This is a genomic window from Microtetraspora malaysiensis (genome assembly GCF_001528665.1).
Classification (GTDB): domain Bacteria; phylum Actinomycetota; class Actinomycetes; order Streptosporangiales; family Streptosporangiaceae; genus Microtetraspora_A; species Microtetraspora_A malaysiensis.
The window spans coordinates 1-57,671 of record NZ_BBYJ01000013.1 but is presented as its reverse complement, the minus strand read 5'-3'; the positions used below and the strand labels follow the sequence as shown (position 1 = coordinate 57,671).

At 70.9% G+C, this 57,671-nt stretch carries 39 protein-coding genes and 1 pseudogene (1 of these 40 running past the window's edge); 19 read left to right on the top strand and 21 right to left on the bottom strand.

The features are described from left to right. The 3 genes from AWQ71_RS17690 to AWQ71_RS17680 form a co-directional block, all read right to left on the bottom strand. Window positions 1-203 carry the 5' portion of a cellulase family glycosylhydrolase gene (locus AWQ71_RS17690; RefSeq protein WP_169806581.1) on the bottom strand. Its footprint begins 2,251 nt before the window's first position, so 203 of the gene's 2,454 nt are visible here — the first part of the coding sequence; it begins with the start codon at window positions 201-203; its stop codon lies off the left edge, out of view. 78 nt (window positions 204-281) lie between these two features. Further along, window positions 282-1,697, bottom strand: a complete 1,416-nt coding sequence (locus tag AWQ71_RS17685; RefSeq protein WP_067134523.1) for a sensor histidine kinase — start codon at window positions 1,695-1,697, stop codon at window positions 282-284. Continuing rightward, on the bottom strand, window positions 1,697-2,371 hold the full coding sequence (locus tag AWQ71_RS17680) for a response regulator transcription factor (RefSeq protein ID WP_067134519.1): 675 nt from the start codon (window positions 2,369-2,371) through the stop codon (window positions 1,697-1,699). The genes AWQ71_RS17685 and AWQ71_RS17680 overlap by 1 nt, the downstream gene beginning before the upstream one ends. Before the next feature lie 144 nt (window positions 2,372-2,515). On the opposite strand from AWQ71_RS17680, the gene AWQ71_RS41690 reads away from it, so the two are divergent. From AWQ71_RS41690 to AWQ71_RS17655, 5 genes are all read left to right on the top strand, one after another. Beyond that, a complete protein-coding gene (locus tag AWQ71_RS41690; protein WP_067134518.1) occupies window positions 2,516-2,986 on the top strand; it encodes an RAD23 family protein in 471 nt (156 codons plus the stop codon). A 424-nt stretch (window positions 2,987-3,410) separates the two neighbouring features. Continuing rightward, window positions 3,411-3,758, top strand: a complete 348-nt coding sequence (locus tag AWQ71_RS17670) for a YciI family protein (protein ID WP_067134516.1) — start codon at window positions 3,411-3,413, stop codon at window positions 3,756-3,758. Next, window positions 3,758-5,062, top strand: coding sequence for an RNA polymerase sigma factor (locus tag AWQ71_RS17665; RefSeq protein ID WP_067134514.1), 1,305 nt, complete (start codon window positions 3,758-3,760; stop codon window positions 5,060-5,062). Before AWQ71_RS17670 ends, AWQ71_RS17665 begins: the two co-directional genes overlap by 1 nt. Before the next feature lie 874 nt (window positions 5,063-5,936). After that, window positions 5,937-10,781, top strand: a complete 4,845-nt coding sequence (locus AWQ71_RS17660) for a non-ribosomal peptide synthetase (RefSeq protein ID WP_067134512.1) — start codon at window positions 5,937-5,939, stop codon at window positions 10,779-10,781. Window positions 10,782-10,845: 64 nt separating this feature from the next. Further along, window positions 10,846-16,182 (top strand): non-ribosomal peptide synthetase/MFS transporter, encoded by a 5,337-nt coding sequence (locus AWQ71_RS17655; protein ID WP_067134510.1) that lies wholly within the window; start codon window positions 10,846-10,848, stop codon window positions 16,180-16,182. 60 nt (window positions 16,183-16,242) lie between these two features. On the opposite strand, the gene AWQ71_RS43275 is transcribed toward AWQ71_RS17655, so the two are convergent. The 6 genes from AWQ71_RS43275 to AWQ71_RS17625 form a co-directional block, all read right to left on the bottom strand. Next, window positions 16,243-16,524, bottom strand: coding sequence for a hypothetical protein (locus tag AWQ71_RS43275; protein ID WP_067134508.1), 282 nt, complete (start codon window positions 16,522-16,524; stop codon window positions 16,243-16,245). A 148-nt stretch (window positions 16,525-16,672) separates the two neighbouring features. Next, a complete protein-coding gene (locus AWQ71_RS17645; RefSeq protein ID WP_067134507.1) occupies window positions 16,673-17,137 on the bottom strand; it encodes a tetratricopeptide repeat protein in 465 nt (154 codons plus the stop codon). A gap of 167 nt (window positions 17,138-17,304) precedes the next feature. Then, complete coding sequence (locus AWQ71_RS17640; RefSeq protein ID WP_245658344.1) at window positions 17,305-18,570, bottom strand: FAD-dependent oxidoreductase; 1,266 nt, start codon at window positions 18,568-18,570, stop codon at window positions 17,305-17,307. Window positions 18,571-18,587: 17 nt separating this feature from the next. Beyond that, window positions 18,588-19,235, bottom strand: coding sequence for a maleylpyruvate isomerase family mycothiol-dependent enzyme (locus AWQ71_RS17635; RefSeq protein ID WP_067134505.1), 648 nt, complete (start codon window positions 19,233-19,235; stop codon window positions 18,588-18,590). After that, window positions 19,235-20,068 carry a fumarylacetoacetate hydrolase family protein gene (locus AWQ71_RS17630; protein WP_067134503.1) on the bottom strand — a complete coding sequence of 278 codons (834 nt, stop codon included), beginning with the start codon at window positions 20,066-20,068 and terminating at the stop codon, window positions 19,235-19,237. The genes AWQ71_RS17635 and AWQ71_RS17630 overlap by 1 nt, the downstream gene beginning before the upstream one ends. Further along, window positions 20,065-21,219, bottom strand: coding sequence for a cupin domain-containing protein (locus AWQ71_RS17625; protein WP_067134500.1), 1,155 nt, complete (start codon window positions 21,217-21,219; stop codon window positions 20,065-20,067). The genes AWQ71_RS17630 and AWQ71_RS17625 overlap by 4 nt, the downstream gene beginning before the upstream one ends. A gap of 80 nt (window positions 21,220-21,299) precedes the next feature. Between AWQ71_RS17625 and AWQ71_RS17620 the strand changes: the two genes are divergently transcribed. After that, a complete protein-coding gene (locus tag AWQ71_RS17620; RefSeq protein WP_067134499.1) occupies window positions 21,300-22,064 on the top strand; it encodes an IclR family transcriptional regulator in 765 nt (254 codons plus the stop codon). A 10-nt stretch (window positions 22,065-22,074) separates the two neighbouring features. On the opposite strand, the gene AWQ71_RS17615 is transcribed toward AWQ71_RS17620, so the two are convergent. Continuing rightward, window positions 22,075-22,836 (bottom strand): IclR family transcriptional regulator, encoded by a 762-nt coding sequence (locus AWQ71_RS17615; protein ID WP_067134498.1) that lies wholly within the window; start codon window positions 22,834-22,836, stop codon window positions 22,075-22,077. 70 nt (window positions 22,837-22,906) lie between these two features. Between AWQ71_RS17615 and AWQ71_RS17610 the strand changes: the two genes are divergently transcribed. The 3 genes from AWQ71_RS17610 to dmpG are packed head-to-tail and all read left to right on the top strand — an operon-like array spanning window position 22,907 to window position 25,697. After that, complete coding sequence (locus AWQ71_RS17610) at window positions 22,907-23,731, top strand: 2-keto-4-pentenoate hydratase (protein WP_067134800.1); 825 nt, start codon at window positions 22,907-22,909, stop codon at window positions 23,729-23,731. Further along, a complete protein-coding gene (locus AWQ71_RS17605; RefSeq protein WP_067134495.1) occupies window positions 23,728-24,672 on the top strand; it encodes an acetaldehyde dehydrogenase (acetylating) in 945 nt (314 codons plus the stop codon). Before AWQ71_RS17610 ends, AWQ71_RS17605 begins: the two co-directional genes overlap by 4 nt. Then, window positions 24,672-25,697: a 4-hydroxy-2-oxovalerate aldolase gene (gene dmpG, locus AWQ71_RS17600; RefSeq protein ID WP_067134493.1), complete on the top strand. Its 1,026-nt coding sequence runs from the start codon at window positions 24,672-24,674 to the stop codon at window positions 25,695-25,697. The genes AWQ71_RS17605 and dmpG overlap by 1 nt, the downstream gene beginning before the upstream one ends. Window positions 25,698-25,722: 25 nt before the next feature. On the opposite strand, the gene AWQ71_RS17595 is transcribed toward dmpG, so the two are convergent. Further along, window positions 25,723-26,373, bottom strand: coding sequence for a TetR/AcrR family transcriptional regulator (locus AWQ71_RS17595; RefSeq protein WP_218001832.1), 651 nt, complete (start codon window positions 26,371-26,373; stop codon window positions 25,723-25,725). 184 nt (window positions 26,374-26,557) lie between these two features. On the opposite strand from AWQ71_RS17595, the gene AWQ71_RS17590 reads away from it, so the two are divergent. The 5 genes from AWQ71_RS17590 to AWQ71_RS17570 all read left to right on the top strand — a co-directional run bounded on the left by AWQ71_RS17590 (window position 26,558) and on the right by AWQ71_RS17570 (window position 33,163). After that, window positions 26,558-28,102: a bifunctional 3-(3-hydroxy-phenyl)propionate/3-hydroxycinnamic acid hydroxylase gene (locus tag AWQ71_RS17590; RefSeq protein ID WP_067134491.1), complete on the top strand. Its 1,545-nt coding sequence runs from the start codon at window positions 26,558-26,560 to the stop codon at window positions 28,100-28,102. 30 nt (window positions 28,103-28,132) lie between these two features. Next, on the top strand, window positions 28,133-29,065 hold the full coding sequence (locus AWQ71_RS17585) for a VOC family protein (RefSeq protein WP_067134489.1): 933 nt from the start codon (window positions 28,133-28,135) through the stop codon (window positions 29,063-29,065). Next, complete coding sequence (locus tag AWQ71_RS17580; protein WP_067134487.1) at window positions 29,065-29,910, top strand: alpha/beta fold hydrolase; 846 nt, start codon at window positions 29,065-29,067, stop codon at window positions 29,908-29,910. Before AWQ71_RS17585 ends, AWQ71_RS17580 begins: the two co-directional genes overlap by 1 nt. 277 nt (window positions 29,911-30,187) lie before the next feature. Continuing rightward, window positions 30,188-31,636, top strand: a complete 1,449-nt coding sequence (argG, locus tag AWQ71_RS17575) for an argininosuccinate synthase (protein ID WP_067134486.1) — start codon at window positions 30,188-30,190, stop codon at window positions 31,634-31,636. 279 nt (window positions 31,637-31,915) lie between these two features. Beyond that, window positions 31,916-33,163, top strand: coding sequence for a GNAT family N-acetyltransferase (locus tag AWQ71_RS17570; RefSeq protein WP_245658343.1), 1,248 nt, complete (start codon window positions 31,916-31,918; stop codon window positions 33,161-33,163). 27 nt (window positions 33,164-33,190) lie between these two features. Here AWQ71_RS17570 and AWQ71_RS17565 read toward each other — a convergent pair whose 3' ends face one another. Together AWQ71_RS17565 and AWQ71_RS17560 are read right to left on the bottom strand one after the other, a co-directional pair. After that, complete coding sequence (locus tag AWQ71_RS17565; protein WP_218001831.1) at window positions 33,191-33,928, bottom strand: ABC transporter permease; 738 nt, start codon at window positions 33,926-33,928, stop codon at window positions 33,191-33,193. Between the two features lie 42 nt (window positions 33,929-33,970). Then, the gene (locus AWQ71_RS17560; RefSeq protein ID WP_067134485.1) at window positions 33,971-34,888 is read right to left on the bottom strand and encodes an ABC transporter ATP-binding protein; all 918 of its coding nucleotides are present in this window, start codon (window positions 34,886-34,888) and stop codon (window positions 33,971-33,973) included. Window positions 34,889-35,648: 760 nt separating this feature from the next. Between AWQ71_RS17560 and AWQ71_RS44415 the strand changes: the two genes are divergently transcribed. After that, window positions 35,649-37,496, top strand: coding sequence for a vWA domain-containing protein (locus AWQ71_RS44415; protein ID WP_084258993.1), 1,848 nt, complete (start codon window positions 35,649-35,651; stop codon window positions 37,494-37,496). A gap of 19 nt (window positions 37,497-37,515) precedes the next feature. Then, window positions 37,516-37,977, top strand: a pseudogene (locus AWQ71_RS17550) (SDR family oxidoreductase); the annotation flags it as partial. Window positions 37,978-38,198: 221 nt separating this feature from the next. Here AWQ71_RS17550 and AWQ71_RS17545 read toward each other — a convergent pair. From AWQ71_RS17545 to AWQ71_RS17515, 7 genes are all read right to left on the bottom strand, one after another. Beyond that, window positions 38,199-39,284: a TauD/TfdA family dioxygenase gene (locus AWQ71_RS17545; RefSeq protein ID WP_067134483.1), complete on the bottom strand. Its 1,086-nt coding sequence runs from the start codon at window positions 39,282-39,284 to the stop codon at window positions 38,199-38,201. Then, window positions 39,281-44,704: a non-ribosomal peptide synthetase/MFS transporter gene (locus tag AWQ71_RS17540; protein WP_067134481.1), complete on the bottom strand. Its 5,424-nt coding sequence runs from the start codon at window positions 44,702-44,704 to the stop codon at window positions 39,281-39,283. Before AWQ71_RS17540 ends, AWQ71_RS17545 begins: the two co-directional genes overlap by 4 nt. A 29-nt stretch (window positions 44,705-44,733) precedes the next feature. Further along, the gene (locus AWQ71_RS17535) at window positions 44,734-49,674 is read right to left on the bottom strand and encodes a non-ribosomal peptide synthetase (RefSeq protein WP_084258992.1); all 4,941 of its coding nucleotides are present in this window, start codon (window positions 49,672-49,674) and stop codon (window positions 44,734-44,736) included. Between the two features lie 123 nt (window positions 49,675-49,797). Continuing rightward, entirely contained in the window at window positions 49,798-49,998 is a 201-nt protein-coding gene (locus AWQ71_RS17530; protein WP_067134477.1) for an MbtH family protein, read from the bottom strand. A 763-nt stretch (window positions 49,999-50,761) separates the two neighbouring features. Beyond that, on the bottom strand, window positions 50,762-51,463 hold the full coding sequence (locus tag AWQ71_RS41685; RefSeq protein WP_067134475.1) for a hypothetical protein: 702 nt from the start codon (window positions 51,461-51,463) through the stop codon (window positions 50,762-50,764). Window positions 51,464-51,835: 372 nt separating this feature from the next. Next, window positions 51,836-52,822, bottom strand: a complete 987-nt coding sequence (locus AWQ71_RS17520; protein WP_067134474.1) for a helix-turn-helix domain-containing protein — start codon at window positions 52,820-52,822, stop codon at window positions 51,836-51,838. Between the two features lie 180 nt (window positions 52,823-53,002). Then, complete coding sequence (locus AWQ71_RS17515) at window positions 53,003-54,214, bottom strand: MFS transporter (RefSeq protein WP_067134473.1); 1,212 nt, start codon at window positions 54,212-54,214, stop codon at window positions 53,003-53,005. Window positions 54,215-54,363: 149 nt separating this feature from the next. On the opposite strand from AWQ71_RS17515, the gene AWQ71_RS17510 reads away from it, so the two are divergent. Together AWQ71_RS17510 and AWQ71_RS17505 are read left to right on the top strand one after the other, a co-directional pair. Continuing rightward, window positions 54,364-55,104, top strand: coding sequence for a VOC family protein (locus tag AWQ71_RS17510; protein ID WP_067134472.1), 741 nt, complete (start codon window positions 54,364-54,366; stop codon window positions 55,102-55,104). A gap of 365 nt (window positions 55,105-55,469) precedes the next feature. After that, window positions 55,470-56,009 carry a DUF1062 domain-containing protein gene (locus tag AWQ71_RS17505; protein ID WP_245658342.1) on the top strand — a complete coding sequence of 180 codons (540 nt, stop codon included), beginning with the start codon at window positions 55,470-55,472 and terminating at the stop codon, window positions 56,007-56,009. Window positions 56,010-56,210: 201 nt separating this feature from the next. Here AWQ71_RS17505 and AWQ71_RS40275 read toward each other — a convergent pair whose 3' ends face one another. Then, on the bottom strand, window positions 56,211-56,417 hold the full coding sequence (locus AWQ71_RS40275; RefSeq protein WP_067134470.1) for a Tn3 family transposase: 207 nt from the start codon (window positions 56,415-56,417) through the stop codon (window positions 56,211-56,213). A gap of 861 nt (window positions 56,418-57,278) precedes the next feature. Here AWQ71_RS40275 and AWQ71_RS44410 point away from each other — a divergent pair. Then, complete coding sequence (locus AWQ71_RS44410; protein WP_281196199.1) at window positions 57,279-57,404, top strand: hypothetical protein; 126 nt, start codon at window positions 57,279-57,281, stop codon at window positions 57,402-57,404. Window positions 57,405-57,671 lie beyond the last annotated feature (267 nt).

Genomic DNA, 57,671 nt, shown 5'->3' with positions numbered 1-57,671 from the left:
CATGCCAGCGTCCCGACTCCCGCCAGCAGCAGCGGCACATAGACGGCCGGCGCGGCCACCTGCCACAGCCCGGCGACGGGGAGCAGGTCGGCGCCCGTCCACGTGTACGGCGCGGCCAGCCCCGACGGGTCGAAAGCCGCCCCCAGCACGATGACGGCCGCAAGCACCACGATGGCGATCGGCGACAACCAGCGGTTTCTCATAGCGTCAGCGACCATATATGAGCATTGCTCACATATGAAGAGCCGGATCCGTAACAATGCGGAAGACCGCGTACCACTTCAAACGTCGTCGCGGGGCGCTCCTGGGCTGGTGGCGTATGCGGGATCACGGCTTGTGTCTCTCCGCATCCGGCCGGCCTGCTCCCGCCCCGCGACCTGCGGGTGAGCACCCTGTGGCGCCGCGTCGAGCCGTACCACAAGGCAGGCTCCGGCGCCGCGGTCGGTGATGGACACGACTCCGCGGTGCAGGAGGGCGATCTCCCGCACGATCGCCAGCCCGAGACCCGACCCGCCCGAGTCCCTTGCCCGTGCCCAGTCGAGTCGCGTGAAGCGGTCGAACACCGCCTCGCGATGCTCGGGAGGGATGCCCGGCCCGTCGTCGCGCACTTCGAGCAGCGCCACGCCGTCCTCGTTCGCGACGCGCACCTCGACGGTTGAACGGGCATGCCGTACGGCGTTGTCGACCAGGTTGGTGATCAGACGGGCCAGGTGGGCGCGGGAGCCGTTGACCACGACGTCGGGCTCGACGGCCAGTCGGACCCGGACCTCCGGGCGGGGGCGTGGGCGCAGGGACTCCTCCGCGGCCACCTGCCCGAGGTCGACCTCGTCGTCGCGGGGAGGTTCGCCCGCGTCCAGCCGGGCCAGCAGGAGCAGGTCGGCCGCGAGCGACTGCAGCCGCTCCACGTCGGCGAGGGCTTCGGCCGGCTCCCCGCGGGCGGCGAGCTCCAGGCGGGTGCGCAGCGTCGTGATCGGGCTGCGTAGTTCGTGCGCCGCGTCCGCGACGAACCGTTTGTGCTGCTCGACGGCGTTCTCCAGTCGATCCAGGGTGGCGTTGACCGTCCGGGCGAGCGCCGCGATCTCGTCCCGCGTGCTCGGCACCGGGACCCGCTGATGCAGATCGCGGGCGGTGATGTCGGCCAGCTTCGCCTGGATCCCGGACACCGGAACCAGCGCCTTTCCCATGAAATGCCACGTCATCCCGGCGACGAGCAGGAGTAGCACGGGGACCCCGAAGATCAGCAGGAGGTTCAGAGTGCGCAGGGCGTTCTCCGCCGGTTTCAGCGAGGTGCGCGCGGTGACCGTCAGGACGTCGCCGCCGGTCGCGGCGGCTGCGCTGGCCACCGCGTAGCCGGCGGTGTCCCAGCTTGTTCGCGATGGTTCCGTCGAGAGGCTGATCTGGAGGTCGGGGTCCTCGACGGCCGTCGCGCCGCGCTCGGTCGCGGGCGTCGCCGGGCTCACGGTGGCCATCGGAGAGATCACGCTCAGGGCGTCGGCTACCGTCGCGGCTCGCCGCGCGGCGTCCTGTTGCGCGCTCTGCCGGAGGTTGTCGTGCAGCACTGTCCCCAGCACGGCCGATGCCCCGCCGAGGGCGACGGCCACAATGAGGGTGGCCGCGATCGTGGCGCGTACCCGTACCGACAAGCGCACGGGCAGGTGGACCCGCGTCCGGGCCGCCCATCCGGCTCGTCGGCGCATCAGAGCTGCCCGTCCAGCCGGTAGCCGGCGCCGCGCACGGTCACCAGGGACGAGCGGCCGAAAGGAGCGTCGATCTTCCGCCGGAGCGAGCTGATGTAGACCTCGACGATGCTGGGGTCGCCCGTGTACGCGAAGTCCCAGGCCTGTTCGAGCAGCTCCGCCTTGGGGACCACCTCGCCGGCTCGCCGGGCGAGGCCGTGCAGCACGGCGAACTCCTTGGGCGTGAGCGCGATCTCGGTGCCACCGCGACGGCACTTCATCCCGGCCGGATCGATCACGAGGTCGCCCACCGTGAGCGCGACCGGCCGCTCCCTGCCGCCCCGCCGTACGAGCGCGCGCATCCGGGCGAGCAGCACCACGTAGGAGAACGGCTTGGACAGGAAGTCGTCCGCTCCCGTGTCGAGCGCCTCGGCCTCGTCGTACTCGCCGTCCTTCGCGGTCAGCATCATGATCGGCGTCCAGTTCCCGGCCTCGCGTAGGCGGCGGCAGACGGCGTACCCGTTCATGCGCGGCAGCATCACGTCGAGAACGATCGCGTCGTAGGTGTTCTCGGTGGCGAGCCACAGTCCTTCGGCGCCGTCGAGCGCGATGTCGACGGCGAAGCCCTCGCCGGCCAGACCACTTTTCACGAGTTCGGCCAGCCGCCGCTCGTCCTCCACCAACAGCACACGCATGCCTGAAGCATGTACGAGTCCACCTAAAACGAACCTGAAGATCCCTTCGGCCGGCTTCAGCTTCGCTTCAGGTGGCGGCTGGCAGCATCCACCCCTGTCCGATACGGGGCGATCCCGACGGATCGACGATCAAAGGAGATGTGAATGCTCAGCAAGCGCGTACGGCTGGCGCTGTCGGCCGGTGTCCTCGGCGTGGCGCTCACCGCCACGCTCACCGCCGCGGCCAACGCCGACGAGGCCCCGCGTCCCGGGTCCGTCGAGTGCGTGAAGGGCAACGTCACGGTGGCGGAGAAGGACGGCAAGGTCGTCATGACCGTGGACGGCAAGGAGGTCAAGGTAGTTCGCAAGGACGTCACGGGCACGGCCGCCGCCGTGATGACGCCCGCCGAGTCGGTGCCCGCCGAGGCAGTACCGGCCGAGGCAGTACCGGCCGAGGCAGTGCCCGCAGAGTCGATGCCCGCCGAGTTGGTGCCCGCCGAGTCGGTGCCCGCGACATCCGGAGCGTCTGAAAGCGGAACCAGCGCGGGGGACGCCTCGGCCGGCACCTCGGTGGCGGGGGCGGCGGTTGAGTCCACGCCCGCCTTCACCTGCGTCTCCGGCACCGTTACCGAATAGGCGCCCGGCGCATGGCCGTACCGGCTTCCGGTACGGCCATGCGCCCACCGGTCGGCACAAGGTCGGGGCACGTCGCGTCTTCCGCGACCGGGCCGCGCCCATCCGCCTGGTGGGTGCCGTGCCGGCCGAGCAGGCCGACGAGTGGACCGAAGCCCACCGCTCCATGGCCTGGCCTGGCCCAAGGCCAGGCCAGGCGTGATCCCCGGCGGCATACTGAGCCAGGAGCACCTGCCGGAAGCCCTCGCTGCTTAACCAGAGACGGATCACAAGGCGGCAACTCGTACACCAGCTGTGTGGACGTGACCTCAGGAGGTCGGCCACGTGATGACGGGCGCGTTTCGGCCGGCTGTCGATTTCGGCGGTTGTCATCCATCGGACTGATGAGGGCCCGGCATCGGGTCCATGGTCGAAGGAAGGAAGCGTCATGCCGCAGTATCTGGTGCTGATCTACGACGACGAGGCCGTACGGTCAGCGGCGAACCCGGAGGAGTTCGAGCGCCTGATGAAGGCGCACGAGGAGTTCTGCGCCGCCGACGGCGCCGTCATCCGCGGCGGTAACGCTCTTCAGGGGGCGGACACCGCGACCTCGATCCGGCCGGACTCCGCCGGCGGGTTCATCGTCACCGACGGCGCGTTCGCCGAGACCAAGGAGGTTCTGGCCGGCTACTACCTGGTCGAGGTCGCGCACCTGGACGAGGCGCTGGCCGTGGCCAAGCGTGTGCCGGCGCCTTTCGGCGGGGTCGAAGTGCGACCCATCCGAGTGTTCGAGTGATGGACGCCGCCGGGCGCGACCGGGTCGAGGCCGGCCAGGGCGTCCAATGGTCCGACGGTGCTTCGGCCGCCGCCGTGGCCGAGGCGCACCGACGCGAGTGGGCCTTCGTCCTCGCCGCGACGGTGCGCGTCACGCGGGACCTGGATCTGGCCGAGGAGTGCGTGCAGGACGCCTACGCGCAGGCCTTGGCCGCATGGTCCGACCGTGGCGTGCCGGCCAAGCCCGGGGCATGGCTGACCACGGTCGCCCGGCGGCGAGCACTCGAACTGCTGCGCAGGGAGGCGACGATGCGCCGCCGCCTGCCGTACCTGCTCATGGAGCAGATCGAGCCGGGGCCCGGAGACGGTGATGCCCCGGACATCCCTGATGACCGGCTGCGGTTGATCTTCACCTGCTGCCACCCTGCGCTGTCCGTCGAGGCGCAGGTGGCGCTCACGCTGCGGTTGCTGTGCGGGCTCAGTACGGCCGAGGTGGCGCGCGCCTTCCTGGTCGGCGAGGCCACGATGGCGGCGCGGATCACCCGGGCCAAGAAGAAGATCGCCACAGCCGCCATCCCCTACCGGGTACCGGCGACGGACGAGCTGCCGGCTCGCGTGGACGCCGTCCTCACGGTCGTGCACCTGCTGTTCACCACCGGGCACACCGCTCCCGCGGGGGCGGAGCTGATCCGCGGTGACCTGGTCGAGCGCTCGCTCGAACTGGCCCGCCTGCTGCGGACGCTCCTGCCCGACGACGCGGGCGTCGCGGGCCTGCTGGCGCTCATCCTGCTCACCGACGCCCGCCGTGACACTCGGATGGACGCGAACGGACGCCTGCTCCCCTTGCCCGAACAGGAAAGATCCCGGTGGGACCGGCGCGCCATCGACGAGGGCGTCGCACTGGTCAGGCACGCCCTGCGGCACCGGCCACCGGGCCGCTTCGCCCTGATGGCCGCCATCGCGGCCGTCCACGCCGAGGCGCCCGCCTGGCAGGACACCGACTGGGCCGAGATCGTGGCGCTGTACGACCTGCTGGTGCGGCTGTGGCCCTCTCCCGTGGTCGCGCTCAACCGCGCGGTCGCCGTGGGGTTCGCCATCGGCCCCGCCGCCGGCCTGGCCGCGCTCGACGCGCTGGTCGCCGAGCCGCAGCTCGCCGGGTATGCCTATGCCGCCTCCGCTCGCGGCGCGTTCCTGGCTCGTCTCGGCCGCTTCGGGGAAGCCCGCGTGGCCTACGAGGAAGCCCTGCTTCTCACTGAGAACGCCGTGGAACGGGCCTATCTGGCCGCCCGCCTCGAGAATCTGACCGAGAACGAGCCGTCCTGCTGAGAGCCGGACAGGCGCGGTCCCGCACATGTCCGTCTCGGGTGAGCAGGCCCATGTCCAGTGGAGGTCCGCCGGGGGCCGACAGTGGTTCGGCGCCCGCCGGCCAACGCGGAATTCAACGCTCCTGGTCAAGGTGGACGGTCAATTCGAGCGGCGAACGTGGCGATCATTAGGTGATCGTCAAGGTGAGCCTATGGCGGGTGGCAGTCAATTCGCCATGTCAATGAATCGCTGAGGCGAGGCCTGGGGTGCCCGGCCGGCTGCCGGAAAGGAATGCCGCCCGCGACAAGGTCTACGCCGGGATATGGACGGCATGCCGCGACCGCGCCGACCCGGGTATCGCCATTGCTGAATTGAAGTCACAAAACAATATCATTTCGCTGTATAGCGTCGGTATATCACTCCATATTTGACCTGCGGCTGACTCGGGCGCGTCATTTCGCCGACGACGAAAAGGCGGTGCTCGCCGGAGGCGGCGAGGCGTGCCGGGGCCTGCTCGGGTGGTCTCCCGTGGTGCGGCGGCGGCCTGCCGACGTGCTCTGCGGGTGTTCCGTGAGGGGGGTCCGCCGTGCCGTGGGGGAGACGATCCCATAGCGGACAGTGCGCGCCTGATAATCCCCTACGGGCCGTAGCGATTTTCTTCAGGACAGTTAATCGATTTCCGGATGACCGTGGAGGTCGTGGAACGCTTTCTCGTCACTACAACCCACGGCGTCGGCCGTCCCACTAGACGGAAATCTGGTTTATCGGGCACCATGTCCGAATAGATACATTCAGGTAACAAAACCATTTTTGCTCGCTCTTGGGCAGTCGCGTTTGCCACCCTTGCCCTCGTCGACTTAAGCCTCCTTTATGGACATCGCGAGGAGACCCCCAGGTGGTTGGCAAGCTTGACCTGCTCGAACCGGTCCACAAGGCCTTTGAACAGCAGGTAAGACGAACTCCAGGCCGAACAGCGATCATCGCCGGGACGACCCGGACGGTCTACACCGACCTGAACGCCCAGGCCAACCGGATCGCCCACGAGCTCATCGCCCGGGGAGTGGGGCGAGGGTCGACCGTCGGCGTGTGCCTGGACCGCGATGAGAGGCTGATCGCGGCGCTTCTGGCTGTCTGGAAGACCGGCGCCGCCTACGTGCCGCTCGACCCGACCTACCCGGCCGACCGCGTGGAGTTCATCATCGAGGACGCCGGGGTGTCGCACACGGTGACCTCGGCCGCGCTGTCGGAGCGGCTGCCGGAGCGCGGCCTCGTCCTGGTGGAGACCGTCGGCCGGCGCCCCGACCACGATCCGGACCTGCCGAGCGACCCGGCCGACCTGGCGTACATCATGTACACCTCCGGATCGACCGGCCGGCCCAAGGGCGTGTCGATCGAACACAGCAACGTGATGACGCTGCTGCGCTGGGACGCCGACTACTTCACCGCCGAAGAACTGGCCGGATTCCTCGCCTCGACCTCGGTCTGCTTCGATCCGTCCGTTCCCCAGCTCTATCTCCCCCTGCTGTTCGGCGGCACGGTGATCATGGCCGAGAACCCCCTCGCCCTGCACACCCTGCCCGCCAAGGGCGAGGTCACGATGATCAGCGCGGCGGCCTCGGCGCTGACCGCGATGCTGCGGGAGCCGCTGCCCCCGAACGTGCGCACGGTGCTCTCCAGCGGCGAACCGGTGAGCCGCGCGCTGGCCGACCGCGTCTTCGCCAACCCCGGCGTGCGGCGCATGGTCAACCTGTACGGGCCGACCGAGTGCACCGTGCACTGCTGCGCGTCCGAGATCTCCAGAGACGAGACCGGCGAGCCGCCGATCGGCACGCCCTACGCCTGGTCGCAGCTGTCGGTGCGCGGCGGCGACGGCGAGGTGCTCGACGACGGCGCGCTCGGCGAGCTCTGGGTGGCCGGCCCGCTGGTCGGCCGAGGCTACCTGGACCGGCCCGAGCTGACCGCCGAGCGGTTCGTGACCGACGCCGACGGCGTGCGCCACTACCGCACCGGCGACCTGGTCCGCAGGGAGAACGGCGTCTACTTCTACGAAGGCCGGATCGACGACCAGGTGAAGGTCGCGGGCTTCCGCGTCGAACTGGGCGAGGTGCAGGGCAGGCTGGCGCGTCACCCGCTGGTGAACCACGCCGTCGTGCTCGCCCCCAACGACGAGGAGGGGACCCGGCGGCTGGTCGCCTACATCGAGCCGTCCGGCCCGGGCCTCGACGACGGGCGGTTGCGCTCCTGGCTGCGCGAATGGCTGCCCGACTACATGATCCCCTCCAGGTTCGTGTTCCTGGACGCGATCCCGGTGGGTCCCACGGGGAAGGCCGACCGTTCCCGGCTGCCCGCGGTGACCTTCTTCACCGCGCCGGCCTCGTCCGCCGACGGGGGCGGCTCCGCGGCCGAGTACGTCGCCCCCCGGGACGAGACCGAGGAGCGGCTCGCCGCCATCACCGCCGAGGTGCTCGGCGTCGAACGGGTCGGCGTCCACGACCACTTCCTCGACCTCGGCGGGCACTCCCTGGCCGCCGCCAAGATCTGCGCCAGGATCGAGCACACGCTCGGCGTCCACGTGGCGCTGACGACGTTCCTGGCCCGGCCCACCGTCGCCGAGCTGGCGTCGTACCTCGCCGGCGCCGCGCCCACCGCGACGACCCCGCTGACCCGGCACGCGGGCCGCAGCAGCTATCCGCTGACCCCCGGCCACCACGGCATGCACCTGATGCGTGAGGTCAGCCAGAACCTGGGCGCCACCGCGATCGCGTTCCGGCTCGGGCTGCGCGGCCTCACGTCGGCCGAGCCGGTGCGGGCCACCCTGGACGCGATCGTGCGCCGCCACGAGGCGCTCCGTACCGTCGTGGTGGACGGCGTTACGGCGGCGGTCCGGCCGCCGCTGCCCGTGCCGTTCGACGAGCACCGCCCGGCTTCGGAGGACGAGGCGGACGAGCTGCGGCGGGCCGCGGTCGCCCATGGCTTCGACATCGCCGAGGAGTCGCCGCTGCTGCGGGCCACCCTGCTGTGGTCCGGGCCGGACAGCGCGGAGCTGGTGCTCCTCACCGACCACACCGCGTTCGACGGCTGGTCGCTGGGGGTCGTCATGGAGGAGCTTCTCGACGGGCTCGCCCACGGCGGCGACATCCGGTTGCCGGAACCGCGGTTTCAGCTCGGCGACGTCGCGCTGCGCGAGCAGGCGACCACCCTGGACACCGAGGCCCTGCGGGCCTTCTGGGCCGAGGAGCTCGCCGGCGCCGTCCCGCCGTACGAGCTGCTGCCCCGTACGGACGACGGCCTCAGCCGCCTGAACGGTGAGCGGCTGGTACGCGGGATGGACCCGTCGACGGCCGCCCGGGTCGCCGAGCTGGCGGCTGACTGCGGCGCGACCCCGTTCGCCGTCTACCTGACCGTGCTCGGCATGCTGGTCGCCGGGCTGACCGATCGGCGGGACGTCGTCCTCGGCGCGGCCGTGGCGGATCGCGCCGACCCCGGGCTGGAGTCCGTGGTCGGCATGCTGGTCGACGTGGTCCCGGTGCGGCTGCGCCTGGAGGACGGGCTGTCCCTGCGCGAGGCCGTACGGCACGCCGGGGCCGTTACCGTCCGCGCGGTGGACCACCACGCGCTGCCGGGGGCGGAGCGGACCGAGGTCAGTGGCGTGGAGCGCCCGCCCGGCGCGGTGCTGACGCCGGTCACGCTGTCGATCCAGCCGTCGGAGGTGCCGCTCTCCCTGGAGCGCGAGGGCGTGGGCGTGGACCTGATCGGCGAGCTGGACGCCGGCAGCGCTCAGGCGCCGCTGATCGTCTACGTCAACGACACCGCCACCGGGCTCCAGCTTCAGGTCGAGTGGGACGTGGAGTGCCTGGACCGGCCCGGCGCCGAGGTCCTCACCGAGCGCCTGGTCCGGCTGCTGGAGGACGCCCTGGCCCACCCCGATCGGCCGCTGTCGGCGTTCGAGGTCGTCGGCGCCGAGGAGCGGGCGGAACTGCTGGCCGCCGGAACCGGTGTGCCGCTGCCCGACGACGCGCCGCGCACCGTGGTGGACGCCGCGCTGGAGCAGGCCGTACGGCGCCCGCACGCACCGGCGGTCGTCGACGCCGAGGGCGCCCTCACCTACGGCGAGCTCGCCGACTGGGCGCGACGGGTGGCGACGGCGCTCGGCCCGGCCGCCGCGGGGACCTGCGTCGGCGTCTGCCTGCCCCGCGACCGGTACCTCCCGGCGGCGCTGCTGGGCGTGCTGCTCGCCGGCGCCGCCTACGTCCCGCTCGACCCCGGCCACCCGTCCCAGCGGCTCCGGGACCAGGTCGAGGACGCCGGCATCAAGGTGATCGTCGCGGCGGGCGAGGCGCTGGCGGCGGCCGAGCGGCTGGACGCCGCCGTCGTCGACCTCGCCGGGCTGTCGCCGGCGCAAGCCGTACCGGGCCGGGTGGATCCGGCCGACCTCGCGGCGGTGGAACCCGACGGCGTGGCCTACGTCCTCTACACCTCCGGCTCCACCGGCAGGCCCAAGGGAGTCGAGGTCACGCACGCCAACCTCGCGGCGTTCGTCGCCTCGATGACGATCGCCCCCGGGGTCCGGTCCGACGACGTCATGCTCGGGCTGACGCCGTTCTCGTTCGACGTGTTCGGCTTCGACCTGTGGGTGAGCCTGTGCCACGGCCTGCGGCTGGAGCTGCTCGGCCGCGACGACGCGCTCGACGGGCGGGCCGTCGCTCGGCGGATCGAGGAGGCGGGGGTCACCCTGATGACGGCCACCCCGACGAGCCTGCGCATGCTGGTCGCCTCCGGCTGGCGTGGCGGGAACGTGCGCGTGGTCAGCATCGGCGAGGTGCTCGACGCGCCCCTCGCCGGCGACCTGCTGGAGCGGGTGGCCGAGCTGTGGAACGCCTATGGCCCCACCGAGACCACGATCTACTCCACGATGATCCAGGTGACGGCCCCGGTCGGCGACCCGGTGTCGATCGGCACGCCGCTGGCGGGGGAGCGCGCCTACGTGCTCGACCGGGCGGGCCGCATGCTGCCCGCCGGAACCGTCGGTGAGCTGTGGATCGGCGGCGTGGGCGTGGCGATGGGGTACCGGGGGCGGCCCGAGCTGACCGCCGCCGCCTTCACCGAGGACCCGCTGGGCGGGCGCCGGTACCGTACCGGTGACCTGGCCCGCTGGCGGCCGGACGGCACGCTCGGCTTCCTCGGCCGCCGCGACCACCAGGTCAAGGTGCGCGGCCACCGGATCGAGCTCGGCGAGATCGAGGCCGCGCTCCGGGAGAGCGTCGCCGACGCGGCCGTGATCGTGCACGGCGGCGACCACCTGGTCGGCTATCTCGCGGCGCCGGCGGGGACCGACACGGGCGAGCTGGAGCGGCGCCTGAGCTCCCGGCTCCCGGACTACATGATTCCCCGCCGCTGGATGCTCCTGGACGCCCTGCCGCTCACCGCCTCCGGCAAGGTGGACCGGACCGCGCTGCCCGAGCCCGGCGACGACGTCCCGCGGGTGCCGCCGAGCACCGACGCCGAACTGCTGGTCGCCGACGTGTGGGCCGCCGTGCTGAGCCGTTCCGACCTTGGCGCGCACGACGACTTCTTCGCCCTCGGCGGCCACTCCGCCACCGCCGCCCTCGCGGCGGCCCGGCTGAGCGACGCCCTCGGCCTGCGCGTGCCCGTGCGCCTGCTGTTCGAACGTCGGAGGCTCGCGGACTACGCCACGCAGATAGAGGCCCTGCTCCTGGCCGACATGGAGGAGCCCCGGTGACCGAGATCACCGAGGCCCGCAAGAGACACGACACCGCGGTCACGCGACCGACGGAGGAGACCCGATGACCATCAGCGACGAGCGCCAGAGCGCTCTCGCCGCCAGGCTGGCGGCGGCGCGCCGCGCCGCCGCCCAGGCCGCCCCCGCGATCCCCGCCAGAGAGACGGCCGACGGCCCCGCCGCTCTTTCCCCCACCCAGGCCCGGCTGTGGTTCCTCTCCCAGCTCGACGACCTGGCCGCGTACAACGTGCCCGCCGCCGTGCGGCTGCGCGGGCCGCTCGACTCCGACGCGCTGCGAAGCGCCGTACGGGATCTCGCCGACCGGCACGAAGTGCTGCGCAGCCTGGTCACCGACGCCGGCGCCACCCCGGTCGAGGCCGACCGGGTCCCGATCACGGTCGAGGACCTCGACGACCCCGACCGGCTGGAGACGCGGCTGCAGGAGGAACTGGCACGCCCGTTCGCGCTGGACTCCGAACCGCCCACCCGCGCCCTGCTGCTCCGCCTTCCCGGCGGCGAGGAGCACGTGCTGGCGCTGACCGTGCACCACATCGCCTTCGACGCGTGGTCGCGGAACCTCGCACTGTCCGAACTGGCCGCCCTCTACGCGGCACGGCTCGGCCTGGCCGCGCCGCCCGCGCCGCCCCGGGTGCAGTACGCCGACTACGCCGCGTGGCTGGCCGGGCAGCCGGAGGGCGACCTCGCCTGGTGGACCGCACGGCTGGCCGGACTCGAACCCGTCCTGGACCTGCCGGTGGACCGGACGCGACCGTCGATCGCGGACTGGTCGGGCGCCACCATCCCCGTACGGCTGACGGCCGAGCGGACCGCCAGGATCCGGGAGGTCGCCGCCGAGACCGGCTGCACGCCGTTCATGGTGCTGCTGGCCGTGTGGCAGGAACTGCTCGGCCGGATCTCCGGAACCGACGACGTGCCGGTCGGCGTGCCGGAGGCGGGGCGGCTCCACCCCGAGACCGCGCGCATGCTGGGCTGCTTCGTCAACACGCTCGTCCTGCGCGGCGACAGGTCCGGCGAGCCGACCGGCCGCGAGCTGCTGGCCCGGACCAAGGACGCGGCGCTGGACGCGCTCACCCACCGGGACGTGCCCTTCGACCGGATCGTGGAGCACCTGCACCCCGAGCGCAGCCTCGCCGCCACGCCGATCTTCCAGGTGATGCTCAACGTCCTGGAGGACCGCCCCCAGGCGCTGGAGTTCCCCGGCCTGACCGCCGAGCTGATGCAGGCCCCGCTGCGCACCACCAAGTACGACCTCAACCTCGCCTTCGTCAACGACGGCGAGGAGTACGACGGCGAGCTCACCTACCGTACGGACCTGTTCGACGAGCCGACCGCGCGGCGCATGACCGGCTGGTATCTGAACCTGCTGGAGGGCATGCTCGCCGACCTGGACACGCCCGCGGCGGCGGTGCCGCTGGAGCCGGTGAACGGGCCGATCGTCGCGGGCACCCGGATGGGCATGGACCTGACCCGCCCGCTGCACGCGGTCATCGGTGACCGGGTCCGGCACACGCCGGAGGCGGTCGCGGCGGTGGACGCCACCGGCTCGCTGACCTACGGGGAAGTGGACCGGCTGGCCAACCGCCTGGCCCACCACCTTGTGGCGGCCGGGGTACGGCCCGACGAGCCGGTCGGCGTGCTCGTCGACCGGCACCGCGGCCTGGTCCCCGCGCTCCTTGGCGTGCTGCGGGCCGGCGGCGCCTACATGCCGATGGAACCCGCCTACCCCGACGACCGTCTCGCGTACATGATGGAGACGGCTGGCGCGCGCGTGGTGCTGGCCGACCCCGAGCACGCCGCCCGGGTCCCCGGCGCGCTGATCCTGCCCGATCTCCTGGCCGACGGGCCCGACGACCCCCTGGACGTCGACGTCACCCCCGGCCACCTGGTCCACGTGATCTTCACGTCCGGCTCCACCGGGCGGCCCAAGGGGGCCGGGATCGAGCATCGGTCGGCGATGCACTACCTGCACGGTGTCGCGGAACTGGTGCCCGACACCTACGCCTCCTACGGCGTGGTCTCCACGATCGCCTCCGACCTGGTCATGACCTGCCTGTACGGCGCGCTCATCCGGGGCGCCGCGGTCCACCTGGTGGACCAGGACGCGGCCACCGACCCGGAGGCGTACGCCGCCTACCTCGAGGCGCATCCGCTCGACGTCATCAAGATGGTGCCCAGCCACCTTGAGCTGCTCGCCGCCCACGGCGACCTGGCCCGGATGCTGCCGCGCCGGCTGCTGATCCTCGCCGGTGAGGCGACGTCGTGGGAGCTGGCCGCGCGCATCCGCGCCGCCCGCCCGGATCTGGAGGTGCAGATCCACTGCGGGCCGACGGAGACGATGGTCTCGGTCCTCGGCGGCCGGCTGCCCGACACGCCGTCGGGGTCCGGGTCGGTCCCGCTGGGCCGCCCGCTGCCCGGTGTCGACTGCTACGTCGTCGACCCGGGGGGACGCCCGCTGCCCGCCGGCGTGCCGGGTGACCTGTGGGTCGCCGGCCCGAGCCTGGCCCGCGGCTATCTGAACCGGCCCGACCTGACCGCCGATCGGTTCGTCCCCGATCCGGTGACGGGGACCAGCCGCTGCTACCGGACCGGCGACCGGGTCCGGCTCAACTCCGCCGGGCTGGTGGAGTTCCTCGGCCGGGTCGACGACCAGGTCAAGATCAGGGGCTTCCGGGTGGAGCTGGGCGAGGTGAAGGCCGCCCTGCAGGAGCAGCCCGGGGTCCGGGAGGCGGCGGTGCTGCCGGTCGGCGAGGGCCGCTCGCGGCGGCTGGCCGCCTGGCTCGCGCCGGCCTCCGTGGACGTCGCCGAGATCCGCGCGGGACTGCGTGATCGGCTGCCCGACTACATGGTCCCGAACGCGATCGTCGTCCTCGACGAGCTGCCGCTCACCCCGCTGGGCAAGGTCGACCGGGCCCGCCTGCCGGTCCCCGAGGCGACGCCCGCCGGAGAGCGGGTCGCGCCGAGCACGCCCACCGAGCAGCGGATCGCCGCGGTGTGGGCCGGCATCCTCGACGTGGACGCCGACGACTTCGGCGTCGACGACGACTTCTTCGCCCTGGGCGGCGACTCCTTCCGCGCGGTACGCGCCGTCCGCGAGATCGATCCGGCGCTGCGGGTGATCGACCTGTTCACCCGGCCCACGATCCGTGAGCTGGCCGCCCACGTTGACGGCGGCGGCGAGGCCGCGGCCGGGCTGCTGCACCGCCTGGCCGGTCCGCGCACGGCCACCCGCACCGTCGTCTGCCTGCCCTACGGCGGCGGATCGGCCGCCGCCTACCAGCCGCTCGCCGCCGAGCTGAGCCGTACCTCGCCCGGCACGGCGGTGCTCGCCGTCGAGCTGCCCGGCCACGACCCGGCCCGGCCGGACGAGGACATGCTCCCGATGCCGGAGCTGACCGAACGGCTCGTGGCCGAGCTGGCGGACGTGTCCGGCCCGATCGCGCTGTACGGCCACTGCGTCGGCTCGGCCGCCGCGACCGAGCTGGCGCTGCGGCTGGAAGCGTCCGGGAAGCAGGTCGCCGGCGTCTTCGTCGGCGGCAGCTTCCCCGACGCGCGGCTGCCCGGACGGCTGTCGGCCTGGTGGAACAAGAAGTTCCCCGCGCACCGCTGGGCCAACGACCGCGTCCAGCGGGACTTCCTGCGGACCCTCGGCGCGCTCGACGACGACTTCGGCGACACCGAGATCATGCTGCGCGGCCTGCGGCACGACGTCAGTGAGGCCCAGGCGTGGTTCGGCGGCCGCCTCGACTCGTCCGCCGATCAACGCAGGCTCACGGCGCCGCTGGTGTGCGTGATCGGCGAGCGCGACCGCGCGACCGAGCTCTACCAGGAGCGCTACCGCGAGTGGGGGGCGTTCGCCGAGCGGGTCGGGCTGGCCACGATCCCGCGGGCCGGTCACTACTTCCTCAAGCACCAGGCCGAGACCCTGGCCCGGCTGATCGAGGAGCACCTGGACCGCTGGGCCGGCGGCGACCTGCCCGAGCCGGTCGCAGAGGTCGAGGTCTCCGGTCAGAGCGCCCGGCGGGACCTGCGCCGCTTCTACACGGTCGCGGCCGGCCAGACCGTCTCACTCCTCGGCGCGGCGCTGACCTCGTTCGCGCTGGGCGTGTGGGCCTACCAGGAAAACGGCCGCGTACTCGACTACGCCGTCGTCACCATGCTCGCCCTGCTGCCGTCGATGCTGGGGGCGCCGCTGGGCGGCGCGGTCGCCGACCGCGTGGATCGGCGGCTTGTCATGCTGGTGTGCGACGGCGTCTCCGCCGTGGCCACCGCGGCCCTGGTGATCCTGTTGTGGCTGGGACGGCTGGAAGTCTGGCAGGTGGGCATCATCGCCGGGCTGCTGTCGCTGGTGTCGGCCTTCCACCGGCCCGCCTACCTGGCGGCGGTGGCGCAGCTGGTGCCCAAGCCGTACCTCATGCAGGCCAACGCGCTGGCGAACCTCGGCACCGGCCTGGGCATGCTCATCGGCCCGCTGGGCGGCGCCGCGCTCATCACGATGATCGGGCTGCACGGCGTGGTGGCCGTGAACATCGTCACCTTCCTCGCCGGGCTCGGCACGCTGCTGCTGGTGCGCTTCCCCGACCGGCTGTTCCACCGCCTGGAGGAGTCCTTCGGGCAGGCCATCATCGGCGGCTGGCGCTTCCTCGTCCGGCGCCGCCCGCTGATGATCATGATCGGGTTCTTCGTCGTGATGAACTACCTGAACATGCTCGGGCTGGCCGTGACGGTGCCCACGGTGCTGTCGTTCAGCGACGTCGCCGGCGTGGGCACGGTCACCGCGATGCAGGGCCTGGGCGCGGTGATCGGCTCCCTCGTCATGGTGTTCTGGGGCGGCACCGAACGGCGCGCGATCGGCATGGTCGGCTTCGTGATCGGTTTCGGGGCCGGGGTGCTGCTCGTCGGGTTGCGGCCCTCACTCATGCTGGCCGCCTTCGGCGGGCTGATGTCGTGGGTGTTCCTCAGCGTGCTGAACGCGCACTGGCTCGCCCTCATCCAGCTCAAGGTCGGCCTGGAGTTGCAGGGCCGGGTGCTGGCCACCAACCAGATGCTCGCGGTGTCGATGACGCCGCTGGCGTTCCTCACCGCGCCGCTGCTGGCGGACGACGTCTTCGGCCCACTGCTCGTCCAGGGTGGCCCGCTCGCGGACACCGTGATCGGCGACATCGTCGGGGTCGGGCCGGGGCGCGGCGTCGGGCTGCTGCTGGCCGTCTGCGGCGGGTTGCTGATGCTCTGGGGCGCGCTGGGGCTCTGGTACCGGCCGCTGCGGCTCATGGAGGACGCGCTGCCCGACGCGGTGGCGGGCGCCGAGATCGCCGACGATCTGGACGCCGTCCAGGTCGAGGCCGACGCCGCCCTGCTGGAGGGGGCCGGTCAAGCCCGGTGAACCACGCGTGTCCACCCCGGCTTCCGGCTCCTTGGTAAGGAGCCGGGAGCCGGGGGCGCTCTACGCCTTGCCCCGTCGGCGCACGACGGCCAGGACGACGGTCACGCCCAGCCCCATCAGAAAGCAGGCCACCCCGACCCAGAACCTCTGCTCAGGCTGATACCACTGCGGGGGAAGCTCCACCCCTTCGGGCGTGTGAATGGCGTACAGCGGCTTCGGCTCTATCCACGCCACAAGAGCGAGTACCCAAGCGACCGCCGCGCTCAAGAAGAAGACGATGGGAATCCCGTACCACAGGGCACTCGATCTGGGCAGTGGCCGCTGGGCGCGTCGTCCGGACATGACTCACGATAACCAGACAGGCACACGCTCCACGCTTACCCGGAGGCGACGACAGCGGGCCCGAAGACGGCCCACTCCTCTTCCAGCTCGGGCATAACGCGGGCCGGGCGGACCTTGTCCTCCAGGATCTGCTGTCGCCGGGGCGCAGTCAGATGGCCTCACCCAACTGTTCGGCCAGCCGCTCCAGGCCGCCCCTGATGAGCTGTCCGTACTCGTCGTCACCAAGCGCGCCGATCTCGGCCCGTGCCTGCTGGAGGTGCTCACGGGCGCGGCCGAAATCGCCCAGCTTGCGATAGCACTCACTCAAGTTCAGGTGAAGCGACGGATACAAGCCGGCCACCGAAAGTGGCACCCCGGCTTGGGCCACCCGCTCATCGGTGATGAGTTCGACGGCGGCAAGCGCTCGCAGATCCCACATCAGCTCCTGGTGCACGTCGTCCTGCACGTCGGCCATCGAGTGGGCAAGGACGCAAACGTGCAACGGGTCGCCTTGCTCACCGCCGATGTCATCCCAGATCTGCGCGAACAAGTCGCGTGCGGCCGCACGCTGACCTTGGTGGTGATGCAACTCCACCCCCTGGCCGATCCGCGTCATCGTCGGGTCGGTGGTCATGAGCAGCTCCTTCACCGTCGCGGGCGATCGCGGTCAGCCTACTTGCCTGACGTGCCTTAACGACCTTCAAGCTTCTGACCGGCTGGTTCGCTTGACAACCCCGGATAGCCATCGAGCCGGCCACCGCGCATTCGGCGACGAGGACCGCCCCGGCACCGGCGCCTCAGTCACAATGGTGCGGAGTCGAGGGGGATCGGGCGGAACATGTCCGGCTCGTCCTCGGGGGTCAGCGCCGTGGGACCGAAGATCCAGTCGACGAATGCGTAGTCGTGGACGCCGCGGTCGCGCAGCAGGGCGTTGCGTTGTAGCCTCCGGACGCCCTCGAGGTGCCACAGCTCGCCCCACGCCCGGGCGGTGGTGACAACCCGGCGGCAGTGCTCGGGCCGTACCGCCTCGTAGGCGGCGAGCACCCTGTCCCAGTCCACGCCCGAGCCGTCCTCGGTGCGCTGGGCGCGCTGGGCGGCGACGTGCTCGCCGAGCACCCAGCCGTCCTCGATCGCCATGATCGCCCCCTGTGCCATGTACTGCAGGGGCGGGTGCGCGGCGTCGCCGAGCAACGCGATCCGGCCGGTCACCCAGGTCGTGATCGGGTCACGGTCGTACATCCGCCACCAGCGGTCGCGCCACATCAGCGGCAACCCCTTCTGGACCTGGTCGCAGGTTCCCGCGAACGCCGCGTCCAGCTCGTCGGGGGTTCCCCAGTCGTCCTCACCGGCCAGCGCCTTCGGCGACTCGAACACGGCGACCTGGTTGAACGTCTCTCCGCCTCGCAGCGGGTACTGCACGAAGTGGCAACGCGGGCCGACGTACACGACGACGTCTTTCTCGTGGATGTCGTTGCCGGTGACCTTCTCGAACGGCACGGCGCCGCGGTAGGCGACGTACGCCGAGTTCACCGGCTCGTCCCCGACCAGCAGCTCGCGGGCGACCGAGTGCAGTCCGTCGGCGGCGATCACGACCTCCGCCTCGTCGGCGCCGCCGTCGGCGAAACGGACTCGGGCGGCGCCGTCGATGTTCTCGTACCGCGTGCAGTGGGCGTCGGTCAGGAGCTCGACGCCCGCCCGGTCACAGGCGCGGAGCAGGATTCCGTGCAGGTCGCTGCGGTGGATCACGAGGTAGGGGTGGCCGTAACGGCGTTCGACGTCGCGGAGGTCGAGCCGGGTCAGCTCGCCGGCGTCCACGGCGTCCTTCATGACCATGGTCTCCGGCAGCACGCCGAGGGCGGTCGCCTCTTTGAGAAGCCCGTAGTGGTCCAGGATGCGGGTGCAGTTCGGCGCGAGCTGGAGGCCCGCGCCGACCTCGCCGAACGCGGGCGCCTGCTCGTACACCCGGACCCGCAGGCCCCGGCGGGTCAGGGCGAGCGCGGCGGAGAGGCCGCCGATGCCGCCCCCGATGACGATCACGTCGGTACGGGTGGAGGGAGAGGTGCCCATGGGATCGGTCCTTCTCGTCACAGCCACGGAGGCAGGGTCGGTGGGAGGCCGTCGTCGGCGGCGGTCACTCCGCTCGCCGGGCGTCCGGCCAGGTAGGCGGTCACGTCGGCCAGGGACCCCTTGACGTCGGGCACCGCGTCGCGGCCCCGCTTGGCGCGGATGTCCTCCTGCAGCTCCCGCAGGAAGTCGCCGGGAAGGTCGGCGAAGGTGAGCCCGGCCGCGAGGTCCACGGCGTGCACCATCACCTCCCGGCCGCGCATCCACGGGGTCTCGCTCGCCGGCACGGTACGGCCCTGCGCGGTCACCACCTCGGCCCGCCATGCCTCCTCGGGCAGCGCCGTCATCGCGGCGGCCAGGGTCGCGGCCGACTCGCCGAACCACCGGGTCAGCTCGTCCGCGCCCAGCCGGGAGCCCCGCTCGATCCCTGCGGCGCGCTCCTCCGGCGAGGCGTACATCGGGGTCGGCTCGCCGGTGCGCGCCCAGCGGACCAGGTTGCCGATCGCCTCGGCGTTCGCCGCCAGGTGCGCCACGACATGCTTGCGCGTCCAGCCCGGCAGCGCCGACGGGGCACCGTACTCCTGCTCGGAGAGGCCGGCGATCGCCGACGCGCACAGCCGGGTCCCCGTGTCGACCCACGCGAGCGTGGTGGCGAGGTCGCGTGCCATCACGCGCCCTCGGGGACGACGCGGTTCTCGAGCCGGCCGAGCCCCTCGATCTCGGTCACGACACGCTCGCCGCCCTTGAGGAAGACCGGCGGCTTGCGGGCGTGGCCGACGCCGCCCGGCGTGCCGGTCGCGATCACGTCGCCCGGGTTGAGCCGCACCATCGTCGAGACGTAGCGGACCAGGTGGACCGGGTCGAAGAGCAGATCGCCGGTGTTGTCGGACTGCATCACCCGGCCGTCGACCTCGCAGCGGATGTCGAGCGCCGGCCGCGGGCCGGTCTCGTCCGCGGTGACGAGGTACGGGCCGATCGGGGTGGTCGAGTCCCAGTTCTTGCCCTGCAGCCACTCCCGGGTCCGGAACTGCCAGTCGCGGCAGGTGATGTCGTTGAGCACGGTGAACCCGGCGATCGCGGCGACCGCCTGCTCCTCGTCCGCCCGGCGCACCTGCCGGCCGATGACCACGGCGAGCTCGGCCTCCCAGTCGAACTGCTCGGTCTCCACCGGGCGCCGGATGTCGTCGGTGGCGCCGATGAGGGTGTCGGCGAACTTGCAGAAGAGGGTCGGGTACTCCGGAAGGTCGCGGCCCATCTCCTTGATGTGGTTCTGGTAGTTCAGCCCGACGCAGACGACCTTGCTCGGCCGCGGCACGACCGGGGCGAGGTCGGCTCCGGCGAGCGGGTGCCGCGCGCCGTCGGCCGCGGCGGCCGCCGCGAGACCGTCGGGCGCGGCCAGCACCGCGCCGACGTCGGGCCGCCCCACCTCGACGAGCTGGTCGCCCTCGACGCGGACGGCGGCGGTGCGGTGGTCATCCAGGCGGATGGTGGCGAGCTTCATCGGTTGCCCTTCTCGGTGTGGCTGCGGAACAGGTTGAGCGTGGTGAAGATCGGGGCATCGCTGAACTGGAACAGGTCGAGCGCGCCCGAGTCGGAGTCGGACGCCGACGCCTCCGAGCGGATCGACAGCGGCTGCCAGGACGGGACGACGAAGAGGTCGCCGCGGGTCACCGTCCAGGAGTGGTCGCCGACGGTGACCCGGCCGGCCCCGTCGAAGACCTGGTAGACCGACGAGCCGGTCTCCCGGTGCGGCGCGGTCTCCGTGCCCGCCGTGATCCGGTGGAACTGCGCCCGGATCGTCGGGAGCACGTCGCCGGCGGTCGTCGGGTTGGTGTAGCGGACCAGGGCGTGACCCGGCTCGACCGTGCCTCCGTGTCCCTCCCGCTCCAGCGCGAGCTGGTCGGTCAGCGCGGCGTCGGTGTCGGCCCAGCGGTAGCACAGCAGGGGAGTGCCCTCGCGGCGACCGAGCTGCGAGACCGGCGCCAGGCCGGGGTGTCCCCAGAGCCGCTCCGAGCGGGAACGATCGGGGGTGGCGTGCTCCTCTTCGGTGAGAGTCTCCCGGCCGAAGTCGAAGAACTGCCCCTCGACGTCGTACTGGAACGGGATGTCGAGCCCGTCGATCCAGGCCATCGGTGTGCTCGCCGCGTTGTGGTGGGCGTGCCAGTGCAGGCCGGGCTGGGGGAGGAAGTCGCCCCGGCGCATCGGCACCGGGTCGCGCTCGACCACGGTCCAGACGCCCTCGCCCTCGACGACGAAGCGGAACGCGTTCTGGCTGTGGCGGTGCTCGGGCGCGTCCTCGCCCGGCATCAGGTACTGGATCGCGGCCCACAGGGTCGGCGTCGCGTACGGCTTGCCGCCCAGGCTCGGGTTGGCCAATGCGATCGCGCGGCGCTCGCCGCCGCGGCCGACCGGAACCAGCTTCCCGGCCCGGCCGGCGAGTTCGAGCAGCCCGCTCCACTCCCAGCGGTGCGGCTGCGCGCCGGAGCGCGGGTGCGGCGGCATCAGGTCGCCGATCTCGGTCCACAGCGGGACGAGCAGCGCCTTTTCGAAGCCCCGGTAGAGGTCCTCGAGCTCGGGGCTGACGGGAGGCTGGCCGGGCCGATCCTCGGCGGTGAGCTTGACCGGCGACCTGACGGCGTTCACATCGGGCATGTCCTCGACTATCCGCCGAGGCGGTGAATCGAGAACAGAGGATTCTGCATAGCGGAATAGGCTGTGTCAGGATCGGACCCATGGCGAAGCCGATGAAGACCCCGCCGGCCTATGCGCCGAACAGTGTCGACCATGCCCTCCGGCTGGCGCAGATCCTCCAGCTCGACGGGGCGATCACGGTCTCGGCGGCGGCCGAGCGGCTGGGGGTCGCCCGATCCACGGCCCACCGGCTGCTGACCGCGCTGGTGTACCGCGACTTCGCGGTGCAGGACGAGGACCGGACCTACCGGGTGGGTCCCGTCCTCGCCCTCGCCGAGCGGGCCCAGTCCGATGTCGGCGCGCTCCGCGCGGCGGCCCTCGGGCCGATGCGGGCCCTCGTCGACCGGATCGACGAGACGGCGAACCTCAGCATCCGCACCGGCCGGAACGTCCGGTTCATCGCCTCCGTGGAATGCGCGCAGGCGCTGCGGGTGGGCAGCCGCGAGGGCATGGTCTTCCCGGCGCACCAGGCCACCGGCGGCCTGGTCGCGCTGGCGGCGCTCTCGGACGAGGAACTCGATCTCCTGTACGCCGCCGACGATCGGAGCGACCCCGCCGAGGAGCTGCCGGACCTGGCGAGGCTCCGCCGCGAACTCCGGTCGGTACGGCACAGCGGCGTGGCGCTCAACCTTGAGCGCACCGAGCGGGGTGTGGTCGCGGTGGGGTGCCCGGTGCGGGACCGCGCCGGCGCGACCACCGCGGCGTTGTCGATCTCGATGCCCAGCGTCCGCTACGCCCCGAAGCAGGTCACGCCGCTCATCGCCGCGATCACGGCCGCGGCCGACGCGATCACCCGCGCCCTCTGAGGCGCCCGGTTCAACGGAGGAGGTCGCGCCGGCGCAGTGTGCTGCCGAGCGCAGCCGCCGCCGCGCGCACCGCCGTCACGTGTCCCTCGGGCCGGAACCTGTGGCTGGGCCCGGCCACGCTGATCGCGGCGAGCGGCTCGTCGCCGCGCCCCAGCACCGGCGCGGCGACGCACACGAGCCCGACGGCCGACTCCTCCTGCTCGAACGCGACGCCGGTCTCGGTGACGCGCTGCAGCTGGCGCCGGAGGATGCCCGGCGCGACGACGGTGTGCGGCGTGCGCCGCTCGAGCGGCCCGGACAGCACCTCGCGCCGCAGGCCGGCGCCGGCGTACGCGAGCAGCGCCTTGCCGATCGCGGTGCAGTGCAGCGGCATCCGCCCACCGGTGCGCGAGGGCGCCTTGGCCTGACGGTGGCCGCCGATCTTGGCGACGTAGACGACGTCGTGGCCCTCCCGCACCCCGAGATGGACGGTCTCGTGGGTGCGTTCGTAAAGGTCCTGGAGGAACGGCATCGCCACCTCGAGCAGGCTGCGCTCCAGCGACGCGAGCATGCCGAGCTCGAAGAGGCCGCCACTGAGCCGATAGCCGCCGTCGACCCGTTCGAGCAGGCGGTTGGCGACCAGGTCGCCGGACAGCCGGTGCACGGTCGCCTTGTGGAGGCCGGTGCGCCGCACCAGCTCGGCGAGGCTGACCGCCCGGTCCTCGGCCCGGAAGGCGCGCAGGATCGTCACCGCCTTGCCCAGCACGGTGTCGAGGTCAGCCGGTCCTGTCACGCCCGCAGCGTATCGCTGAACGAGACGAAGTGCTGGTTCGGCGCCCGCCCCCGGCCACACAGTGGGGGGTGTGACCGAAACCACCGGGCTCGCCACCGCGAGCCAGTCCGACATCGCCGCCGCGGCCGAGCGGCTCGCCGGGGCGTCCGCGTCCGGCGTGCCCTGCGCGCCCGTGCGGGACCTGATCGGCCGGGACGACCTGGCCGCCGCGTACGCCGTCCAGGCGGCGCTCACCGGGCGCCGCCTCGCCGCCGGCGCCCGGATCGTCGGCCGCAAGATCGGCCTGACCTCGGAGGCCGTGCAACGGCAGCTCGGCGTCGACCAGCCCGACCTCGGCGCCCTCTTCGACGACATGGCGTACGCCGACGGGGACGCGATCCCGGTCGGGCGGATCCTCCAGCCGCGGATCGAGGCGGAGATCGCGTTCGTGCTCCGTGCCGACCTCACCGACGGCCCGCTCGACGCGGCGCAGGTCCGGGACGCGATCGAGTACGCCGTCGCCGCGCTCGAGATCTGCGGCAGCCGGGTCGCCGGGTGGGACATCAGCTTCGGCGACACGGTCGCCGACAACGCCTCCTCGGGTGCCTACGTGCTCGGGACGGAGCGCCGCACCCTCGACGAGTTCGAGCCGGTGGACGTCGTGATGTCGATGAGCGTCGACGGCGAGGAGGTCTCCACCGGGACCGGCGCGGCCTGCCTCGGCGACCCGATCGAGGCGGTCGTGTGGCTGGCCCGCATGGCCCGCGACCTGGGCGAGCCGCTGCGCGCGGGGCAGGTCGTCCTCTCGGGCGCCCTCGGCCCGATGCGACCGGTCGCCGCCGGCGAGACCGTCACCGCCACCCTGTCCGGCCTCGGCGCCGTGCGGGTCCGCTTCAGCGAAGGAGCAGCGTCGTGAGTAAGACGAAAGTCGCGATCATCGGGTCGGGCAACATCGGCACCGACCTGATGATCAAGGTGTTGCGCGGGGCGCGGCACCTCGAGATGGGAGCCATGGTCGGCATCGACCCCGCGTCCGACGGCCTGGCCCGCGCCGCCCGGCTCGGCGTCCCGACCACGCATGAGGGCGTCGACGGACTGATCGCGCTGCCGGGCTTCGACGAGATCGGCATCGTCTTCGACGCGACCTCCGCCAAGGCGCACGAGGTGAACGCGGCGAAGCTGACCCCGCTCGGGAAGCGGCTGATCGACCTGACCCCGGCGGCGATCGGGCCCTACGTGATCCCCGCGGTCAACCTCGACGAGCACCTCGACGCGCCCAACGTCAACATGGTCACCTGCGGTGGCCAGGCCACCATCCCGATCGTCGCCGCGGTCGGCCGGGTGGTGCCGGTCGAGTTCGCCGAGATCGTCGCGTCGATCGCGTCGAAGTCGGCCGGCCCGGGCACCCGCGCCAACATCGACGAGTTCACCGAGACGACCTCGGCCGCCATCGAGCAGGTCGGCGGGGCGCGCCGCGGCAAGGCGATCATCATCCTCAACCCCGCCGAGCCGCCGATGATCATGCGGGACACGGTCTTCTGCCTCGTCACGGCGCCGGACCCGGCCGCACGCGAGGAGATCCGGCGGTCGGTCGAGAAGATGGTCGCCGACGTCGCCGCCTACGTCCCCGGCTACCGGCTCAAGCAGCAGGTGCAGATCACCGAGATCCCCGCCGACCAGCCGGTCGGGACGCTCCTCGCCGACGGCGCTTCCCGGCCCACCCACCAGGTGTCGGTCTTCCTCGAGGTCGAGGGCGCCGCGCACTACCTCCCGGCCTACGCCGGCAACCTCGACATCATGACCTCCGCCGCCCTGCGGGTGGCGGAGCGCATCGCGGCAGGGAAGGCGGGCCTCTGATGGGCACTCCGATCTTCGTCCAGGACGTCACACTGCGCGACGGGATGCACGCCCTACGCCATCGGATCACCCCGGAGGACGTCAAGCGCATCGTCACCGCGCTCGACCGGGCCGGTGTCGACGCGATCGAGATCGCGCACGGCGACGGCCTCGCCGGAGGGTCGCTCAACTACGGCCCCGGGTCGCACACGGACTGGGAGTGGATCGAAGCCGCGGCGTCGGTGCTGGTGAACGCCCGCCTCACCACGCTGCTGCTGCCGGGTGTCGGCACCGTCCACGAGCTGAAGCGCGCCCACGACCTCGGCGTACGCTCCGTCCGGGTCGCCACGCACTGCACCGAGGCCGACATCTCCGCGCAGCACATCGCCGCCGCGCGCGACCTCGGCATGGACGTGTCCGGCTTCCTGATGCTCTCCCACATGGCCCCGCCGGAGGAACTGGCCCGGCAGGCGAAGCTGATGGAGTCCTACGGCGCGCACTGCGTCTACGTCACCGACTCCGGCGGCCGGCTCACGATGAACGACGTGGCCGCGCGGGTCCGCGCGTACCGCGACGTCCTCGACGCCGGGACCGAGATCGGCATCCACGCGCACGAGAACCTCTCACTGTCGGTCGCCAACTCCGTCGTCGCGGTCGAGAACGGCGTCTACCGGGTCGACGCGTCGCTGGCCGGTCACGGCGCGGGCGCGGGCAACTGCCCGCTGGAGGCGTTCATCGCGGTCGCGGACCTCTCGGACTTCGAGCACCGATGCGACCTGTTCCAGCTCCAGGACGCCGCGGACGACATCGTCCGCCCGCTGCAGGACCGTCCGGTGCGGGTCGACCGGGAGACCCTCACCCTGGGGTACGCCGGCGTCTACTCGTCGTTCCTCCGCCACGCGGAGACCGCCGCCGCGCGGTACGGCGTCGACGTCCGCGACATCCTCATGGAGTGCGGCCGCCGCCGGCTCGTGGGCGGGCAGGAGGACATGATCGTCGACATCGCGCTCACGATCGTCGCCGAGCGCGAGAAGCGGACCGCCTGACCGTCGCGCCGGCCCGAGACCCGCCTCAGCGGCCGGCGATCAGCGCCTCGCCGATCGCCACCATGGCGTCGGCGAGCTGCTCCATGAACTCGGAGATCGGCTTGCCGTCCTCCGACTGGAGTGAGACGAACGCGCCGTCGAATCCGGCCATGCCGAAGTGGGCGAGGGCGTCCGCGACCGTGTTCGCGGCGTCCTCGCCCTCGCTCATGAACGACGAGCGGATCATGTGCCGCATGTGGTCGCGGCCCTCTTCGCGGACCGCGATCACGGTCCGCATCGCCTCCGGCGCCTCGGCGGCCTCGTTGCTCATCACCAGCACCAGCAGCAGGCGGAGGAACTCCTCCCGGTGCACGAAGACCTCGCCCGTCTTCTGCAGGTACCACCCCAGACGCTCGCGGGGGGTGCCGTCCGCCGGCGGGTTCCGCTGAGCCTCGCGCATGGCGTCGTAGAAGCCCTGCGCCCCCTGGGCCATGACGGCCGAGAGCAGCCCCGCCTTGGACTCGAAGTGGTGGTAGAAGGCGCTCTTCGGCAGGCCCGTCTCCTTCACGAGCGTCGAGATCGACGTACCGGCGTAGCCGCGCACGGACATCACCCGGGCGGCCGCGTCGAGGATCTCCTGCCGCGACCGGCGGCCCCGGCGGTTTCCGGTTTGCGCCTCCGGCGCGGGCTTCTCCACCCGCCGAATTCTAGAGACCCGGAGATGGCGGCCCATCTTCACGGCCCGGCCGCGGTGCGCATCTCCGTTCGCGATGACCCTTGACATGCCGCCGTGGCTGGTTGTTACTCTCCTCACGCCTGGACCGAACGTTCGGTCCAAAAGTGTCGCATGGGGCACGAGCGGCCGAGAACGGAGTCAGCGCATGACCGAGAGCTACGACGCGGACGTCGCGATCGTCGGATACGGCCCGACCGGCGTGATCGCCGCACTCACCCTCGCCAGGTACGGCGTCTCCGCCGTCGCCCTCGAACGGGACAAGGACATCTATTCCCGGGCCCGGGCCGTGACCGTCAACGACTGGACGATGCGGATCTTCCAGGACCTCGGCGTCGACGAGCGGATCGACAAGAAGATCGACCCTCAGCGGGCCCTGCGCTGGGTGACCTACGCCGGCACGGAGATCATGCGGATCGAGCACCCGCCCTCGACGCTGGGCCGCAAGCCGCGCTTCTACAACATCTACCAGCCGACGATGGAGGCCGAGCTGCGCGCGGCCGCGCAGGAGTACGGCGACCGCATCGCCGTCCGCTACGGCGCCGAGGTCACGGGGATCGACCAGGACGCCGGCGGCGTCACCGTCACCTCGACGGACACCACGACCGGCGAGACCCGCACCACCCGCGCCCGATACGCGATCGGCGCCGACGGCGGCAGCAGCACGATCCGGGGCGAGGTGGGCTGCCGCCTGCTGGGCGACACCAACGACGTCACGTGGGTGGTCATCGACTGCCGCGTCAAGCGGTGGTGGCCCGACCGGGACTTCCTGACCTTCTGGTCCGACAAGGAGCGACCGGTCGTCGACATCGCGCTCTCCGCCGGCAACCACCGGTGGGAGATCCCGCTCAAACCTGACGAGTCCCCCGAGAACTTCCCGACCGAGGCCGAGGTCTGGCCGCTGCTCAAGGCGATCGGCGTCACCGAGGACGACGTCGAGATCCACCAGCACGCCTTCTACAAGCACCACGTCCGGATGGCCGACACCTGGCGCAAGGGCCGGGTGTTCCTGGCCGGGGACGCGGCCCACCTGATGCCGCCCTGGGCCGGCGCCGGGATGCAGACCGGAATGCGCGACGCCCACAACCTGGGCTGGAAGCTCGCTCGCGTGATCAAGGGCGAGCTGCCCGCGAGCTGGCTGGACACCTACGAGGCGGAGCGGCGCCCGAACGCCGCCTTCTACACCGGGCTCGCGGTCGAACTCGGGCGGGTCATCAAGCAGGAGCTGTCCGAGGAGGAGCAGGCCGCGATGAACGCGGTCCCGCGGGACACGGTCACCCCGTTCGAGCCGCCGCTCACCGCCCCGCCGGTGCTCGAGGGCGGATGGATCAGGGGGCCGCTGGGCGACGCTGCCATTGTCGGCCGGATGGTCCCGCAGCCGACCGCCGGCGACGCCGTCGGCCGGATGGCGCGTCTGGACGACCTCCTCGGCGACGGCTTCGTCCTGCTCGGCGACGACGTCGACCCCGCCACCCTGCTGACGGCGGAGGAGAAGGCGGGCTGGGACGCGCTCGGCGCCCGTTATGTCGCGGTCCGGCCGAAGACGGCGTACACGCAGGGCCCGGACGAACTGGTCGACCTCGACGAGGTCCTCCTGCCGTGGCTGCGCCGGTACGGCGTCCGCGCCGTGGCGCTCCGTCCCGACAAGTTCGTCGCCGCGGCGGACGTCAGCGGCCTCGCCGTGCCCGCCTGAGATCGGTTATCTGAGAGGAGAAGAGGAGAGATGTCCGGAGTCAAGGAGCTCGGGTACGTCGTGTACGAGGTCGGCGACCTCGCCGGCTGGGAGCACTTCGCCGTCGAGCTGCTGGGCATGCGGCTCGGGGAGAAGACCGACGGCGGGTTCACGCTGCGCACCGACGAGAAGGCCCACCGCTGGATCATCACCGGCGGGCCCACCGACGACCTGGTGGCCAGCGGCTACGAGGTCTCGGACGCCGCAACGCTCGACGCGCTGGTCGAGAAGATCCGCGCGGCCGGGGTCGAGGTCACCGAAGGCGACGGCGCCCTCGCCGCCGCCCGCAAGGTGGAGCGGATCTTCGTCACGACGGACCCCATGGGCAACCGGGTCGAGCTGGTCACCGGCCTGGCCGACGCCGCCACGCCGTTCGCGTCCGCGAAGCTGCTCGGCGGTTTCGTGACGGGCGCCGGCGGCGCGGGCCACCAGGTCCTCCTGGCGCACGGTGTCCCGCGCGAGACCTACCTGCACTTCTACGTCGACCTGCTCGGCTTCAAGATCAGCGACCTCATCGTCGAGGAGCTGGCTCCGGGCGTGGTCGCCGACCTGATCTTCCTGCACTGCAACGGCCGGCACCACACCGTGGCCTTCGGTGACCTGCCGTCGCCGAAGAAGACCCATCACTTCATGGTCGAGGTGACCGACGTCCGCGACGTCGGCCTGGCCTACGACCGGTGCATGGACGCCAAGCGGCCGTTCGAGATGACGCTCGGGATGCATCCGAACGACCACATGTTCAGCTTCTACGTCTTCACCCCCTCGGGCTTCAGCGTCGAGTACGGCTGGGGCGGGCTGATCATCGATGACGAGACATGGGAGGTGAAGACGCTCGACAAGCTGCACAGCTGGGGCCACCGTCCCCCGGGCGTCGTCGCCGAGCTGCTGGCCGCCGCGCCCGCGCTGAACGGAGAGGCCAACTGATGACCCTCAACGCCAAGGACATCGCGCGCACCGTCCGGACCGAGGACTGGACGCTCCGCTACTACGAGGCGGGCTCCGGCCACCCGGTCGTGCTGCTGCACGGCAGCGGACCGGGCGCGACGGGGTGGAGCAACTTCGCCGGCAACATCGAGGCGCTGGCCGAGCACTTCCACGTGTACGCCGTCGACATGCCCGGCTGGGGCGAGTCGGACCCGGCGACCGTCGACCGGCTCGACCACGTGAAGGCGGTGATCCAGTTCCTGGACGCCCTCGGCATCGAGAAGGCCGCGTTCGTCGGCAACTCGATGGGCGGCCAGACCTCGCTGCGGCTGGCCACGGAGCACCCCGGCCGGATCTCGCATCTGGTCACCATGGGTCCGCCGGTCGGCCGGATGCCCACGCTCTTCGGTGCCGGTGACGGCCCGTCCGAGGGCCTGAAGGTGCTGATCGAGGCCTACCGCGACGCGAGCCCGGAGAACATGCGCCGGCTCGTCGAGATCATGGTCTACGACAAGGCCCGGTTCGCCACCCCCGAGCTATGCCAGGCGCGTTCGGATGCCGCGCTCGCCCGTCCGGACCACCTGCGCAACTACGTGGACGGCCTGCCGAAGGGCGCCCCGCTGCCGAAGTGGGTCAAGCCGGAGCTGCTGCCGACGATCCAGGTGCCGACCCTGCTCATCCACGGCCGCGACGACCGCGTCGTCTCGTTCGAGACCTCGCTGTACCTGCTGGCGAACATCCCGAGCAGCCGGCTGGTGCTGCTCAACCGCTGCGGGCATTGGGCGATGATCGAGCACGCCGACGAGTTCAACCGGCTGGTCGCGGACTTCATCGCGAACAACTGATCCGGCGGTTTCACGTTCGTTCGGTCGTGGAGCACGGGCGGTGAGGGCGGTCGCCGACTCGCCGTGCTCCGCGACCGAGGCGTGCGCGGCCCATCATCTTTGTGATCTACACCGTAAAGGTGCCGTGCCCTTCGGGGGATGGATCATGCGGACGCCGAGATCCTGCGCGATGTGGGGTCGGTAGGGCGCCCGCACAGCTAGGTGGTGGTGTGCGGTTGTGCCGCCACAGCGCGGCGGCATTGCATGGCCATGCACGAGTATGCATATACTTGTCCCTATGTCCAAGGTCCTCACCTCTCTGCCTGTTGGCGAACGTGTCGGTATCGCCTTCTCCGGCGGCCTCGACACCTCGGTGGCTGTCGCGTGGATGCGGGAGAAGGGTGCCGTGCCGTGCACCTACACCGCTGAAATCGGCCAGTACGACGAGCCCGACATCGCCTCGGTGCCCGGGCGCGCCATCGCGTACGGCGCGGAGATCGCCCGGCTGGTCGACTGCCGCGCGGCCCTTGTCGAGGAGGGGCTCGCCGCCCTGGCCTGCGGAGCGTTCCATATCCGGTCCGGCGGCCGCACCTACTTCAACACCACCCCACTCGGGCGGGCGGTCACGGGCAGCCTGCTGGTGCGCGCGATGCTCGAGGACAACGTGCAGATCTGGGGGGACGGCTCCACCTTCAAGGGCAACGACATCGAGCGGTTCTACCGTTACGGCCTGCTCGCCAACCCCTCCCTGCGGATCTACAAGCCGTGGCTCGACGCCGACTTCGTCAGCGAGCTCGGCGGTCGCAAGGAGATGTCCGAGTGGCTGCTCACTCATGAGCTTCCCTATCGGGACAGCACGGAGAAGGCGTACTCCACCGACGCGAACATCTGGGGCGCGACGCACGAGGCCAAGTCGCTCGAACACCTCGACACGGGCATCGAGAGCGTCGAACCGATCATGGGCGTGCGGTTCTGGGACCCCGCCGTCGAGATCGCCGCCGAGGACGTCACGATCGGCTTCGAGCAGGGACGGCCGGTCACGATCAACGGCAAGGAGTTCACCTCCGCCGTCGACCTGGTGCTGGAGGCCAACGCGATCGGCGGCCGGCACGGTCTGGGCATGTCCGACCAGATCGAGAACAGGATCATCGAGGCCAAGAGCCGGGGCATCTACGAGGCGCCGGGGATGGCGCTGCTGCACGCGGCGTACGAGCGGCTGGTCAACGCGATCCACAACGAGGACACCCTCGCCAGCTACCACAACGAGGGACGCCGGCTGGGCAGGCTGATGTACGAAGGCCGCTGGCTGGACCCGCAGGCGCTGATGCTGCGCGAGTCACTGCAGCGCTGGGTCGGGACGGCGATCACCGGCGAGGTGACCCTGCGCCTGCGGCGCGGTGAGGACTACTCCGTCCTGGACACGTCCGGACCGGCGCTCAGCTACCACCCGGACAAGCTCTCCATGGAGCGGACCGAGGACTCCGCCTTCGGGCCGGTCGACCGAATCGGCCAGCTGACGATGCGCAACCTCGACATCGCCGACTCGCGCGCCAAGCTCGAGCAGTACGCCAGGATCGGCATGGTGGGCAGGGCGCATCCGGTGTTGATCGGTGCCGAACAGGCGGCCTCGACCGGTCTGATCGGCGCGATGCCCGAGGGCGGGGCCGAGGTGATCGCCTCCCGCGGAGAGGTCACCGCCGACGACGAGATGCTCGATCACGCCGCGATGGAGTCCGGCACCGACTGACGGCACCGACTGACGGCCGCGACGGAGACGGCCTCAGCCGGAGTTCCTGCCGGTGAGTTTCACACGCGCACCACGATGGCGAAGGCCGCGGGGGTCGGCGACTCTTTCGCCGGCCCCCGCCGCCGTTGGCGAGCGGTGGCCGCGGCCGGTGCCGTGCTCCACGCAGGACAGGCTGTGGACGTGCCACCGGTCGGCAGGTCGTCTTTCATCGCGTCACTTCGGGATGACTCGGGGGAAATCCGATGGACGAGACGGTCCGGGCGATGCGATAGTCCCGCCGTGACCGCGACCACCACCTTTTCCGCCATTTCGTCCACGCCCACGCCACTGGCCGACGGCCTCGTCCTGCGAGAGGCGCAGCCCGCGGACCTCGACCAGATCGGCGCGCTCCTCGCCGACCGCATGGACGCGGCCGACGCCGTCGACCACCGGCTGGTCGTGACCGACCCCGACGCCGGCTGGTCCGCCTGCGGCGCCGTCGTCGACGGCGACCGGGTCGTCGCCACCGCGACGCTCCTCGACGAAGACGTACGCGTCGGCGGCGTCCACCTGCCCGCCGGCCAGGTCGAACTGGTCTCCGCCGACCGCGAATACGAAGGACGCGGGCTCGTCCGGGCGCTCATGAAATGGGCCCACGACCGATCCGCCGCCCGCGGTCACGTCGTCCAGACGATGATCGGGATCCCGTACTTCTACCGGCTGTTCGGCTACGAGTACGCCATCGACATCCCGCCGGCGCTGACCGTGCGCACCCCGCCGCCCGGCGAGGGAACACCCGCGCTCCGCGCCGCCCGGCCCTCCGACGTCCCCGCCATGGCGGCCCTGCAGGACGCGACCCAGAGCCGGTTCGACGTGGCCATGCCGCACTCGGCGGCGTGCTGGCGATGGCTGCTGGCCCACGAGGCGAGCAACCTCTGGGTCCTTGAGCAGGACGACACGGTCACCGCCGTCGGACGCACCACGCCCCCCGACGACGGGGTGCTCCTGGCCGAGGCCGCCGCACGCGACGAGGCGGCGGCGCGGGACCTGCTCCGCGGCGTCGCCGCCCTGGTGCCCGGCAGTGAGGTGCGGGTCGTTCACCGGGCCGGCACCGTGACCGCCGCCGCCTGGCAGGAGTTCCTCGACCACGAACCGCGTAAGCAGGCGGAGCGGTACTACGTCCGAATCCCCGACGTCGCGGCGCTGCTCGACCGGCTGCGGCCGCTGCTCTGGCACCGGCTCACCGCAGCCGGGATCGATCACACCGGCCGCGACATCGTCATCTCCACCTTCGGCGCCCACTACCGGATCCCGGTCCACGCGGACGGCCTCGGCGAGGTCGTCGCCGGCGGCGCGATGCAGAGTCCCGGAATCGTGGGAGGCGCCGGAGTGGCGCCCGACTACCTGCCCGCCCTGCTGTTCGGTCCGCACGGCATCGAGGGGCTGACCCGTACCCGGCCGGACGTCTACGCCAGGGAGGAGGAGCTGTTCCAGGCGCTCTTCCCGCCGCTCACCGCCGATCTGCTCACCTACTACCTGCCGTACTAGTGTCATGCGCCCGCCGGTCCCGGCGGTTTACTCCCAGCGGAAGAGGCGGGCGGCGGCGACGCCGAACACCACGGCGTACGCGGCCAGCACCGCCAGAGTGGTGAGGGAGGGCGAGCCGCTCGCTGCCGCGTCGTTGAACGCCAGGACGGAGGCGCCCAGCGGAGTGACGTCACCGATCGTGGCGACCGCGGCCGGCATCAACTCCCTGGGCACGTAAAGCCCGGCGAAGAACATGAGCGGGAAGAACAGCGCGCTGCCCATGCTGGTGGCGGCCTTGGTGGTCGACAGCACAGAGGCCAGGAAGAGCCCGATGGCCAGGAGTGTCCCGACGGAGAGCAGGAAGGCGAGCAGGAAGCCGCCGACGTTGGACGGCAACTTGACGCCCCAGAGCAGGCCGGCCGTGCCGAGAACCAGCACAGTGGTGACGATCGCGGTGGTCATCTGCACCACGAGCTGGGCGATCAACACTCGGGCCGGGCCGACGGGCGTGGTCGAGAGCCGGCGCAGGATGCCCTTCTCCCGGTACCCGACCAGGTATCCCGGGGTGATGAAGAGGGCGAGCAGCGCGAAGGACATGACCAGCACGACGGGCGTGTAGTAATCGATGCCGCGCGCGCCGAGCTCCGGGCTGTACTTCCGCGACGACGGGATGCTGCCGATGATCACCACGAGGGCGACCGGGAAGATCAATGTCCAGAAGAACGCGGCGGGGTCGCGCAGGAAGAGCTTGAACTCCACGGCAGTGAGTCGCTTCAGGGCCCGCACTGTCGTCTCCTTACTGGGCGGATGAGGGGGGGCTGAGGCGGATCACTGGGCGGAGTGGTCGAATCGGCGGCCGGTCAGGGCGATGAAGGCATCGTCGAGGCTGGCCTGTTCGGCCCGTAGGTCCATGGCGATGATCTGGTGCTGGACCAGGACCGAGGTGACGGCGTGCACCAGGTTGCCGGTGCCGGTGACCACCACCTGCCGGCCGTGACGTTCGACGGAGGTCACCTCCGGCAGCGCGGTCAGCAGCGTGTCGTCCAGCGCGGAGGCCGGCCGGAAGCGCACCTTCTGCTCGGTGTCCACGTGGGCCACCAGGCCGGTCGGCGTGTCCAGGGCGACGATCTTGCCGCCGTCGATGATGGCCAGCCGATCGCAGAGCCGCTCGGCCTCCTCCATGAAGTGCGTGACCAGCAGGACGGTGATGCCGCGGTCGCGGACCTCCTCGACCAGCTCCCAGGTGTCTCGCCGGGCGGCCGGGTCCAGGCCGGTGGTCAACTCGTCCAGGATGGCGACCTTGGGGGACCCGACCAGGGCGAGGGCGATGGAGAGCCGCTGCTTCTGGCCGCCGGAGAGCTTGTTGAAGGCGCTGTCGGCCTTGTCCTTCAGCCCCACGTCGGTCATCAGCTCGCGCCAGTCGGCCGGGTCGTCGTAGAAGGACGCGTAGAGCTCCATCGCTTCGGCGACGCGCAGCTTGTCGGGCATCTCGCTCTGCTGCAGCTGCATGCCGAGAATGTGGTGCAGCTTGGCGGCGTCGCGCTGGGGATCGAGGCCGTACACCGAGATGCTCCCGCCGTCCGGCTTGCGCAACCCGGCGACGCACTCCACCGTGGTGGTCTTGCCGGCGCCGTTCGGGCCGAGGATGCCGAAGATCTCGCCCTCCTCGACGGTGAAGGACAAGCCGTCCACGACGACCTTCTGGTCGTACTGCTTGCGCAGGTCCGACACGACGATCACTGACACGGTGTTCGTCTCCTTGCCGCTCGGTGCAAGCTCCGGCGATCGGCGGTCACATTGATCATGGCATGCGGCACACACGAAAGTGAACCCAATTGGCATTTCGTCGTGTATTTCCAACACCGGGCATGCTCTGACTGAGGCCGTCTTTGAGTGATCACCCACGGACGGGAACGGGCTCCTGGTAGCTGCGGTGTTGCCTACGCAACTCGGCAGCCAGGAGCCCGTGGTGTCGGTTTACACGCCTGCGGTCTTGGACGCCAGCGGTTGTGCCTCGCCAGGGTGCCGGAGTCATGACCGGAAGCAGTCGTATCCGTCGGATCTGACCGATGCCGAATGGGCATGGGAGGCCGTCGATCGACTCTACGGCGATGCTCATAACCGCAATTCAGCCGGTCCGGATGACGGGAAACGGCCGCTCTTTTTTAAGCGGCAAACTGCGGATCGCTCATTTCATTGGGCATATCTGAAAAAATCTCGGAAAAGATCGTTCCTCACGGGCGCCTCTCATCAGCACGGAGTGGCCGACTGCGGCCAGTCGGGAACTTGCCGTAAGCGGCCTATTTACATCTATTCGCCGACCGGTCACCATATGGCCGTGGCCACAAAGTCACCGGGGTTGTCAGCCAATGCGATTTGGTATCCGCTCGCGTCAAAACGTGAGGAGAGGGCGTCCCGGGTGGCCCAATCATAGAAATTCTGCACGGCCGGCGATCTCAAATTCGGTATGGCATAACGCCACACCAGAAGGAATGACACCGTGAGAATGACGCGAAGATTACGGGCCGCCGTGTGCGTGGTGGTGGCCGGTGCAATGCTGGTGGCCGGGGCAGGGGCGGCGTTCGCCGCGCCCGGAGTCACCCCGGCGGATGTGACGCTGAACCTGGCCCCGGGCGGATCGACGACGATCGCCAAGACCGTGTCCGCTCCGGCGATCCCGCCCAAGCCGGATATCACGTTCCTGATCGACACAACAGGGAGCATGGGCGGGGTCATCTCGAACGTGCGGACCAATGCGAACACCATCTTGTCCAACGTCGCTTCGGCGCAGCCGGACGCGCAGTTCGCGGTTGCCGAGTACAGGGACGTGTCGGCGGACGCGATGTCGTTCCGGGTTGCGCAGAACCTCACCGCCAACCAGACCGACGTCACCAATGGTCTCGACTCGCTGGTCGCGATGGGCGGCGGCGACTTCCCCGAGGACGGCATCAACGGTCTGTTCCAGGTCGCGTCCGGGGAGGTCCACTTTCGGCCGAACAGCTCTCGGGTCGTGTTGCTGATCGGGGACGCCCCCAGCCATGACCCCAGCAACGGCCATACGCTGGCCGATGCGATCGGCGCCCTGCAGGCAGCCGACATCACCGTGCTCGCGTTCGACCTGTCCGGGCTGGACTCGACCGGGCAAGCGACCGCAATCACCAACGCCACGGGTGGACGGCTGTTCTCCGGCATCAACCCCTCGGAGGTCAGCGACACCATCCTGGCGGCCCTGCACAACCTGCCGGTCACGGTCACCCACCAGCTGCGCGACTGCGACCCGAACCTGTCGGTGTCCTTGACCCCGGGCAGTCGGACGGTGACCAGCGGCGATGACGCCACCTTCACTGAGACCGTCTCCGTCGGCGCCGGAGCCATACCGGGAAGCACCATTACCTGCAAGGTGGACTTCCTGCTCAACGGCGTCCTGTCGCCAGGCTTCACTGAAACGATCAGCGAACACGTCCCAAAGGCGACCCCATCGATCGCCACGACGCCATCGGGCCCGGTGCCCGCGGGCGGGAAGGTCTCTGATACAGCGGCCCTGTCCGGCGGGTACCACCCGACGGGCACCGTCACGTTCCAGCTGTTCGAGCCTGGTGACACCGGCTGTGCGACGCCGATCGCCACCCGCACCGACACGCTGTCCGGCAGCGGCACCGCCGCGTCCGGCAACGTGACCATCGGCGCGGCCGGCACCTACCGGTGGGCCGCCACCTACAGCGGCGACGCCCACAACAACTCCGCCACCTCACCGTGCAGCGCCGAACAAGTCACCGTCACGCCGCAGCGGCTGACCGGACGGGCTTACGGCCTGACCGCCGACGCCTCCCTGGCCGGCATCCAACTGGTCAGCATCGCACCCACCCCCGACACCGGCCACATCTCCACCACCTCGACCAGTACCACTTCGGTGCCCTGCACCGCCGCCCTCAGCGGACTGATCATCGCGCACACCCTGTGCGCCAAGGTCGCCACCACCGAATTCCCCGGCAAATCCGTGGCCACCGCCTCTATCGACGACACCACCATCGGGATCACCGGCATCCCGGTGATCACCGTCAAGACCATCAACTCCAGCTCCACCACCACCTGCGCCGCATCCAGCGGAACCACCACGATCGCCTTCCTCAAGGTCGGCAACACGGTGGTCATCGCAGAACCCACCAATATCCAACCCAACACCACGGTCAACGTCGGCGTCGTCAAGCTCGCCCTCAACGAGCAGACCCCATTCACCACCCCCGACACGGGCCTGACCGTCAACGCCGTCCACATCACCGTCGACGCCCTCGGCCTGGCCAAGACCAACGTCGTCCTGGCCTCCTCCGAAAGCGATATCGGCAACTGCCCATAACCCAATCCACCTGAACCCGAAGATGACGGCGGACGACTGGGACGCGGTGCTGGGCGTGCACCTGCGCGGGGCGTTCCTGATGAGCAGGGCGGCGCAGAAGTACATGACCGAGGCCGGATGGGGGCGCATCGTGAACCTGTCCAGCACGTCCGCGCTCGGCAACCGGGGGCAGGCCAACTACACGGCGGCCAAGGCCGGTCTCCAGGGTTTCACCAAGCCACTGGCGATCGAGCTGGGCAGGTTCGGCGTCACCGTGAACGCGATCGCGCCGGGGTTCATCGAGACCGAGATGACGGCCGCCACAGCCGCGCGGGTCGGGGTGCCGTTCGAGGACTTCAAGGCTGCGGCCGCCGCGCAGATCCCGGCCGGCCGGGCCGGCCGTCCCGAGGACATCGCCGCGACGGTGTCGTTCTTCGTCCGCGAGGAGGCCTCGTTCGTCTCCGGACAGGTGATCTACGTCGCGGGCGGGCCCTGCGACTGACGGCGTAGACGGCGAGGAGGCGCGTACGAGGACGATCGGCGGAGAGCGCGCCTCCGCCTGGTCGAAGGAGGTCAGCATGTGGACCTTCGTGCCGGTCCCGACGGTTTTCCGATCGAGGACGACCGGCCCGCGGCCACCGCTCCCGCGGCTTTACGCCAGGCCCTGACCGGCGCAGAGGAGAAGGCCGGGCAGCCGTCCCCCAGGATGAGGGGCCGGGCGGGTCAGGAGCGGCGGCCGAACCAGCGGCGCGCCTTCGCAGGCTTGGCGGCCTCCCCGGTCCTCGTTCCCACCCCGGCCGTGGCCTTGGCGAAGCCGGCCTGCGGCTGGACGGTCGGGGCGCAGGTGTCCAGGGGGACCGGGTCGCCCATGGTGACCACGATCTTGCGGGGCCCCTTGAAGGACTCGCGGGCGTGGGCGGCGAGGATGTTGTCGACGATCAGAATGTCACCCGGCCGCCATGTCTCCCTGACCGTCGCCTGGCAGTAGGCCGCGTCGATGGTCTCCACGTCCTCCCTGGAGATCGGCTCGCCGTCGCCGTAGGCGGTGTTGAAAGGCAGGTTGTCGTGGCCCAGGTCCTCCAGGAACACCTCACGGATCTCCGGGTCGAGCGCCCACTCGTTCCAGAAGACCGTGTGGTTGAACCAGACCTCCTCGCCGGTTCCGGGGTGGCGGATGGTCGCCGAGCGGCGCTGCACGGTGCGCAGCTGGTCGCCGCCGACCCACTCGTGGGCGATGTGGTTCTCCGCGCAGTAGGCGGCGACCTCGTCCCTGTCCTCGGTGCCGAATGCGGTGCGCCAGCCGAGGCTGATGTGGTCGCCGTAGTTGCGCACCAGGGACCAGCCGTGCGCGCGGAACCGGTCGGCCAGCGGCTGCGGGATGCTTCTCAGCACCTTGCGCACGTCGGTCACCGGGGTCGCGCCCCCCTCGTCGGGGGCGATCAGGCAGCCGAACATCAGCAGCCCGGGGAAGCTGAGCGCGTAGCTGTTCTCGTTGTGCGGGCGGATCGTCTGGGACGGCGGTAGGTCGGTGGAGGAGTAGATGTCCTTGCCGAAGTGGCTGCGCGGGGTGGCCTTCTCGACATATCCGGCGAGTTTGGCGATCAGGGCGTCGCGTACCTCGGCGAAGTCCTCCACGCCCTTCACCGGCAGCCCTCGCAGGTAGAGGGCGCCGTGCTCGTCCAGGCCCGCACGGATGGCCTCACGGTTCTCCCGCAGCCAGTCGCAGGTCTCGCCCAGGTCCGAGCCCTGGGCGTCGGCCGCGGCGGGCCTGCCCTCCCTGACCTCCCAGGCGATGGTGGTGGTGTTCACGATGCGTGGGTCCTTTCCAGCTCTTCGATGCCGATGAGGTCGTCGGGCTTGGCGTCGGGCACCTCGTCGTCGAAGCGCGCCAGGGTTCCGATCCGGGTGGCGGCGAGCACCAGCAGCGCCATGCCGAGCCCGCACAGCAGGTAGAGAAGCCCGATCCCGCGCCCCGGCCCGGTGCCGATGACCGCGCCGAGGGTGTCCGCGAGCGGGCCGCCCACGGCCAGCAGCGGATCGAGGAGCGGGCCGGCGAGGGGGGCGATGACGCCGAAGCCGAGCGGTACGGTGGCTGCGGCGATCATGGTGTTGACCGCGATGATCCGCCCCTGGAAGCGGTGCGGCACCTTCACCTGGATGATCGTCATGATCGTGCCGTTGATCAGGGCCAGCGCGAAGGACATGCCGAAGGCGCCGACGCCGATCAGCCAGAGGCTGGGCCGCAGCCCGGTCAGCACGCCGGCGACCGCCATCAGCATCGTCGCGGCGATCGCGCCGCGCAGCCTGCGGTGGGTCGGGCCGCCCCACAGGCTCATGACGACGCCGCCGGTGATCGCGCCCGCCCCGGCCGCGACCGCGACCGCGCCGGCCGCCTGAAGCGGGGCGAAGGAGAGGACGAGCGGCGAGACCATGACGAACATGGGAGCCAGGAAGAGGTTCACGCCGGCGAAGAAGAACAGCATGCCGCGGAAGCTCCGGTGTCCCAGCGAGAAGCGGAAGCCGCCTGCGATCTCGGCCGAGATCGGCTCACGGCGGCGCAGCCCCAGCGTGGTGGGGAACTTGACGAACAGGACCACGACGATGGCGAAGGTGTAGGCCGCCACCTGGATGGTCAGGATGCCCTCCAGCCCGATCGCGGCGAGTAGGCCGACCGCGATGAGGGGGACCAGGAACTGGGCGGTGCCGATCGCGAGCTGCACGATGCCGTTGGCGTGCCCGAGGTAGCGCTTGGGCACCAGCTGCGGGATCGACGCCTGGTAGGCGAGCCGCTGGAACGTCACGGAGACCGAGACGACGGCTATCAGCGCGTAGAGCGGGCCGACCGAGAGCCGGTCGGTCAGCAGCAGCGCGAGCATCACCGCCTGTGTGACTCCCGACACCAGGTCGCCGGCGATCATCACCCGCCGCCGGTCGTAGCGGTCGACCACCGCGCCCGCCAGCGGGGCCACGATGATGCCCGGCACCAGGGCGAGCAGGGCGATGAGCCCGAAGTGGGCCAGTGACCCGGTGACCGTGTAGATCCAGATCGGCACCGCGAACTCGGTGAGGGCCGACCCGGTGAGCGAGACGAGCTGCCCCAGCGCGACGGGCAGGAACCGGCGCATGCTCGGCTCGCGCTCCTCCCGCACGGCCCGCCGCTCCACGCTGTCCTGGAGCCACCAGGTGCCGCCCGCCTCGCGCGAGTGCGCCTCCCGCCAGGCCGCGTCGGCGGTGTGGGTGCCGGTGAGGATCTGGGCGAGCTCGTCGGCGCGATACTTGGGGAAGAAGTGCCCGGCCTCGTCGATGACGACCAGCGACGAGGAGTCGGACAGGAAGCACCACTCCTTGAAGCGCTCCTGGTAGAACTCGGTGCTCGGGTCGCGCTCGCCGACGACCGAGATGATCGGCGCTCTCAGCCGGGGCTGCTCGGTCCCCAGGATCCGGGTGAAGTACTCCTCGGCCATCCGGCCGTCCCGGCGCATCAGCTCGACGGTGAAGGCCACCTGCTCCTCGTCGAGGCCCGTCATGTCGCCGCCGAGCGCGCGCAGCTCGGCCGCGATCGTGCGGGTGCCGTACAGCCGGTCACTGATCAGTTTGCTCAGCGGGCCGAGGAAGCGGCCCCGGGGCCGGGCGAAGGGGAAGATGCCGCCCAGGTAGAGGGCATCCAGCTCGCGTCCCGACGCCTCCATGCGCCGGGCCAGCTCCACGGCCAGCGCGCTGCCGGGGGCGCAGTGCCCGTAGATCACGATCGGGCCCCGGAGATGCTCGGCGATCTCCTCGACGCAGAGCCCCGCCACCTCCTCGAAGGAGAGCTGTTCCTCCTCGCCCGGCTCACGTCCGGGGGCGGCGACCGCGTAGAGGGAGTAGCCGGCGGGCATCGCGTCGGCGAGCGTCTGGTAGACGACCGCGTTGGCGCCGCCGTACGGCACGCAGATGACGGAGCCGACCCGGTCCTTCGGATCGATCGGGCGGGTCAGCTCGGCCAGCATCCGGCGGGGGGCGGCTGTCTCGCCCTGGCGTTCGGTGGCGAGCCTGGCGAGCTCGGCGACCGTGGGGTGCTGGAACATCTCCAGCACGCCGATCGGCGGCCTGCTCTCGGGGAAGGCCTTGCGCATTCTCGCCACGACCTGGGTGGCCAGCAGCGAGTGGCCGCCGAGGTCGAAGAAGTTGTCGCCGGTGCCGATCCGTTCGAGGTCGAGGACACCCGCCCAGATCGCGGCGATGGCCTCCTCGGTCGGGTCGGCCGGGGCGGTGTAGCCGGGCCGCTGGTCCAGCCGCTCGGGTTCGGGGTCCGGCAGCGCCCTGCGGTCCACCTTGCCGTGGGCCTGGAGCGGGAAGCGGTCGAGCCAGGCGAAACGCCCGGGGACCATGTAGTCGGGCAGCCGGTCGAGCAGGTGCGCCCGCAGCTCGGACACCGGGGCCTCCTGCGCGCCCGGCTCCTTCTCCAGCCAGGCGACGAGGTGGTCGCCGCGCAGGTCCACGACGCCCTGGACGACTCCGGGGAGCGTGCCGAGCGCGGCCTCGACCTCGCCGAGTTCCACCCGGTAGCCGCGGATCTTCACCTGGTGGTCGGTGCGGCCGAGGAATTCCAGCCGCCCGTCGTCGAGCCTGCGGACCAGGTCGCCCGTGCGGTACATGCGTGCTCCGGCCGCGCCGTACGGGTCGGCGACGAAGCGCTCGGCGGTCAGTGCGGGGCGGCCGAGATAGCCGCGGGCCATGGTGTCGCCGCCGATGTAGAGCTCGCCCGCGACACCCGGCGGCACCAGGCGCAGCACCTGGTCCAGCACGTAGACGCGGGCGTCGGGGAGCGGGCGGCCGATGGGCCAGGCCGTACCGGCCGCGGGCGCCTGGGGGTCCACCCGCTCGGTGGTCACCGCGACGACCGTCTCGGTGGGGCCGTAGCTGTTGAAGATCGCGCAGCCCGCGCGGGAGGCCAGATCGCGGACCCAGGCGGTCGGCGACGCCTCGCCGGCCAGGACGAGCGCCCGGCGCGGCAGCAGCCGCTCGGGCTCCACCTCCGCGCCCAGTGCGGCGAGGTGAGAGGGCGTCATCTTCAGGTAGTCGAGGCGCGGCACGGCGTCGGCCAGCTCGGGCGCGGAGCCGCGGCGGGGCAGCTGGTGGAGGGTGCCGCCGTTGGTGAGCGGCAGGTAGAACATCAGCATGCTGAAGTCGAAGGCGAGCGACTGGAGCAGCCCGAAGGCGGCGTCGGGCACGATGTCGTATTCCTCGCGGATGTACTCCAGGTAGGCCACGATGTGCCGGTGCTGGACGCCGACGCCCTTGGGCCGCCCGGTGGTGCCGGAGGTGTAGATCACGTAGGCGAGGTCGCCGGGGCCGGCGAGCGGTTCCAGCGGCGAGTCGTCGCCTTCGTCGGCCAGCCGGTCCAGCTCGACGACCGTGCCGGTGAAACCGGCCGCCCGGTCGCGCAGCGCCGAATCGGTGATCAGCACGACGGCCGACGAGTCGGCGAGCAGGAACTCCAGCCGGTCACGCGGCTGCTCGGGGTCGAGCGGCAGGTAGGCGCCGCCCGCCTTGAGCACCGCGAGGATCGCGACCGCGGCGTCCACGGTCCCGTCCAGGCAGATCGCGACGCGCGCGTCGGGGCCGACGCCGGAGTCCCGCAAGTGCCTGGCCAGCCGGTTGGCCCGGCGGTGCAGCTCGGCGAAGGTGAGCGAGCGCTCCCCGGCGACGAGGGCGACCGCGTCCGGGGTCCGCGCCGCCTGGGCCTCGGCCATCTCGCCGAGCGTGCGGTGCGCGGGCCGCCAGGTGCGGGTGCCCGCCCAGTCGCCGAGTAGCGACTCGCGCTCCTCCTCGCCGAGCAGCGACACCTCGGACAGGCGGTGGTCGTGGTCGGCGACGGCACCTTGGAGGAAGAGCCGCATCGAGCGCTCGATGCGCTCGACGGACGCGGGCTCGAACAGGTCGGTGCGGTAGGTGAAGAAGCCGCTCAACCCTTCGTCGGTCTCGTTGACGTACAGCGCCAGGTCGAACTGGGTGACCGCGAGCGGCGGATCGAACGGGCTGATGTCCAGCCCGGCCACGGTCGTGGCGCGGACCGCCTGGTCGGCGAGCGCGAAAGTCGCCTGGAAGATCGCCGAACGGCTGGGGTCCCGCTCCACCCGCAGGTCGTTGACGAGCCGATGGAAGGGATGGTCCTGGTGCGCGAGCGCGCCGAGCACGGTCTCCCTGGTGCGGAGCAGGTGTTGGGCGACGGTCGGGTCGTCGCTGGTACGGCTGCGCAGGGTCACCATGTTGACGAAGGCGCCGACCACACCCTCCAGCTCCTGGTAGGGCCGTCCGGCCACCGGTGAGCCCACCGCGAAGTCGTCCTGGCCCGCGTGCCGGGCGAGCACCGCCTGGTATGCCGCGAGCAGGGTCATGTAGAGCGTGGCGGTGTGTGCCCTGCCGAGGGCGCGCACGGCCCCGGTCAGCTCGGCGTCCCAGGTGAAGGCGTGGACAGCGCCGTCGAAACGCTGCTCGGCCGGGCGCGGCCGGTCGGTGGGCAGCTCCAGGTCGGGCAGCCCGGCGAGCTGCTCGCGCCAGAAGGCGGCGTCGGGCTCGACGGCGGGCCCCGCCAGCCGCGCCTGCTCCCAGGCGGCGAAGTCGCCGAACTGGACGGCCGGTTCGGGCAGCGCCGCGGGCGTGCCCTCGCGGAGTCCGCCGTACAGCTTGAGCAGCTCGTCGACCATGATCTCCAGCGACTGGCCGTCGCTTACGATGTGGTGGACGACGAGCAGGAGCACGTGGTCGTCCGGCCCGATGCGGATCAGCGACGCCCGCAGCAGCGCGTCGGCCGCCAGGTCGAACGGCCGGATCAACTCCTCGCCGACGATCTCGGCCGCCCGCTCGGGGGTCTCCGATTCGGTGATCTTCAGCGTGACGGGCCCAGGCTCGTCGACGACGACCCTCGGCTGCCCGTCCTGGGTGGTGGGGAACCGTGTCCGCAGGGCCTCGTGCCTGGTCACCAGCGCCGTCAGCGCCTCTTCCAGCAGTGTGACCTCCAGTTCGCCCCTCAGGCGCATGGCCACTGGGAGCGTGTAGGCGACGTTCCCCGGAGCGAACTGCTCCATGAACCACAACCGCTCCTGCCCGCTGGACGGCGGCGGCTCGGTCCCCGCGGCGCGGGGCTGGACGGTGGTGCTCGCCGCTCGCCCGCGCAGTCGCTGCGACAGGAGGGCGCGTTTGTCGGCCGTGAGAGCGACGGCGCGCTCCGACAGCTGCTCGGTCATCCGGGACTTCTTCCATTCATGAGGGGGAACTACGGGATCTGTCCTTCGATGGCGGCGATCAGCAGCGCCTCGACGGTGTCGGCCAGCTTTTCGACCGTGGGATGGGTGAAGACCGCGTTGACCGGGATCTCCAGGTCGACGGCCGCTCTGACCCTGGCGGCGACCCTGATGGCCAGCAGCGAGTTGCCGCCGAGAGCGAAGAAGTCGTCGTGCACGCCGACCCGCTCCAGCCCGAGCACCTCGGCCCAGACCTCCGCGACCAGTTTCTCCGCCTCGGTCCTGGGCCCCTGCGTCACGGCGGCCGGCTCCTGCCACACGGGCGTGGGCAGGGCGTGGCGGTCGACCTTGCCGTTGTGGTTGAGCGGGAGGGCGTCCAGGACGACGAAGGCGGAGGGGACCATGTAGGCGGGGAGCGTCTCCTCGGCGAAGCGCCGCACCTGGCCGGAGAGGTCGGTTTCCGGTGCTGAGGTGTCGCCGGGGACCAGGTAGGCGACCAGGCGTTTGTCCCCGGGCTGGTCGTGTCTGGCCAGGACCACGATCTGGGCTATGGCGGGATGCCGGGCGAGGGTGGTCTCGATCTCGCCGAGCTCGATGCGGAAACCGCGGATCTTGACCTGCTGATCGGCCCGCCCGACGTAGTCGAGGAGGCCGTCGCCGCGACGCCGTACCAGGTCGCCCGTGCGGTACATGCGCGTTCCGGGCTCGCCGTAGGGGGCGGCGACGAAGCGTTCGGCGGTCAGGTCCGGGCGGCCGAGGTAGCCGCGGGCCAGGTGCTCTCCGGCGATGTAGAGCTCGCCGGGCACGCCGGTGGGCACCGGGCGGAGCCTGTCGTCCAGGACGTAGGCACGTGTGTTGTCGAGCGGACTCCCGATGGGGACGGCGCCCGAAGACGGTTCCGCCACCCGGTAGGAGAGCGCGAACGTCGTCGTCTCGGTGGGACCGTAGCCGTTGTTGACGACGCCACCGGCGAGGACGACCCGCTCCACCGCAGCGGGAGACGCCGCCTCACCGCCCTGCCACAGTTCCGGTACGGCGGCCAGCACGGCGGGTGACTCCTCGGCCAGTGCGTTGAACAGGCCGGTCGTCAGAAACACCCCGGACACCCGCTCCTGGCGCACCGCCCGCTCCAGGGCGGGGGCGTCGAGCGGGCCGGGCGGGGCCACGACCACGGTCCCGCCGTTGAGCAGCGGCACCCACAGCTCGTAGGTGGAGGCGTCGAAGGCGAACGCGGAATGCGCCAGCACCCGGTCGTGCCCCCACCAGAGGCGGTCGGCGGCGAAGGCGGCAACATTGCGGTGGGTCACCGCGACGCCCTTGGGCACCCCCGTCGACCCCGAGGTGAACATCACATACGCCAGTCGGCGCGGGTCGATCTCCAGCCCCAGGTTCTCCCGGTCGCCCTGCGCCCCCACGACCATGGCCTGCACGTGCCCCATCAGCTCGTGTCCCGCGAAGACCTCGTCGGTCACCACGACCCGCGCGCCGGTCTCCTCCACGACCCAGCGCATCCGCTCCACCGGATAACCCGGATGCAACGGCACGTACACCCCGCCGGCCTTGACCACCGCCAGCAGCGTCACCACCACGTCCGCCGACCGCTCCATCAACACCACCACCGGCGACTCGGGCCCGACCCCGGCGGCCACCAGCCGCCGCGCCAGCGCGTTGGCCCGCGCGTTCAGCTCGGCCGCCGACAGCCGGACCTCACCGCAGACCACCGCCTCGGCATCCGGCGCCGCCGCCACCCGCGCCTCGAACAACCGGGCCAGGTCGCCTCCCGGGAGCGGGGCCGACGTGGCGTTCCACTTCTCCAGCAAGGTCTGCCGCTCCTCGGGAGCGAGCAGCTCCACCTCCCCGACCCGGACGTCCGGATCCGCCGTCACCGCCTCCAGCAGCCTCACCAGCCGCGCGGCGATCGACTCCGCCGTGTCGCGGTCGAACAGGTCGGTCGCGTACTGCAGCACCCCGTCGATCCCTGTGGGGGCACCGGTGGAGAAGCTCTCGCTGAGGCCGAACAGCAGATCGCACTTCGCGCCGCTCAAGCCGTACAGCGAGTAGGCGGGATCGGGCGTCACCGTCAGGCCGGGCAGCTCGGTCTTGTCATCCGGGGTGTTCTCCAGAGCGAGCATCACCTGGAAGAGCGGGTTACGGCCGGGGAGCCTTACCGGGTTGAGCGCCTCCACCAGGTGCTCGAACGGCACGTCCTGGTGCGAGTACGCCGCCAGACCCACATCCCTGACCCTGGCCAGCAGCTCGCGGAAGCTCGGGTCGCCCGAGGTGTCGGTGCGCAGCACCAGCGTGTTGACGAAGAAACCGACCAGGTCGTCCAGCGCCTCGTCGGTACGGCCGGCCACGGGCGAGCCGATCGGCACGTCGGTTCCCGCGCCCAGCCGGGTCAGCAGTGCGGCCAGCCCGGCCTGCAAGGCCATGAACAGTGTGGCCTGGTTGGCCCTGGCCAGGGTGAGCAGCCGCCCGTGCAGCTCGGGCGAGAACCGCAGGGGCACGGACTCGCCCCGATGCCCCGCCACCGGTGGCCGGGGTCTGTCGGCGGGCAGCGCCAGCTCGTCGGGCAATCCCGCAAGGGCCTCCCGCCAGTAGCCGGTCTGCGTGCTCATGAGGCTGCCCGGGTCCGCCGCGTCCCCGAGCAGGTCGCGCTGCCACGGGGTGTAGTCCGAGTAGCGCACGGGCAGTGGCTCCCACACGGGAGCCTCACCGCGCGTGCGGGCCGCGTAGGCCACGGCCAGGTCACGCCTGAGCGGAGCCATCGACCACCCGTCGGCGGCGATGTGGTGGAGCAGCAGCACCAGCACGTGCTCGTCGTGCTCGCCGGGGCCGTCGGGCCTCAGGGCGAACAGGCACGCCCGCACCGGCAGCTCGGCTGAGAGGTCGAAGGCGGACATCGCCGCCTTCTCCACCGCCGGACCGAGCTCCGCCTCGTCGATCTCCGTCGTTGGTAGCTCGGGCACGGCGTCCAGCACGCGCTGCCGCGGCTGGCCGTCCAGCGAGGGGAAGACCGTCCGCAGCGTCTCATGCCGCCGCACCACGTCCCCGAGAGCCGCTTTCAGCGCGGCCCTGTCCAGCCGCCCGGACAGCCGCAGGACCAGCGGGATGGTGTAGAGCCCGGCCGACTCCGCGAGCTGGTCGATGATCCAGATCCGGTGCTGGGCGAAGGAGAGCGACGGCTGTTCCGAATCCCCCGAGCGGATCAGCGGCGGCCTGGCCCTGCCGATGCCCTCGCCCCTCGCCTCCTCGATCCTGACCGCGAGCCCGGCGATGGTGGGCGCCTCGAAGACCGTCCCCACCTGCAGCTCGATGGAGAGCGCCGACCTGATCCCGGCCACCACCCGCATGGCCAGCAGCGAATGCCCGCCCATCGCGAAGAAGTCGTCGTCGATCCCGATCCCCGGCACGGCGAGCACCTGCGCGAACAGCCCGCAGAGTATCTCCTCGACCGGCGTGCGCGGCGCCGTGCCGGAGGCCACCGTCTCGGGCGCGGGCAGGGCGTGCCGGTCGACCTTGCCGTTGTGGTTGAGCGGGAGGGTGTCCAGGACGACGAAGGCGGAGGGGACCATGCAGGCGGGGAGCGTCTCCTCGGCGAAGCGCCGCACCTGGCCGGAGAGGTCGGTTTCCGGTGCTGAGGTGTCGCCGGGGACCAGGTAGGCGACCAGGCGTTTGTCTGCGAGGTGGTCGTGTCTGGCCAGGACCACGATCTGGGCTATGGCGGGGTGCCGGGCGAGGGTGGTCTCGATCTCGCCGAGCTCGATGCGGATGCCGCGGATCTTGACCTGCTGGTCGGCCCGCCCGACGTAGTCGAGGAGGCCGTCGGGGAGCCGGCGGACGAGGTCGCCCGTGCGGTACATGCGCGTTCCGGGCTCGCCGTAAGGGCAGGCGACGAAGCGCTCGGCGGTCAGGGCCGGGCGGCCGAGGTAGCCGCGGGCCAGGTGCTCTCCGGCGATGTAGAGCTCGCCGGGCACGCCGGTGGGCGCCGGGCGGAGCCTGTCGTCCAGGACGTAGGCATGCGTGCCGTCGAGCGGCTGGCCGATCGGGACGATGTCGCCGGGCTCGGTCACGTGGTGGGCGGTGGCGTAGATCGTGGTCTCGGTGGGGCCGTAGCCGTTGTGGACGTTGCCGCCCGCCCTCAGGACGTGCTCCACCGTGACCGGGGACGCGGCCTCGCCCGCGATCCACAGCTCCGGCACGGCGGCCAGCACGGCGGGCGACTCCTCGGCCAGCACGTTGAACAGGCCGGTCGTCAGAAACACCCCGGTGACCCGCTCCTCCTCCAGCGCCCACTTCACCACCGACGCGTCCACCACGCCGGGTGGGGCCACGACCACGGTCCCGCCGTTGAGCAGCGGCACCCACAACTCGTACATGGAGACGTCGAAGGAGGACGCCGTGTGGAACAGGACCCTTCGATGCTCGGGGCCGTGCCAGAGGCGGTCGGCGGCGAAGGCGGCAACATTGCGGTGGGTCACCGCGACGCCCTTGGGCACCCCCGTCGACCCCGAGGTGAACATCACATACGCCAGTCGGCGCGGGTCGATCTCCAGCCCCAGGTTCTCCCGGTCGCCCTGCGCCCCCACGACCATGGCCTGCACGTGCCCCATCAGCTCGTGTCCCGCGAAGACCTCGTCGGTCACCACGACCCGCGCGCCGGTCTCCTCCACGACCCAGCGCATCCGCTCCACCGGATAACCCGGATGCAACGGCACGTACACCCCGCCGGCCTTGACCACCGCCAGCAGCGTCACCACCACGTCCGCCGACCGCTCCATCAACACCACCACCGGCGACTCGGGCCCGACCCCGGCGGCCACCAGCCGCCGCGCCAGCGCGTTGGCCCGCGCGTTCAGCTCGGCCGCCGACAGCCGGACCTCACCGCAGACCACCGCCTCGGCATCCGGCGCCGCCGCCACCCGCGCCTCGAACAACCGGGCCAGGTTTTCTCGAAAAGAAATTGGATTCATGAAATCTCCAGATTCATGGCGTGGCGGCGCGGCGAACAGGTCCGATCAATCGGGGAAAGGACGGCGTGCCGTAAACGCGGCTCACGGTGAACGCGGACTCGAAATGGGGAGCTCAGGATCCGTTCACGGCATCGAGAGGCCGCGGGGTCGCATATCGGTCCAGTTCGCGTTGATGAACTCCAGGCAGCCCGGCCGGCTGTCCTCCCCGTGCACGACATCCCAGCCGCGAGGGACCTCGGAGAACAGGGGCCAGAGGGAATGTTGGCCCTCGGCGTTGATCAGGACGAGATAGCGTCCGTTTTCGTCCTCAAATGGATTGCTCATGAAAACCTCGCACTTTGATGTGGTCTTTTGTGTGATTCCATCGACCGGAACGCACGCTTGCCGCGCACCGTCGGAAGGCTGACAGCCGCACCGTCTCCGTCTCGGATCCGCTCACCTGTGAGCCGCTCCGCCTACCGGGAAAACCTCACCGAGATCCGATGAGACCTGTGTGGCGCGTCATCCGCGAGAGGGCCTGTGCCCGGACCCGTCAAGCGATCTCGGCTCAACCGGGGCGATGTCACCTGGGCCAGGTCCTGTCTTGTCGCTCATGTTCGGGTCCCCCCTTCCCGATACACGCAGATCGCTGGAGGTCATCCTGTTGAGTGCGGCTTTGATCTGGCTTGTAAACGACTGGGGAATGCGCTGAGCCGCCGGTCACCTCGGGCAGGCGTGCCGCTGTCCGAGGCGGAGCGGGCTCACGGCGCCTCCGGCTCCGTGACGCGGCGGCATGACGCACAGGACCGTGGACGCGGATGCCAACACCTGCGCGCTGGCCGTACGGAGTGGTCTGCGCGTCCGTGGTGCTGGGCCCACCGTGGTGTCGTGCGCCATCCATCCCGCCATTTCGGTGAGCGCCGAGCGTGCGGGCTCTTCGCCCAGCTGCGGAACTGAACCAGCCCCCACCGGCCCTCGTGGGCGGCGCCGCCTACTGTGCCTCGGGGGCCGGGGTGGGCTTGCCCTGACTGCCGCAACGACCTGCCGAAAAACGATCATCGGTGCTGGGGAGGGCAGGCCGAAGGTGGCTTTCGCCGGTGTCCGGTGGTCAGTGTGCTGCGGGCAGGTAGGCGAGGACGATCTGGCCGTTGGAGGCGTAGGCGGCGATTCTGGGGGACAGGGCGGCGTCCACGATCACGTTCACGAGGCGGGGTGGGCCGTGCGTGCCCGGATCGCTGACGGCATCGACCAGTGCGCTTTGGGCCAGCACGGTGGTTGTGCGGTCGCCGGGGTCCTGGCGGGGGAGGGAGATGATCTGTACTCGCTGGCCGGCTTTCAGTTCGGCGGGGGATTGGCCGGGTTTGAGGGCCAAGCCGACGCGGGCCTTGCCCGGGGTGATCTCTTCGCTTGCTGTGGCGGTCATCTGGGTGGTGAGCAGGGTTCCTGGGAGCAGGGTGACGAGGGCCAGGCGCTGCGCGTACGAGGCGTGCTGCGACCAGGGCAGGTAGTCGATGCCGGTGCCGGCTATCCGGACTTCTTCCATGCCGGCGCGGCTGAGCGGTTGGCCGGCGGTGACCTGCCGGGTGATGCGGATCGCCGAGACGCGCGCGCTGCCGTTCAGCATGAGCGTGATGGTGGCCGCGGTGCCTCCGAGGATGAGCAGCACGGCCAGTGCGGCCAGGTCGGGGCGCCGCCGGCGGGGTGACGCGGGCAGTCGGCGTCCGTCCGGTCCGGACAGAGCGGCGGGCGATTCTGCGGAGGCGGCGGCCGGAGGCAGACCGCCGCGGGCGGAGGTCGGACGGATCCGCATGATCGAAGCTCCCGGGAATCAGGCGTGCCCTGCGGCGCTCGGCGGCATTGAGCGCGAGCATGGACGGCGGAATTCACGCCATTGTCGCCACTTTGGCGAAGAGCTATCACGCGAACGTTAAAAATGCTGCCGACCAAAAGCGTACTTGCATTGATGGACGGTGTGCATATTTCCCGGCAGGAATGGATATGCCCGGATATCCTCCCCGGATCTCGCTAGATTTCAGAAACGCAGATATGGAGTCATCGGGTCGGATGGCAGCCGCGTCCGCTCGATCGCCGACGATCTCCGGCGGCATCGCCGGCGCCGCCCAAACACCGCCAAGGCTCAGGCACGCGGGGCGGGCGATGGGCATGAGGAAACCTGGGCGGCTCAGCCGGCCGAGGAACTCGCAAGGGCGTTGAGGTCGCCCAGAGTCCTGCTCAACATGACGCCCAGCTGGAAGCGGCTGCACACACCATGAGCGTCCATCAGCGCGCGTACCTCGTAGGCGACAGTGCGAGCGCTGATGCCCAGCCGGGCCGCCATCCCCGTATCGGTGTGGCCGGCAGCCAGGAGCGTCACCAGGGCCTGCTGACGCAAGCTGAGCGTTACCGCTTGCGTCGAACTTGACCAATGCTGCTCGAACAACGCGTGTATCCCTGCGACCAAGAGGGGCTCGGTGACCTCGAGGCGGCAATGCGGATCGTCCGCCGGGACCATCAGCACCACCTGCCGGTCGTAGATGCCGATCTCGACCGGAAGCATGTCGGCGGTGCGCATTTCTCCGTCAAAGAGCGCCAATTCATCCTCGGGCAGGGCGGGAGGGAGCGATTCTGACAAGCTCAGCGAGCGACGGCGCACACCACGCGCACGCTGACGCCGCGCCCTGGGGACGAACTCGCGCAGCGACGCGGCCTCTTCCTCGGAGAAGGACATCTCCGTGGAGCAGTACAGGAATTCCTCGCGAACGGCGTCATGCAATGATCTGACCCGGTCCACCAGCGCCTGCCCCCGGAGCGGGCGCACACCGTGCAGGCTGAGGCCGGCCTGGGCGACGCGTCCGCCGAGCGCCACCGACGGCGGCATCTGCCCCTTGGTCCGTCGCTCGCGTAACCGGGTGATCGCCTGTTCCGGCGGCCTGCCCGCCCACCAGGGCGTCGCCTTGCCGGGAACGGCGACCGGCATGGCGACCTCCGCGTCATCGAGAATCGCGAGCGCTGTTTCCACCCGATCACGCGACACCCTGAGACAGCTGTACAACACCCTGACGGTCGCGGGACCGAACATCAGCAGTGTGCGGAAGACCAGATCGGCATCTGCGGGAAGACCCATACGGGTCAGCACCGGCAGGGGCGTCGTGTCGGCATGATCGCTCATCCCACTCCAACGGCCTCATTGGTTACGGAAACCAGCAAAGCACTGTCAAGATTCCTGTATACCGTGCGGCGCTCATGCTTTGAAGTGGCTCTTGGCCGACATCTCTTGGCGGACGTCCGGGGATCCAGCGATCGCGCTCTCCACTCCTGCTTTCGGAGGACAAGGTCCGTGGACACCCCTTCAGGCGACCCCTTCCTTGGCGACGGGGTCTGTTGATGTGCGTAGGTTTGTGCCGCGGTCGAGCAGCACACCAGCTGCAGCCAGGAAGAGCCCGCCCAGGCCGGCTACGGCGAATCCCCAGCCCGCTGACGTGTGGTCGATCGCGAACCCGACTACCGGGTTCCCCAGCGCCATGCCGAGTCCGGTCGCTGTGCTCAGCAGTCCGATCGCCTCGCCGCGCACCTGCGCCGGCGCCAGTCGGCTGATCGCCTCGGTGCCCGCGGCGAGGGCGGGGGTGCACATCAGATTCATCGGGACGAGAGCGATCGCGAGCACCCACCAGGCGTGCCCGAACAGCCCGACCGGTACGAGCAAGGCACACAGCAGAACAGCGAGGGAGCCCTGGGGCAGGGACCTGCGCACTGCGCCATGCACGAGTCCGCCGATGATCGAGGCGATCGACATGGCCGCGATCACCGTGCCGGTCCAGGCCGTCTGGTCGTGAGACTTCATGGTGGCGATCACCGCGACCTCGGTGCCGATGAGCGCGAACATCGAACCCGCAGTGATGATCAAGGACCCGACGATCCGCCCGTTGAGCCAGGCGAGCATGCGCGGCCGGTCGGCCGGGTCAGTCACCTTCTGCTCCGCGCCACTTCTGATAGGGAGATTCGTGACGGAGAGGACGACGGCCACGAGCCCGAGCCAAACGCCGATGCCGGTGAGCGCCCCGGTCGAGGAGATCTGTGTCATGGCCACGACGGCGAGCGCCGGGCCGACGATGAACGACGCCTCGCCCAAGATTATGTCCAGCGAGAAGACCGCCCGTCGCTGGTCCTCGGGCACCAGGGCGGTGAGGAATTGCCGGGTCAGCGACTGAGCCGGCACGGCCAGTGCGCTGGCCGGCGCCGCGAGCACCAGCAGAGCCGGATAGGGCAGGTGCGGCATGCTGATCCAGAACGCCGCCGAGCACGTTCCGCACACCGCCACCACGCGCCGCAGCCCATGCCGGTCCAGCATTCTCCCCATGGCCGGCGCGGCCAACGCGCCCGCCAACACGGACGCCGCACCGACCAGGCCGGCCTCGGTGAATCCGCGGTTCAGGTCACTCACCACGTGCAATGTGAGGAGGATGCCCATGGCGGTCATCGGCAACCTGGCGAGGAACATCAATGCGATCGTGAACCGCACGCGGGGCAGGGCGAGTGCGCGGCGGTAGGCCTGAAAACTCACTGTTCGATCTGTCTTTCGGGTCTCGGAGTCCGGCGCCCTCCGCGCGTGCCAGCTGTACGGGGGATGCGTTCGAGCGTTCCGTCAGACCGCCATCGGGTTCGTTCGCCGGTGCGGTGACACTCATCCACCCGGGCATAAGGTTGGGCGGCATGGCGCTGCGACTTGTTCAGGTGAATTTCAAGGCTCGGGACGACTCAGCCCTCGGCCGGTTTTGGGCGGAGGTGCTCGGCTGGGGTGTTTCCAGCGAGGGGCCCGGTGTGACCAACGTTGAACCCGTGGGCTTCGCCTGGCCGGACCCCGTCGCCGTCTGCGTCGACGTCGTCACCGTCCCGGACCCCGAAACGGTGAAGTACCGCGTGCACCTCGATCTCGCCACCACCTCTGCGGCCCATCAGGCGGAGTTGGTCGCGCGCCTGAAGGATCTCGGTGCGACGCCCGCGGATGTGGGCCAGGGCGATGTCCCGTGGACGGTTCTGGCCGACCCGGAGGGCAACGTGTTCTGTGTGTTGGAGCCTCGGGAGATCTACCGGGATACCGGGCCGATCGCCGCGGTGGTGGTCGACTGCGCGGACCCGCGGGCCATGGCCCGGTTTTGGGGCGAGGCGATGGACTGGACCCTGCACGAGGTGACCGACGATCACGCGCGGCTGCGTTCGGCCAAGGGCGTCGGGCCGTATCTTGAGTTCCTCCGCACAACGCCCGGCGTGAAGACCGTGTGGAACCGCGTCCATCTCGACCTGATGCCGTACCGCGGTGACGATCAAGCGGCGGAGGCGGCCCGGCTGGGGGCTCTCGGCGCCACCGGCGCCGACGTCGGCCAGGGTGGCGTCCCGTGGATCGTCCTCGCCGACCCGGAGGGCAACGAGTTCTGCGTCCTCACCCCGGGCTGACGCGGAGCCTTGCCGGCCCTCACCGTGGGCACCAGCGACGGCTACCGGACGGGATTCGACGACACCATCGCCTTCGCCGCTGAGGGGTCCCGGTAGCACTGGCGAAGTTTCGGTCGGAAAACCGCTTGAGCCCTCCTTCCGCGTTCCCGTAGGTTGCCTGCGGCCCATCGCAGTGAGGACAGAGGACAAAACCGCGTGACCCCGCCTGCTCTTCAGACCTGACACCTTCTTCCGCTCACCTGTAGCCGACGCTCCCGTCGGTGCTGCCGGGCTGCCCTTGTGCGCCCGGTCAAACAGCGTTTGAGGTCGCGCGTAATCGGCCTCGTGTCAGGTCTAGAGAGATCATGTCTTCACAACCTCATACCGTGCTGCCCTGGGTCGTTCGTCGGACCAGGCTGCCTCTGCTGTCGTTGCGGTGCGTGGACTGCCGGTCGGAGTCCGCCACCACCGGCGAGGGCAGGTTCCGCGTCAACGCCAACGGCAAGCTGCTGGACGTATGGCTGCTGGTCCGCTGCGTATCCTGCGATCGGACGAGCAAGCTCACCGTGCACGAGCGAGCGCCGGTCCGATCCTTCGACCCGGCCGAACTCCACGGCTACCGCGTCAACGATCCGGAACTGGTGGCGTCCAGGCTGTTGGATCCGCTGCTCGCCCGGCGCAACCGCTTCACCCTGGACTGGACGGGGGCCTGGCGGCTGGACGCCCCGTCGGCATGGCTCGACGAGGCGTGGCCGGTCCAGGTGGAGGTCGCCTTCGCGGATCCGGTACCGGTGCGCCCGGAACGGCTCATCGCGCAAGGGCTCGGCCTCAGCAGGAACGAGGTACTGCGCCGGATCAAGTGCGACATTCCGCTGCACCGTCCGACGAGCACCGGATTCACCTTTACCGTGATGGCCGGGGACTAGCGGGGATGTAGCCGGGCGGGCCACCCGGCCCGCCCGGCTTCACCCCGAAACCATGCCCATACCGGACGTGCAAGCCACCCCGTCACAGAACGCGAATGTTGAACAGCACGATCGCGTTGAGGACCAGGCAGAGTGCGCCGATCTGTTCCTCCATGTCTTCGGAGTAGTTCTGGTACGGCTTGCCCGTTGCGGGTGGAAGATCTAGCGGGCCAGGGTGTGACGTCCCTCCTGCAGGTTGGCCTGGGCCTTGATCTGGTGCCGGTAGTCGGGTTCGCCGGCCATCCGCAGGATGCGCAGGGTCTTGGAGGCGCGGCCGTAGTGCGCGGTCGCGTTGCCGAGCTGGGTGGTCCGGCCGTAGCGCGACAGCATCCGGATCACGTCGTGCGCACGGACCGCCCCGGTGTGCACTCCCCAATCGGAATGCCGCCCACAGTGCTGACAAATAGTACAAGCGTGACTACTTAGAGTTGCCTATCGAACGCGTGAACGATATCCTCGCAGAGGGTCGACCATCAGACCGGGAGGGGAGGTGCGAAGGGATGATGCTTTCGGGTGGTGTACTGCTGTCGCGCGAACCGGAGGACGTTCCTCCGTCCCCCTCATCCGCCGCATCCCCGCGGCAGCGGCGCAGGTCAAGGCGGCACACGCCGTTCATCGGATCGGATCGTTTCTCCGGTGACTCTTATGGGGCGGTGCTCCTCGACCGCGCTCGCAGTGCCGGGTTCCTCGACCGCACCCGCAGTGCCAGCGGCTGTGCGGGAGCCCCTGATCCCGCCCCACACGACCCGGCGCGCCCCGAGGGGCGAGCTGCGGGACGCGGCGAGCCGGGCGCCACGGCGCGCGTTGACGGGCGAGGTGGGCGACGCGGCGAGCCGGAGACGACGCAGTCCTGGGCTCGGCGGCTGCTCGGCCTCCCGGATGCTGCGGAAGACCAGAAGCCTGACGGCGGTGGACAGTCTTCGGGTCCGGCGCGATCGCCGATCACGCCCGCTCCCGCTGAACCCACCCGGTCCCGCGAGAAGCCTGCCGCCCCAAGGGAAGAGTCCGACGGCGGGGGCGGGCCGCAGCGCCTCGGGAGCGACGATGGTGCTCTTTCCGGTCGGGGCGAGCCGCGGCTCGGGTACGACCGTGACGACTTGTCGGCCTGGGACGGGATCTGGCAGGGCCGCCGCTCCACCCTCCACGAGCCATCGTCGAACGGATCCCAGCGTGCCGGTCGGGACGATCGGCAGCAGAACGTGGGTCGGCGTGGCGGTGACCGGCGGGCCGATGGCAATGCTGTTGGTGCTGGCCGGGGCGCTGCCACTAACCGCCGAGACGCTGATGCTGGCAGCGCTGGCAGTGGCGGCCAGAACGGTGCGGGCCCGGATGCTGCTGGTGGTGATAGCCGGGTAGCGGACTGGCCAGACCTGAACCTGGCTGGACGCGATGTCATCGACCTGCTGGCTCGTGCTGAGCGGTTGGCCGCGGCTGCGGGGAAGGTGCCGGGCCGAACCGAGACCGGGGTTGGAGTCGAGGCTGAGACCGGGGCTGGCGCTGGGGCCGGTGTTAACGCCGGTGCTGGGGCAGGAGCTGGGACTGAGACTGGTGCAGGGACCAGTTCCGGGGTTGGCTCCGGTGCCGAGGTTGAGGTGGCGATGGCGGAGATCGTCGCCCTGGCAC

What these genes read in the sequence shown, in the direction of transcription:
- AWQ71_RS17685 (WP_067134523.1), bottom strand. Translation starts at nt 1,697, where the DNA reads ATGCGCCGACGAGCCGGATGGGCGGCCCGGACGCGGGTCCACCTGCCC.
- AWQ71_RS17680 (WP_067134519.1), bottom strand. Translation starts at nt 2,371, where the DNA reads ATGCGTGTGCTGTTGGTGGAGGACGAGCGGCGGCTGGCCGAACTCGTG.
- AWQ71_RS41690 (WP_067134518.1), top strand. Translation starts at nt 2,516, where the DNA reads ATGCTCAGCAAGCGCGTACGGCTGGCGCTGTCGGCCGGTGTCCTCGGC.
- AWQ71_RS17670 (WP_067134516.1), top strand. Translation starts at nt 3,411, where the DNA reads ATGCCGCAGTATCTGGTGCTGATCTACGACGACGAGGCCGTACGGTCA.
- AWQ71_RS17665 (WP_067134514.1), top strand. Translation starts at nt 3,758, where the DNA reads ATGGACGCCGCCGGGCGCGACCGGGTCGAGGCCGGCCAGGGCGTCCAA.
- AWQ71_RS17655 (WP_067134510.1), top strand. Translation starts at nt 10,846, where the DNA reads ATGACCATCAGCGACGAGCGCCAGAGCGCTCTCGCCGCCAGGCTGGCG.
- AWQ71_RS43275 (WP_067134508.1), bottom strand. Translation starts at nt 16,524, where the DNA reads ATGTCCGGACGACGCGCCCAGCGGCCACTGCCCAGATCGAGTGCCCTG.
- AWQ71_RS17645 (WP_067134507.1), bottom strand. Translation starts at nt 17,137, where the DNA reads ATGACCACCGACCCGACGATGACGCGGATCGGCCAGGGGGTGGAGTTG.
- AWQ71_RS17640 (WP_245658344.1), bottom strand. Translation starts at nt 18,570, where the DNA reads ATGGGCACCTCTCCCTCCACCCGTACCGACGTGATCGTCATCGGGGGC.
- AWQ71_RS17635 (WP_067134505.1), bottom strand. Translation starts at nt 19,235, where the DNA reads ATGGCACGCGACCTCGCCACCACGCTCGCGTGGGTCGACACGGGGACC.
- AWQ71_RS17630 (WP_067134503.1), bottom strand. Translation starts at nt 20,068, where the DNA reads ATGAAGCTCGCCACCATCCGCCTGGATGACCACCGCACCGCCGCCGTC.
- AWQ71_RS17625 (WP_067134500.1), bottom strand. Translation starts at nt 21,219, where the DNA reads ATGCCCGATGTGAACGCCGTCAGGTCGCCGGTCAAGCTCACCGCCGAG.
- AWQ71_RS17620 (WP_067134499.1), top strand. Translation starts at nt 21,300, where the DNA reads ATGGCGAAGCCGATGAAGACCCCGCCGGCCTATGCGCCGAACAGTGTC.
- dmpG (WP_067134493.1), top strand. Translation starts at nt 24,672, where the DNA reads ATGGGCACTCCGATCTTCGTCCAGGACGTCACACTGCGCGACGGGATG.
- AWQ71_RS17590 (WP_067134491.1), top strand. Translation starts at nt 26,558, where the DNA reads ATGACCGAGAGCTACGACGCGGACGTCGCGATCGTCGGATACGGCCCG.
- AWQ71_RS17585 (WP_067134489.1), top strand. Translation starts at nt 28,133, where the DNA reads ATGTCCGGAGTCAAGGAGCTCGGGTACGTCGTGTACGAGGTCGGCGAC.
- AWQ71_RS17580 (WP_067134487.1), top strand. Translation starts at nt 29,065, where the DNA reads ATGACCCTCAACGCCAAGGACATCGCGCGCACCGTCCGGACCGAGGAC.
- argG (WP_067134486.1), top strand. Translation starts at nt 30,188, where the DNA reads ATGTCCAAGGTCCTCACCTCTCTGCCTGTTGGCGAACGTGTCGGTATC.
- AWQ71_RS44415 (WP_084258993.1), top strand. Translation starts at nt 35,649, where the DNA reads ATGACGCGAAGATTACGGGCCGCCGTGTGCGTGGTGGTGGCCGGTGCA.
- AWQ71_RS17540 (WP_067134481.1), bottom strand. Translation starts at nt 44,704, where the DNA reads ATGACCGAGCAGCTGTCGGAGCGCGCCGTCGCTCTCACGGCCGACAAA.
- AWQ71_RS17535 (WP_084258992.1), bottom strand. Translation starts at nt 49,674, where the DNA reads ATGAATCCAATTTCTTTTCGAGAAAACCTGGCCCGGTTGTTCGAGGCG.
- AWQ71_RS17530 (WP_067134477.1), bottom strand. Translation starts at nt 49,998, where the DNA reads ATGAGCAATCCATTTGAGGACGAAAACGGACGCTATCTCGTCCTGATC.
- AWQ71_RS41685 (WP_067134475.1), bottom strand. Translation starts at nt 51,463, where the DNA reads ATGCGGATCCGTCCGACCTCCGCCCGCGGCGGTCTGCCTCCGGCCGCC.
- AWQ71_RS17520 (WP_067134474.1), bottom strand. Translation starts at nt 52,822, where the DNA reads ATGAGCGATCATGCCGACACGACGCCCCTGCCGGTGCTGACCCGTATG.
- AWQ71_RS17510 (WP_067134472.1), top strand. Translation starts at nt 54,364, where the DNA reads ATGGCGCTGCGACTTGTTCAGGTGAATTTCAAGGCTCGGGACGACTCA.
- AWQ71_RS44410 (WP_281196199.1), top strand. Translation starts at nt 57,279, where the DNA reads ATGGCAATGCTGTTGGTGCTGGCCGGGGCGCTGCCACTAACCGCCGAG.